A 40,461-nucleotide genomic window follows, 5' to 3' on the forward strand; every position below is an offset into this window, starting at 1 on the left:
TAACCTACTGTTTAATTTTCAAAGTTCATTTTTCATGTTTGCCCTTTTCTTAAGGACAAGTAATACTATATCACCTTAAAAATAATCCGTCAACACATTTTTAACATTTTTTATTTTGTTTTTTATATATTAAGTTTCTTTAGTTCTTCTAAGTCAAGTGTTATCAACATATTAAGCATATCTTTTCTTTTAATTTTATCTTCATATTTTTTTATAATTTTTTTTCTAATATCACCTAATACGTTTAAATACTCCTCATAATCTTCACTATATATTTCTTCAAGCTCCTTCTTTATCTTAGATGACAGTGAAGGGCTTTTACCTCCAGTAGATACACTTATAAGTAAATCGCCTCTTTTTATATATGATGGAACAGTAAAATTTGATATTTCTAAATTATCAACAACATTTACTAATTTCTTTTTTGCTCTACAATACAATCCTATTTCCATATTTAGTTCTCTATTGTTTGTAGCAACAATTATAACAGAAGCACTTTCTATATACATTTTTTTATAATCATCTTTTATTATTTTTATATTCCCTTCTAAATCATAAAATTTATTTAAAATTTGTTTAGAAACTATAGTAACATTCTTATTAAAATTTAAAAAATTTTTACATTTCCTATATGCAACTTCTCCTCCGCCAATTATAACTACATCTAACTCATCTAATTTTAAATTAATAGGATATAGCATTTTCTACCTCCAAAGTTTATTTAATTAAATAAATAAAGTATAGAAATTGCAAATTAGTTTCTATTCTTATTCAATAAGTATCTAAATAAAAATACTATAGAGTATACAATTACAATTTCTATACTTTTAAGATTCTTTATGATTCTAGAATTTATTTTTTCAACAACTTAGCAATATCCTTAGCAAAATAAGTTATTATTATATCTGCTCCTGCTCTTTTTATAGATGTAATTGATTCTAGAATTACATCTTCATTTAATAAACCTTCTTTAACAGCACACTTAAGCATAGAGTATTCTCCACTTACATTATAAGCTGCTAGAGGTAAATCAAAATTATCTTTAACTCTTCTTATAATATCTAAATATGATAATGCAGGTTTAACCATAAGTATATCTGCACCTTCCAATATATCAAGTTCAGTTTCTATTATAGCTTCATTGCTATTTGCTGGGTCCATTTGATATGTTTTTCTATCTCCAAAAGATGGTGCTGAATGAGCAGCCTCTCTAAAAGGTCCATAGTAATTTGAAGCGTATTTAACACTGTAAGCCATTATTCCTACATTTTCTAATCCATTTTCATCTAAAGCTTCTCTTATTGCTTGTATTCTTCCATCCATCATATCAGATGGAGCAACCATATCAGCTCCTGCTTTAGCATGACTTACAGATATTTTAGCCAAATACTCCAATGATTTATCATTGTCAACATAACCAGTATCAGTTAGAATTCCACAATGCCCATGACTTGTATATTGGCACATACAAACATCTGTTATTACATTTATATTTGGATTTATTTCTTTTACCTTTCTAATTGCCTTTTGAACTATTCCATTATCATTAAAAGCTTGTGAAGCACACTCATCTTTTTCATCTGGAACACCAAATAACATTATATGTTCAATTCCCAACTCACTTATTTCTTTTATTTCTTCTTCTAACATATCTATAGATAAATGATAGACATCTGGTAAAGATTTAATTTCTTCTTTTATATTTTCTCCCTCTACTACAAATAGTGGATATATTAAATCTTCTATATTCACTTTAGTTTCTCTTACTAAATTTCTGATTGCTTTACTTGCTCTTAGTCTTCTTGGTCTTCTTAACATATTCAAGCCTCCAAAATTAATTTTTTATAATTAAATCTACTAACGAACCTATAGTAGATGTAGCAGATTCTTTGTACAATTTTATTCCTAAACTATTTATTGTCTCTGTAGTTATAGGCCCTATAGATAATGTTTTTATTTTGTCTAATATTTTAATATTTTCTTTTCCTATAATTTCAACGAGATTATTTACTGTTGAGGAACTAGTAAATGTTATATAATCTATATCATTAGAATTTAAAATATCTAATATCTCATCTTTTTTATCCTCATCTATTACTGTTCTATATATATGTACTTCTGTTACTTTACAAATAGTCTTAAGCTTGTCAACCAGATAATCTCTAGCATTTTCTGCTCTAGGAATAAGTATACTATCATTATCATTTAAAATAAGCATTAACTCTTCATACAGTGATTCTGCTACAAATTTTTTTGGTACTATATCTGCTAGAATTCCTCTTTTTTTCAATTCATTTGATGTAGCAGAGCCTATAGCACATATCTTTAAATTAGATAATATCCTTAAATCAAAATTCATTTCATATATCTTTTCAAAAAAGATTTCTACAGCATTTTTACTAGTTAATACTAGATAATTATACTTATTTATATTTTTTATTTCGTTTTCTAACTTAATATTATTTTGTATTTTTTCTATCTTAATAGTAGGTATTTCTATTGGATTTCCACCTAAATCCATTATTTTTTCTACCAATGCACTATTTTGATTTCTAGACCTAGTTACAGCAATACTTTTTCCAAATAAAGGTTTATTTTCAAAAAAATTCAACTTTTCTCTAAGTCCTACAACGCTTCCAACTACTATAAGAGTTGGAGGTTTTACTTTTTCTTTAATAGCAGCTTCATAAACATTCTCAAGTGTGGATGTAACAACCCTTTGATTATATCTAGTTGCCCAACTTATAAGAGCAACAGGTGTATCCTTGTCTTTTCCCTCTTTCATTAGGTTTTCACTTATTTTCTTTAGATTTGAGATTCCCATCAAAAATACAAGTGTACCTTTATTATTTGCAAGAGCATTCCAGTTTAATTCTCCACTATCATCACCCTTCAAATGACCTGTTATTACATGAAATGATGAAGCATGGTCTCTATGTGTTATAGGTATACCAGCATAACATAAACCTCCTATAGCAGAAGTTATACCTGGAACTACTTCAAATTCTATACCTTCATCTACTAAAGTCTCTGCTTCTTCTCCTCCTCTACCAAACACATAAGGGTCTCCACCCTTAAGACGAGTTACAAGTTTTCCTTCTTTAGCTTTTTCTGCTATGATTCTATTTATATCTTCTTGTGGCAAAATATGATTACTTGACGCCTTTCCTACATATATAAGTTCACAATCAGACTTAGCTTCTCTTAAATAGCTACTATTTGCTAATCTATCATACACTATTACATCCGACTTTCTTATACACTCTAAACCTTTTAAAGTCATGAGTTTATAATCACCTGGTCCTGCCCCTACTAAGTAAACCTTACCCTTCATAATTCTCATACTCCTTCAACACAAGTTTAGCTAACTTTAAACCTAACTCTCTAGGAGAAGAAATATCTCCATCTATGGACTTGATTACTACTTTATTTCCTTCTGAATCTCCATATAAGCCAGTAAGATGTATTTTATCTTGGATTATTTCACAATAAGCTGCCATTGGAATATGACAACTTCCATTTACACCATCCAAAAATCCTCTTTCAGCCAATATTTGAATTTCTGTATTCTCATCTTTTAGTGAATTCACTATTTCCTCTATCTTACTATCGTTACTTCTAATCTCAATAGCTAAGGCTCCTTGGGCAGGTGCTGGAATAACAACATCAACAGGTAAATAAGAACTTATTTTGTCTTGTAAATTAGCTCTTATTATTCCTGACGCTGCCAACACAATCCCATGCATATTTTCATCTTTTATTTTTCGTATCCTAGTTTCCACATTACCTCTAACTTGCACTATATTTAAGTCAGGTCTTTGTTTCAATAATTGAAATTTTCTTCTTTTACTTCCTGTTCCTATTACTGCTCCATGAGGTAAATCATCTAAATTTTTATATCCTTCTCTAAGTATTAAAACATCTCTTGGGTCTTCTCTCTTAGGTGTATGAGCAAATTTTAGTCCATCTGCTAAATAAGAAGGCATATCCTTCATACTATGTACTGCTATATCTATTTTTCTGTCTAATAATTGTTGCTCTATTTCTTTGACAAACAATCCTTTATCGCCTATTTTATCCAGCGAAACATTTTGAATTAAATCTCCTTTTGTCTTTATAACTTTAATTTCAAAACTAATCTCTGGATACTTCTTTTTTAATTCATTTATTACCCATTCAGTTTGTATAAGTGCTAGATTACTACCCCTAGTTCCAACCACTATATTCATATTAAGTCTCCTTTAAATATTGCTTTCACCTATTTTATTATCTTTATTTACTAGTATAGTAGAAAAATAAGATATCTTCTCTTCAAGGTGCGCTTCTTTTAAATCTGTAAACACATTTTCGCTTTCTTGGGAAGAATTACTTACTAAAATAGCATGTTCTATTAAATCATACTTTTCTAATTTTTTTATTATTTCTTTGAAATTTTTATATACCTTCATCAATACTATTGAATTATAATTTTGCAAAGCATACTCTATCTTATCATCTTCCATAGTACAAGGAATTACTACTAATGCTTCTTTATCCATGACTAATGGAAAATTCTGATTAGATGCTATATTAGAAAATGATGAAATTCCTGGTATAGTTTCGACTTCTATCTCTCCTAATATTCTTTTCATTATATACACATATGTACTATAAATCATAGGGTCTCCTAATGTCACAAACCCTACATTTTTACCATCATTAACATCTGAGATAATCTCTTGTGCTACATTATCCCAAGCTAAGCTCTTTTCATTCCCATCAAAACTCATTGGGAAATGTCTAGACTTTATCTCAACTGATTCAGGTAAATATTCACTAACTATTGATAAAGCTAGACTATCTCCACCTTTTTTTGATTCTGGAGTGTATAGAATATCCAGTTTCTTTAAAGTGCTAACCGCCTTTATTGTAAGTAAAGAACCATCTCCTGGCCCTGCTCCTATACCATAAAACTTAGCATTTTCTGCACATTTAAGAGCATGACGAACAAATTTATCTTGTATATAAGAATTTTCTCCTAGTCCTTTTAAATGAATTCTTACATTAAATTCATTTTCTTCTAGTATTGTTTTCCAAGAATCTTCTTCATCTCCTGCCATATCATTTATAGCATGGTCTCCTGCAACTAACATAAATGGCATCAAATTTACAGTTTTTATATTTCCTTCTTTCAGTCGTCTTATTACATGTTCTATTTCTGGATACCCTTCAACTGTGCCAACATAAGCATTTACTCCATTATCTCTAAGCATGTATTCTAATGCTGGATATGCTGAATGTGATTCATGAAGTGTTCCATGTCCCATAAATACTACTGCTTCATCACTTTCCATATGAGGAATTTGATGCTTAATTGCCTCTACAGCTTCCTGATAATCTTCAATATGTGTAAGTAAAGGTCTTCCTAATACAATCTTTTTAAATTTAGAAGAATAGCCATCTACTTGTTCCTTTAATTTGTTAAATTCTTCTCCACATATAATATGAAGTGTTTGAATTATTACTTCATCATATCCTTGCTCATATATTTTATCTAAAGCTTGTATAGGATTATCTATGTCTATTCCATCTCTTTTTTTTATTTTGTTTATTATCATATTGGATGTATAAGCTCTAAAAAAATCATAATTTTTTAATGAATTTTTTATTTTATCTTCACATATATCTATTGTCTTTTCTCTTGTTTCATGATAACTTGTACCAAAACTCACTACTAATAAAGCTTTCTTCATATATTCTCCTCCTAAAAATTACACAAGTATGTCTTTAATTTTATTTATGTCATTAATTACGTTTTCGTAGTTAATCAATTCTCTTTTTATAATTATTACAGGTATATTGAAAGTTTTACATGCATTTACTTTCTCTAAAAAACCACCAGCTATTCCACTTTCTTTTGTTATAACTAAGTCTATGTTGTAATGTTTATATACTTCTTCGTTTATACACTGACTAAACGGGCCTTTCATAGCTATTATATTATCTGCACTTAAACCTAATTTTTCACAACTTAATATGACTTCACTAGTTGGAAGAACTCTAACAACTAAATTTTTATCATTTATTTCTTCTACAAATTTATTTAGATTTTTACTTCCTGTTCCTATGAATATATTTTTTCCTATTTTATTTGCTATTTTACAGGCTTCTTCGATTGTATCTACTATAAATTTATTGTCATAATCTATTTCTTCAATTAGAGATTTCCTCTCAAACCTTATATAATCTATATTTGATAACTTTGCACAAGTAATAGCATTTTGGGATACCTCAACTGCATAAGGATGAGTGGCATCTATTATTTTCACTATATTATTATCTCCTATAAATTTTAGCATATCTTCTTTTCCAAGCTTCCCTAAAATTACATTTTCTGCATGTCGTTGTGCAAGTTCCTTTCCATAATCTGTAGTCACTGAAAGTATATATGGTTGATTTTTCAGTTCATTTATCTTATCACATATAGATAGACTATCTGAAGTTCCTCCTAAAATCAAAATCATACCGTATAACCTCTTGGAGTTATTATCAACTCACCATCAATATAAGTAGATTTATTTCCGATTATAACCATCGTGGTCATATCGACTTTTTCAAAGTCCATATTTTCAAAAGTACATACAAATTTTTCTTCTTTTTCTCTACCTACATCTTTTACCACTCCAACAGGTGTATCTCCACTTTTAAACTCACCCATTATTTTAAATGCTTTGCTTAGATGCTCACTTCTTCCCTTACTTCTTGGATTATATAAACAAATTACAAAATCAGCTTCAGCAGCTAATCTCAACCTTTTTTCAATTACCTCCCATGGAGTCATTAAATCGCTTAAACTTATGTGACAGAAATCGTGCATAATAGGAGCTCCAAGTATGGCCGCTGCACCAATGCTTGCAGTAACACCTGGAATCACTTTTACTTTTATATCTTCATCTTCTTTAGATATTAATTCTAGAATAAGTCCTGCCATTCCATATATTCCAGCATCACCACTACTTACAATTGCTACTTTTTTTCCTTTCTTTGCTTCCTCTACTGCTTGTTTACATCTATCAACTTCTTGCCTCATACCATTTTGGATTATTTCTTTATCCTGTATAAATTCTTCTATTAAATTTATATAGGTCTTATACCCAACAATAGCCTCAGAATCTTCTATTGCTTTTATTGCCTCTAAAGTCATTGTATCTTTACTTCCTGGCCCAATTCCTACAACGTATATCATATTTTTATTCTCCCTACTGAAAAAGTTATTCCTTTGTATTTATGTTTTTCAACTATTAAATTACCTTTGCTCAAAATATATGCTACAGGTTCTGCTACTGAATACACCCCTACATTTTTTTTAACAAAATCAGACTTATCAAATAGATTATCAACCTTGGATATTTCATCTATCGAAAATGTCTTAAATGGTACTTTTAGTATTCTTGATAAATCAATTATGGCTTTTTCATCTTTTTTCAGCTCTATGCTTCCAACTGTGTTTATTGCTCTAATATCTATATTTTGTTTATTAAGAAATTCTACAAGTGAATTATACATTAACTTGCTATCGGTATTTCTTCTACAACCAATTCCTATCACTATATCTTTTGGAATTACCTTTACTATTTTTTCGTTACTACAGTCATGTTCAAATTTATTATCCATGTTTAAATTTCCAATATCTCTAATACAATTTATTTTATGGCTTACTATAACTACCTTTTCTATGTAATTATTTGAAAAACTATCTTTTAATTCGTTACTATTTTCTATAAACTTAAATCCTCTAGTATCAACTTGATATCCCTCATCAACATACAAACCAACACATTTATTGTTCACTAGCATAGAATTCACTTCTTTTACATTTTCTCTGAAGTTATCAATGTATGCATCTAGATTTTTTGCTATCATGTCTAAAGAAGCTTTTTGGTTTACATCAGTAGCTGTTGTTATTACTGGATTAGCATCAATAAGACTACTTATATAATGTGTTAAACTGTTTGCTCCTCCAATATGCCCACTCAATAAACTTATTACGTTTTTGCCTTTTTCATCCATCACTAAAATTGCAGGGTCACTAAACTTACTCACTATATATGGTGCTATACTTCGTACAACTATACCTGTAGCCATTATAAATACTATATAATCAAATTTATTAAATACTTCTCCTACAAAATCACTTAGCTTCTTTTGAACTATATGTACACATATTTCTTCATCATATAAATCACTTTTTTTATTTTTTATTTGATATACAACACAGTTATTTAATAGAGATTTTATCTTTATAGCTAGATTTTTCCCATTTTCTGTAATACAGATTATGGCAATATTACCCTCTATACTCATGTTTAAAATCCTTGTCATATAACTTTGAGTTATTATATTCTTCTCCTAAAAATCTTCCAACCATTATTAAAGCAGTCTTATTTATGTTGTTTTCTTTAACTTTTACAGCTATATCACTTAAAGTTCCTTTAACTATTTTTTCATCTGCCCAAGTTGCTTTGTATATAACTGCTATAGGAGTATCTTTTGGATATCCACCTTCCAGTAATCTAGACACAACTTTCTCAATTTCTTGAACAGATAAAAATATTACCATAGATGTTTGGTGCTTAGCATATGATTGTATTGATTCTTTCTCTGGAACCGGAGTTCTGCCTTCCATTCTTGTTATAATTACACTTTGAGAAATTTCTGGAACTGTATATTCAACTCCTAAAGATGAAGCTGCTCCTAAAAACGAACTTACTCCTGGTGTGCAGTCATAATCTATATTCAATTTGTTTAAATCTTCCACTTGTTCCCTAATTGAACCATATATAGAAAAATCACCTGTTTGTAATCTCACAACAGATTTATTATTTTCTATACCCTCTCTCATAACATCTATTATCTCTTGTAAATCCATATGTGCGCTATTATGTATTTGGCAACCTTCTTTACAGTATTCTAAAAGTTCAGGATTAACAAGTGAGCCTGCATATATTACCACATCTGCATTGCTCAATAATTTGTATCCCTTTAATGTTATTAGCTCTTTATCTCCAGGTCCTGCTCCTACAAAATGTACTTTATTCATCATCATTTTCCCCTTTTTCACAAGATATTATATATATAGGATTTAGTGGTTTAAAGTATTCACCTTTTCCTAGTTTCTCTAGTTTAGAAACATTCAAAACACATACATCTATTTCTTTAAATCCATGTTTTTTAAGCAGTTTTAAAGTTTGATTAAATGTGTCTATTATTATAAAATTGGCTACAAGTCTTCCTCCTGTAACCAGATTTTTTTTAGACCATTCTATTATCTCTTCCAGATTATTTCCTGTTCCCCCAAGAAAAATAGACTCAACTTTGGTATTTAATCCTACATTAATTGGAGCATACCCTTTTATTACTTCTATATTTTTTAAGTTAAACTTTTTTATGTTTTTATCTATAAGTTCTATAGCATCATCATTTTTCTCTATGGATATAACATTTAAATTAGGATAATTGTATGCAGCTTCAATACTTACACTTCCTGTACCAGCCCCTATGTCTATGAAATTTTTAGCATTTACTAAATTTAACTTACTTATTGATATTGCTCTAACTTCTTCTTTGGTAATTGGAACTTTACCTGTTATAAATTCACTATTCTTCATCTAAAATCACCACAACATTCATCTCGAAATTGTCCATTCTTATTATCTCTTCTGGTTTTGCTATTGTTATTTTTTCATTGTCATATGATAAATTTTCTCCTACAACAATAATTTTATTTAGATTTCTATCTATTATTTCCTTGCTTATTTGTTTTGGTCCTATCTTAGAATCTGTAACCATACATACTTTTTTATGTGATAATATGTAATCAAAATCTGGTACTTTACCATGACTACTTGTAATATATACATCATTCATATCAACATATATTTTTGAGAATATATATTGTAAAGAACTAATTCCAGAAACCATATTTAGCATCTTATTGTCAATATTTTTAGATAGATATCTACCTATCCCATATATTAGTGGGTCACCAGACGCTATTATTGATATTTGCTTTTCTTTATTGTTATTTATATACTCTAGAATTTCTCTCAAATTAGAATCTAGGACTATTTTTTCTCCTTCAAAGTTTTTTATAGATTCTAGATTCCTCTTACCACCAATTAATACATCAGAAGTGGAAATTAAATTTTCACCTTTTTTTGTTATATAGTCTAAGTTTCCAGGTCCTAGACCTATTATGTTTATCATATAAAGACCTCCACTAAATCATCTGTATTATCCGATTTACCTAATAAAGACTTATCCATTGAAAACATGATTACTTCCACATCAATATCATCTGAATCTTCATTTAAGTATTGCTTTACTCTCTCTCTACATTTATTACTCAATATATTATATACTTGTCTATATTCACTATTATTTATTAACTCTACAGCTTCTTCAGCAGTTAGGCATTGATTTATTTTATTTAAAAATTCATATGTAGCTCCCATTAAGGCTAAGTTTGCTACTAATATCTCGCTTCTAGCATCTGCTACTTTACTATGGGTATTGAAAATACCAGCAGATACTTTTATGAATTTACCTATATGACCTGCCATTAAGATTTTCTTATATCCTATTCTTTGAGCTTCTTTAATCATATAACCTACAAAGTTGCTTGTCCTAACTACATACTTAATGTCCAAGTTTAGTTTTTCTCTTATAAACTGTTCTCCATGATTTCCTGGAACCAGTATTATTTTATCTAAACCCTGTTCTTTTTTCATTTGAAGTTCTATAGACAAAGATTTTTTCCATCCCTCATCACTCATAGGTTCAACAATTCCAGTTGTGCCTATTATAGATATTCCTCCAACTATACCTAATCTTGGATTAAAGGTTTTTTTTGCTATGGTTTCTCCTTGTGGAGCAAAGATTGTTATTTTTAAAACTTTATTATTTCCAAGTATAGATTCAAAATTATCCCCTATGAGCTTTCTTATTTCATGATTTATCATCTTAAGCGGAGTCGGATTTATAGCAGTCTTACCAACATCTACACTGAGCCCTTTTTTCGTAACCACACCAATACCAATTCCACCATAAACCCTAATAAACTTATAGAGTTCACTTTGACACTCACTATTGGTACTTAAACTATCTATATCATTTAGAGTAAGATACTCTTTGTTCTTATCATTTTTAGATACAATTTCAGCTCTTGCATAAATATCCATGGTATGAGTTGCATCTATATCATCTCCACCATCTTTTTTTATGGAACATTCGACAAAGGTATCAGAAATATTTACATTATCAACTTTTAGTGATAATGGTATCCCTTTAGGAGTATCTATATTTATAGTATCAATTTTATTTTTTGTAATAAGCATATATACAGCAGCCTTAGATGCACCTGTAGCACATGAACCTGTAGTATATCCTCTTCTATATTTTTTACCATCTATATATACATATTCTTCCATATAGGTACCTACATAGTATATAATATAGCATTTACTATTGCTGCTGCTAAATTACTGCCACCTTTTCTACCTTTAGATATTATATATGGTATATCTGTTTTTTCAACTTCATCTTTTGATTCTTGCGCTCCTACAAAACCTACAGGAACTCCTATAACTGCATCTAAATCTAATCTACCTTCTGATTTCATCTCCATAACTTTATATAAAGCCGTTGGTGCATTACCTAAAACGAATATTTTTCTTCCTTCTTCTTTAGCTGCAATTTCTACTGCTGCCATAGAACGAGTAATCTCTTTTTCTTTAGCTAATTTTGCAGTTTCATCATCTGCCACTAAACATTTATACTTACATCCTAATGATTCTAACTTTCTTTTATTTATACCACTAAGAGCCATATTTGTATCAGTATAAATACTTGCATTATTTTTTAATGCATCTATTATACTATCAACTGCTTCTTCTGATATTTTTAATATATCTAAGTAATCAAAATCCGCAGTAGTATGTATAGCTCTCTTTATTATTTTTTCTTCGATATTATTCTTAAATTTATAATCTGGTCTAATTTCGTCTATTATTTCTTGTATCAATTCAAAACTTTTTTCTTCTATTTTCATAGGATTCTTTATGTATTCCATTCTATTTCCCCCTTAATTCCTCCATTGATTATGTTTAGTGTATAAATTTTATTATATACAGAGTTTATGTTAGACTCATATAAAGCATCTATCACCTTTTTATCATCTATAAACTTATCAATTAAAATACCTACTACCGTTCCACTGTGAGCAATGTTTACTCCATATGCTCCATATTTTTTCGATATTTTTATTATTTCACTTAAGTACTCTTTTTTTTCTATATTCTCATTCGCTAAACTACTCAATGTACAAGCCTCTCCAACTAAAGATAAATTATCATTTTTTAATCCTTCTTCTAAAAGAGCAAATGACTTTTTTATAATTTCTTTATTTTCTATTTTTAACTTATTGTAGTCTTGCCTCAACCTAATTTTCATAGTATCCAGTACCTTATTTGGTTCAAGTATTACAACTTTTGCATTGGTTAAATTTCCTAGGTATTTTATAACAGTTCCATTTAGAGGATTAAATATACTGTTTTTATCTATAAATATAGAATCTGTTGGTTCTATTTCAGTTGCTAATTTAGAAATCTCTTCACTACTTAACTCTTTATTTATCAATGATAATGTTGCCTTTATGGTAGCTCCTATATCAGCAGTTGAACTTGCCATACCTTTTCCAACAGGTATTTTACTATTTATATTTAAAGAAATATTCTTAGTATCTTTTTTAGGCAAATTAAATTTTTCAAATACTTTTTCAATTGCTAATCTTGACTTATATCTACCCAAATTTATGTCTCTTAATTTTTCTTCAATGTAGACCTTAGAATACATATCTATTGCATATGAACATAAATATTCTTCATTATCAATTATCCCTTGTACAAATTCTCCACAAGATGCTGGGCATACTCCATAAGATTTCATTTTAATCACCCAATAAATTTTTCATATTTTCTATAAGAATTTTATTATCTTCATGAGATTTTATAGCCACTCTTATAAAGCTATCATCTAATCCTATAAAGTTAGATGCATCTCTAACTAATATGTTTCCTTGCTTAAACAAAGCTTTTTTTAATTCTTTAGCTGTTTTTTTATATATTTTTATCAAAATAAAATTAGCATCTGTATCATAGGCCTTTATATTTCTTATGTTTCTCAACTCTTGTAACATAGAGTTTCTTTCTTTTATGTAATACTCTTTACTATTTTTAATATACTCTTTATCTTTAAAAATAAAATTGGATAGTATGTCTGCAAAAGAATTTATAGTCCACGGTTCTTTGTATTCATAAATTTTGTCCATAATGTTGGTGTTACTTGTAAGACCATATCCTAACCTTAAACCAGGCATACCAAAAAACTTAGTCACAGCTTTAATTATAAATACATTTTCATTTAATTCTATGTCCTTAACCAAACTATATTCACTTTCATCTTCAACAAATTCCATGAAAGTTTCATCAATTATTAACACCTTATTATGTTGACCTAATAAATCAACAAGTTCCTTTAAATCTTGGACATTGCCACTAGGATTATTAGGATTACATATAAATAAGCTATCAAATTTTTCAATGTTTTTTTTAATTATATCTATATCAAGTTGAAAATTATTATCTAAATCTAAATCTATAATATCTAGATTATTTAACTCAGCACTTCTTCTATACTCTGAAAAGGTCGGATTTATTATAGCTAATCTTTTTTTAATACTCTTCATAAGCAAATAAATCACTTCTGTTGCACCATTTCCAGGTATTATAAAGTTTGGATTTATATCTATATATTTTGATATATTTTCTCTCAAGTTTGTATAATTTATATCTGGATAATTCCTGCACTCTTCTAATCCTCTTAAAATGTATCTTTCTAAATTTGGTAATACATTTGGATTTATATTTGAACTAAAATCAATTATTTCTTTTGGGTCTTTCCCATATAATCTTGCCATTTCATCTACATTGGCACCATGCCCTAAATCCTTCATCTATGTCCCCCTTAAGTTAGCAAACAATAATTTATATAATTAGGTTAATTAAAATCATCCTACATAACACATATACTAGTGTAAATACCAACATAGATACAAATGAAGATGCATACATAATTTTATTAGTTTTAATTATATCCTCTTTATCTATATCCCTAAGCTTATCCCCTATTGTTGGCTTATACACTTTTTCCCCAAAATAAACATTGGTACCTCCTAATTGTATTCCTAGAGCACCAGATACAGCCCCTTCTGAAAAAGCACAATTTGGACTTTTATGATTCTTTCTATCTCTAATAGAAATCCTAAAACAATTCCTATAGTCATAACTTAAAAAGAAACTTCCAATCGTCATAAGAATAACAGATATTCTAGCTGGTATATAATTGGCTATATCATCAATCTTAGCAGAAGCAAAACCAATATCTTTATATTTTTTATTTTTATATCCAACTGTTGAATCCAATGTATTTATAGCTTTATATGCCATAGCAAGTGGTGCTCCTCCAATAAAGGCATAAAACATAGGCGCAATTATACCATCTACAGTATTTTCCGCAACAGTTTCTACAGTTGCTCTTATTATCTCAGACTCACTTAAACTGGTGGTATCTCTCCCTACTATATAAGATAGCTGAATTCTAGACTTTTCTATATCTTCACTTTTTAATACATTATAGATTTTCAATGCTTCATCTTTTAAACATTTTGTGGCTAGTGTTGTATAAATTATAAAACTATTTATTACAATACTCAATAATATATTAAAACTAAATAACTTCACTATAGCATAAGTTATTAAATATGTTATTCCAACAGTTATAAACCATAATATAAATCCACCAAATTTTAACTGCCTATCATTTTTAGATACCTTCCTTATTATACCTTGAGTAAAATTTATAAGTTTACCAATAAATCTCACTGGATGAGGAAAAGAATATGGGTCTCCTACAATTAAGTCTGTTACATATCCTATATAAATAGATAAAATATTCATTTACTCATTTCCTTTATTCAAAAAATTTTCTATACAGCTTAAGTTATTATAAAAATGAGTATGAAGATATGTAACTAGAGTGTTTCCTTTACTATAACCACCATCCCACTCTTCTACTATATTTCCATCCCTTTCTTTTTTCATTGAATATACACATTTTTCATCACTTTCAAATATTGAATGATGAAACTCATGTCCTTTAATAGATTCCCCTTTTTTAGATAAAAGAGTATTTTCCTTGGCTACACCAATACAGTACCCAAATCTCTTTAAGGAAGATGTCATCCTGCTAATTCCACTGAATATACCAACCATATTAAATTCTTCTTCTTCTTGATTCAATAGTTTCTCACCTAGATACATCAGCCCTCCACATTCTGCATAAATAGGTATGTTATTATTATGTGCTTCTAATATAGAAGTTCTCATTGATTCATTTGCTTCTAGCTCTTTTCCAAATATCTCTGGAAAACCTCCTCCAATATAAATATAATCTGAATTTGGTACTGATGTATCTTCAAGAGGACTAAAGTAGTTTATTTCTAACCCAAGTTCTTCTAATAGCTCTATATTTTCTCTATAATAAAAATTGAATGCTTTATCATATGCTATAGCTATTGATTTATTATTAATGTGTTCTTTTATTTTATTATTTTCTATCAAAGTTTGAAAATCAAAATCACTCTCAAATTCGTCACTTTCTGATATTTCAATTATTCTATCAATATCTATATAGTTTTCAATTTCATCTGCTAGAGTGTAAAATTTTTCTCTTAATGATTTCATTTCTACACTAGGAACTAATCCTAAATGTCTAGATTCTAAAGAAAATTTATTATTTGGAGGAAAGTACCCCAACACTTCAACATTACAATACTTTTCTATAGAACTCTTGATTATTTGATAATGGCTACTAGTCTTTACATTGTTTACTATGACACCTTTTATATTTACATCTTTATCTAGTTCCTTATATCCAAGTACCATAGCAGCACTAGACGCTGCCATAGATTTTCCATTTATAACTAATATAACAGGTGATTTTAGTACCTTTGAAGTATGTGAACTTGTACAATTATCTAAATCTATTCCAAATCCATCATATAACCCCATAACACCTTCTATTACTGAAATATCTGCGTCCTTTGAGGACTTATTTACTATATACTTTATTTTTTCATCATCTAGCATATAAGAATCTAAATTTCTGGAATGTCTTCCAGTTATAAAAGTGTGATATGAAGGGTCTATATAGTCTGGCCCTACTTTATATGGCTGTACTTTCATATTTCTCTTAACCAAAGCTTGCATTATTCCTAATGATATTGTTGTTTTACCTACTCCACTACTAGTACCCGCAATTAAAATTTTTTTCATAATACACCTCCTACCTAAATTATAAATAAAAGTTACCCTTATTTCATAATCTCATATATTTTTTCTATATCTAAATGTTCTCTTAAAAAATCAGCTAACTTATCATACTCTTTATCCTTAAATTCATTAAAAGAGTTTACTTTACTTTCTAATTCTTCTAAGCCTTTTTTCTTTCTTATATTGTTTAAAATTGCTCTTGTAAAACTTATTTCATCAAATATTCCATGAAGATAAGTCCCAATTACATTCCCTTCTTTATTTACACTTCCTTCAGTATAATTAACCTCTTTATCCAGTTTTTTGGTTATCAAATCTAAGCTTCTTACATCATTACCTCGATTTGTAATACCCATATGAATTTCATAACCTTTTACTTTCTTACCTTTGAGGTCATTCATATATTCACTACTACATTCAATAATGGTAGCCTCTACCTGTGTTGTAGTCTTTTCTTTCTCAAATATTGTTTCTGTATCTAAAAGACCCATTCCATTAACTTCTTCAATTTCACTTTCAACATGATAAGGGTCTTTTAATTTTTTACCTAACATTTGATATCCACCACATATACCAAATATCAATTTACCTTGACTATGTAAATTTTTAATTTGTGACTCAAGACCACTTTTTCTTATATATGTTAAATCGTCTATAGTACTTTTAGTTCCAGGTATTATTACCATGTCTGGATTTCCCAAAGATTCTCCATAGTCTACATATCTAATACTTACATCTTCCTGTGTTTCAAATATATTAAAATCTGTAAAATTTGACATATGTGGAGTTCTAATTATTTCTATGTGTATATCACTTTTATCCATTTTTTTCTTAAATCTAGTGGTTACGCTGTCTTCATCTTCTATTTTTATATCTGTATAAGGGACTACTCCTATGACAGGTACTTTTATGATGTCTTCTAACATCTTTACACCATCTTGTAAAAGTTCTTTTTTCCCTCTGAATTTATTGATTATTACACCTTTTACTCTTTTTTTCTCGTCTTCATTTAATAGAAGCATTGTCCCAGCTAATGATGCAAATACTCCACCTCTATCAATATCTCCAACTATTATTACAGGTGCATCAGCTATTTCTGCCATACCCATATTAGATATATCTCTATCTTTTAAATTTATTTCTGCATTACTTCCTGCACCTTCCATAACTACAATATCATATCTTGAATTCAAGCTGTTAAAGGTTTCCCTTAATACATCTACTAACTCCAATTTATAGTCATGATACTTAGAAGAAGGCATTTCTCCCACAACTTTACCTCTTACAATAACTTGACTTTTATTATTTCCAGAAGGCTTTAATAAAACTGGATTCATATCAGCTATTGGCTCTATTTTTGCAGCCTCCGCTTGAAATACTTGTGCTCTTCCCATTTCTAACCCTTCTTTAGTTATAAAAGAATTTAAAGCCATATTTTGTGACTTAAAAGGAGCAACAGTGTAACCATCTTGCTTAAATATTCTACATAATCCTGCTACTAATACACTTTTACCTACATTTGAAGCTGTTCCTTGTAGCATTATTTTTTTCCCCACTTTCCATCCCTCCTTGTTAAAATTTACTAAAAGACAAATTAAAAAAAGTCCTAATACTTCTAAAGATAGGACTTTTATATATATTAATTAAAAATCTTTCACCCCGAAGACCTCTTGTTTTAAATTAAATTAGGCAGGTATCCTGGCTTAACTTCATCCTACTTCTATAACCTTCCCATCAAATTGACAGTGGTATTTATAGTTTCGTTGGTTTCACAGTAGCGGGGGCTGCAAAGGCATCTAACCTTTTTCCCTTTTAACATCTAATTAAGAACCTAATTTTAATCTAATATTCTATTTTCATTGTTAATTTTACAGATATATTACAAGTACATATTGTAATATTTAGTTTTGATTAAATTATATAAAGTCTGTAAAATTCATTTTATCTATTACAGCAAATCCACTATCAACTTCTAAAACTGTAATAGATGCATTATCAATTTTAAAGTTCCAGTGATATTTATAACTACCAGAAATCAAGTGTGTTATTATATTTCTTATTGTTCCTGCATGAGAACATACAAGTATTGTTTTTGTATCTGAATTACTATCATTTTCTAAAATTATATTATCAATTTCTTTTGCCACTCTTTCATAAGAGTCTACCAAACTTTCTCCATTTGGATATCTATAGTTACTACCTTCTTCTATCATTTTTTCAAACTCACTTGGATATTTGATTTTAATATCTTCAAAAGTTATTCCTTCAAAGTCTCCAAAACTAATTTCTCTTAGAGCTTCTTTTTCTTCTATTTCTAATAATTTCAATTTTGATATTTTTTTTATTGTATCTTTAGTACGTGTAGATGGTGTTGTATAAATCTTGTCTATTTTTTCATGACTTAAATATCTAGTAATTTTATTTATTTGCAGTTCACCCTCTTCACTAATACAACTATTTATATGACCTGACAATTTTCCTTTTTTATTATCATCTGTCAGTGCATGTCTTATTAATATTAATCTTATCATATTATCACCACTTTTTAGTTTAAAAAAACATAAAAATTAACAAATATATGTAAATCAAATATACAAGCTCTGAAAGTTCTATTCCACAGCCTAATATATCTCCTGTTACTCCATCAATTTTTGCATAAATATGCTTTTTAAATAATATTATAAATATAAAAACTACTATAACTGAACCTAATACCTTAATCAACACTATATTAGGTAATAAGAATATAAATTTAGTAATAAGACCAACTATTAATAATGTGTATATTATAGCTGTTATTAACATACTTGTAGTCAATTTTCCTATAAATAAATTTCCCATTCCTTTTTCTCTTGGAGTCACAGTTTTATATGTCAATAACATTACTCCTAGCCTTGCAATCATTGGCATAAAAATTATAACCCATAATGAATTATTACTTATTATATTGTATATAAATCCAATTTTTAATAAAAGTACAAACATAATTGCTAAAAGTGAATTTGTACCCAATCTTGAATCTTTCATTATTTCAAGCATTTTTTCTTTATCTCTATAACTGTATATTGCATCAAATGTATCTCCTAATCCATCTATATGAAGTCCTCCTGTAATTAAGACACCAGCTAGAGTTATTATTATAGAAGCTATAAATGGTTCAAATAAAAGCATAGAAATCCATCCTACTAAATAGGTTAATATACCTATGACAAAACCTACAAGTGGAAAATATACTATTGATTTATAAAATTCATCATCAAATCCTACATTTAATTTTATAGGTATCCTTGTCAAAAACTGTAGTATTAAAATAAATCTTTTCATAGTCACATACTACTCCTTTATTTTCATGGGTATTCCACTAACTACAAAATAAACTTCATTACTTTTTGATGCTATATATTGATTTATACGACCTACAATGTCAGCATATATCCTACTAAGTTTATTCCCAGGAACAATTCCCATACCTAATTCATTCGTCACAAATACAAAGTATAGATTTGTTTTTTCTATTTCTTCAATAAGTTTACTAATTTGTTCTTTTATGTACTCTTCTAATTTATTTATTTCTTCTTGAGTAGAGTCTTCTATATTTGGATTGTGTTTAAACATTAGATTATTTACTAATAATGTTACACAATCCAGTATAACAGTTTCATGTTCTTTGTATATCTCTTCAATTATGGAATATATATCTTCATACATTTCATATGTATTCCAGTTTCTAGGTCTATTCTCTTGATGCTTTTTTACTCTATCTTTCATTTCATCATCAAATGGAATAGAAGTAGCTATATAGGCTGTATTATTATGCTTGTCCAAACATAGTTTTTCTGCAAAGTTACTCTTTCCTGACCTAGCTCCTCCTGTTACTAGAATAATTTTACTCATCAAAACACTCCTACATATTAAATTTTTATATTTATCTTCCCATGTCAATTTCATCAAAAGTTGCCATATTCTTGTAAGTATAATTTGAAGCTTCTATTATATTAAACGCTAAAGCAGCTCCACTTCCCTCACCTAACCTCATATCCATATTTAATAGAGGGTCTAACTTCAATATATCTAATGCTCTTTTAGTTCCTGATTCTGCTGACAAATGAGATGCTATCATATATTCTCTAGTTTTTGGATTTATCTTATATGCAATTAATGCTGCTGCATAAGAAATAAATCCATCAATTACTACTGGAATTCTATTAGCACTACATCCTAATATAACACCTGCCATTGAACCTATTTCAAATCCACCTACTTTAGATAAAATATCTACTCCATCAGTTGGATTTGGATTATTAATTTCAATAGCTTTTCTAATTACTTCAGCCTTATGTTTTAGTCTCTCTTTCTTAAGACCTGCACCTATACCAGTAACCTCTAAAGGGTCACGCCCTGAAATTACAGATATTATTGCTGTACTTGGAGTAGTATTTGCTATACCCATCTCTCCAATACCAATAACCTTATAATCTTTTTCTATACACTGTTCTGCTATTTCAATACCTATCTCTAAACATCTAATAGCTTCTTGTTTACTCATAGCTGGACCTTTTGCCATATTTGATGTCCCTTTTCTTATCTTGTAATCTAACACTCCATCTAGTTTTTCATCACAGTTTATTCCTACATCTACAGCTACAACATCTGCCCCTACAAATTTACTTATTACTCCAACTCCACACAGACCTTTCGAAAAATTTGGGAATTGTAGTTTTGTTATATTTTGAGGGTCAGGTGCTACTCCTTCTTCATATACACCATGGTCTCCAGCAAAAGCTATTATAACTTTTTTACTTGTATCAAAAGTTTCATTACCAAATATTCCTGCTAATTGCATGCAAATATCTTCTATCTTTCCTAAGCTTCCAGTTGGATGTATGAGCCTGTCCAATCTCTGCTTTGTTTTTTCAATAGAAGAATTATCTAGAGAATATATGTTTTTTGATATACTTTCTAATAAACTCATTTTTTATCCTCCCAACATTGTTTTATTTTTTTAAATTATCTTTTTAGATAAAAAACACTCTTATTTTCTAAAAATTTCAACTTTTTATTTTTATTTTTACATACATACAAAAATTATTCTACATTTTACCTTAATTTCCTTTATTTTCTATTATCAATTTGCATACAATCAGATGTTTTTTGTAAAAATAGATTTAAAAGGACTTTAAGGAGATGATATTGTGGATGATTTTTCTAAATTAAAAAATTTATATGAAGATGGATATAGATGTATTTATCATGACTGTGTCGATAATAATTATACTATCTATCTTAAGAATTTTTATACGGAAGGTTCAGAAACTATCGAATTAAGTAGTGAATCAGATTTCTCACAATTCAAAGATTATATAGATGGACTTAGAATGTCTTAATCATTATGAAACCCATTAAAATAGGGAGTTTAACAACTCCCTATTTTGAAGTCACAATTTTTTTTATAAGCTTTAAAAGTTCGTCTCTATTTATTTCTCTTTGTTTTTTTCTGTCCTTATACTCTTGAAAGTTAACAACTTTTGTATTTGGTTTTTCCATAAACTCACTTCCCATTTAACATTATTAACTTATCTTAATATATTTTATTCTATACAATTTCTCTATTTCCTTCTATTTATAATACAAAATTTCTTAAATAATCCCAAATTTTCAAAACAAAATTTTCAAAATATACTAAAATCTACCTTTCAAATATAATATCAAATAAAATTTAATAATCTCCATACTTTATAGTATAATATACTAATAAAATATAATAAAGGAGATTTTAAATGAATATATTACAAAATGAAAATTTAATTATCGAATCAAGCATCTGTGGTGCTGAACTCACTAAAATATTTTCTAAAAAATATGATAGAAATATTCTTTGGGATGGTAATAAAAAATATTGGGGCAGACAATCACCAATATTATTTCCTATAGTAGGTAAACTTTTTGATAATGAAACAATAATAGAAGAAAATTTATATAGTATGACTCAGCATGGATTTGCTAGAGATATGGACTTTGAGATTGTAAATAAAGGAGATACATTCATATCTTATAAATTAACAGATAATGAATCTACTTTAAAAAAATATCCATATTCTTTTGAACTAATCATAAACTATACATTAAATGATAACAGTATTGATGTAGAATGGATTGTGAAAAATACTGACTCTAAAGATATATTCTTTTCTATAGGAGGACATCCTGCATTCAATCTTCCTTTTTATGAACAAAATGACTTTTCTAAATATTATCTTGAATTTAAAAGAAGAAATGATGTAGAAAAAATTAATTTAAATGGTTCTTTTACTGATGATATAACATTTATTGGAGATTTAAAAAGCTTACAATTAAATCCAGAATTGTTCAAAAATGATGCTTTGATATACACTAACATAGATGAAGTATCTATATGTAATAATGATGGCAGTAAATATGTAACCCTCTCTATGAAAGATTTCCCTCTAGTTGGTATTTGGACTCCTTATTATAGTGAAACTAATTCTACTGCTCCATTTCTATGTATAGAACCTTGGTACGGTCTTGCTGATAGTATACATTCTAATAAAATTTATACAGATAAGAAGTTCATTAATAAACTGAGTAAAGGAAAAGTTTTTACTGCTTCTTACAGTATAAATCTACACTAAATAAAAATAAGTTACTATGTTACCAAAGCGATAAAATATTTTAATATAAGTTACTATAAGAATATGAAGTAGTACTATATCAATATTCCTTAATCAAAAAATATTACTGGAATACAAAATTCCAGTAATATTTGGTAACTAAATAATATGTTTTTATATAAACCTATAAATGTCTTATTTTTTATAATTTAACAATACATACTTATATATGTTTTTTTAATTCTATTTAGAGCCTCATTTAATGTTTCTTTAGGACACCCCACATTGATACGGATAAATCCCTCTCCATCTTTTACAAAATAACTTCCAACTACCATAGTTAAATTTGCATGTCTAAAAAATGATTTAGATTCTTCTTCATTTTCAAATACTTCTCTCACATCTACCCAAGCTAGAAAAGAAGAGTCAGACTTCATAACCCTTGCTTTTGGTATATGAGTTTCAAAGAAGTCATAAACTATTTCAAAATTCTTTTCTACATAATTAGTCATCTCATCTAGCCATCTTTCACTTTCATTGTATGCTGCAACAATTGCTGGTATTGCAAATACATTTGGAGAAGTTATTGAATTACTTTTTAGTCTTTCTAATAAAGTCTCTCTAATTTTTAAATCTCTTATTAATACATACGACGTTTTTAATCCACCTAAGTTGAATCCTTTGTTAGGAGATACGCAGATTATGCTATTCTTATAAATTTCTGGATGAGCATTCCATAAAGACACAAATCTATAACCTTTAAATACTACATCCCTATGAATTTCATCACTTACCAAAAGTACATTATACTTCAAACATAATTCTGACACTTGATACAATTCTTCCTTTGTCCATATACGACCTGATGGATTTTGTGGACTACAGAATATAAATAATTTTATATTTTTGTGTTTCATTTTATTTTCCATGTCTTCTAAGTCTAAATGATATCTATTATTATTTAACTTTAATGAACTACAACATAACTTTCTATTATTATTTACTACAGCTTCTGCAAAAGGGTCATAGGCAGGTGTATTTATCAATACACCATCTCCCTCTTTAGTATATGCTTGGACTATATAATGAAGCGTTGAAACAGTACCAAAGGTTAACTTTATCCATTCTTTTTCTACATATACATCAAATCTTCTTTTATTCCAGTTTATAATAGCATCATAGAAGTCATCTCCTATAAAAGTATAACTATAATCTCCTACTGATGCTCTTTTTAAAATCGCTTCTTTTATAGCAGGGGCACATTCAAAATCAATATCAGCTAAATCCATAGGAATTGCATCTTCATTTAAGCCGAACTTTTCTTTAATTACATGGTTGCTCCATTTCCTACAATTCCCTTCTTTACGATTTAACACTTTGTCAAAATTATATTTCATAATTTTACTCTCCTAATATTATAAAATCTTTAGATGTTTTATTAAGTGGGACACCTTTTCCATCTATTATAACAACATCATCTTCTACTCTAACTCCCCCTATATTAGGAATATAGATACCTGGCTCACAAGACATTACCATTCCCTCTGTTAATATATCTTCACTATTTGGATTTAGAGTTGGAACTTCACCATCTCCAAGACCTATACCATGTCCCAATCCATGATTAAAATATTCACCAAATCCATGTTTATCTATAATTTTTCTGGCTACTTTGTCAACATCACTGGCCTTAACTCCTTCTTTTATTGATTCTATTGCAGATAATTGTGCCTCTAATACTACATCATATATCTCTTGAATAATTTCAGGAGGTTTACCTATAGATATTGTACGAGTCATATCTGATTGATAGCCTTGATAAACAACACCAAAATCTATCGTTATAGCTTCATTTGCTTTTAATCTTTTATTTGTAGGTCTTCCGTGTGGCATTGCTCCTCTTTCTCCTGATACTACTATTGTTTCAAAAGACATTCCACTTGCACCTTTTTTCAATGCATGATACTGAATTAGAGCTGATACTTCTAGTTCAGTCATATCTTTTTTAATCTCAGAAATAACCTTACTAAATACTTCATCTGTAATCTCACAAGCTTTTTTAATAAGCTCAATTTCTTCTTTAGATTTTATAGCCCTTAACTTCCATAATTCATTGGTCATTAAATCTATTTCAAAACCTGCATTTTTTAGCAAAATATACTCTTGTATACTCATAGCTTGATTTTCTATCGCTAACTTTTCTACATGCAATTCCCTTAATAACTCAATTATATCTGTTATATAAGAACCTTGAGATACAACTCTTTTTATGAAGCCAGTCGTTTTTTTATCTGCTTCATCAGTATATCTGCCATCTAGAATCTGATAATTTTTATCTCTAGTAACAAGCACATACACGCCACTACCTGATAGTGCTCCTATATATCTTTTAGTATTTTTTGCTTTAATCAAAAGAGCGTCAACACCTCTTTTATGTATTAAATCTACTAGTCTATCTATTGTATTATTCATAGTAAAATATTAGAAATCCAGTCCTAAATCGTCTAATAAGTCTTCTTCTTCTTTAGAGAATATATTCTTACTTTCTTCTTTTTGTTTTTTATTATTTTGTTGACGTTCCATTATTTTAAAGAATGGCCAATATAATAAAACTGCTAATACTAATTGCAATGCATTTGCTAATATGGAATGCCAATCCCCATTAGTTAAAAACCCTTCTAAGAATACACCTACATATGGAGGGTCAAATACTGGTTTTGCTAACCATCCCCAGTGCATAAAAAACATTGGTAATGTACCTATTATAGCTCCACCAAATACATGTGGTATAAACATTATTGGATTTAATATTATTGGTGCACCAAATAATATTGGTTCATTTATCCCAAATAATGCAGGGAATAGCGATACACGTCCAATTTTCTTATAAGAGGAATTCTTAGATAACATACATGCAATTACACAACCTATACTAATTCCACAACCTGTAAATCCAAAGAATGCACTTGAAGCTCCTGCTGTAAAGAAATGAGGTATTGTTTCCCCAGCTTGCATAGCTGCTATATTTTCAGCTATAAATGTAATCATTATAGGTCTAGTTATAGGGCTAAACACTGATGAATGTATTCCAAAAAAGAATATAGTACATATAGCAAAATTAAGTGCAAGAACTGACCATGGATTATCCATACTTCCTACTAATGGAGATAAAAATTGAGTAAGTATCTGTGGAGGTAATTCTCCAAACACTTTTAATGAAACAAAACGAGCAACTATAAAAGTACCACAAACTATTATAGTTGTTGGTATTAATTCAAAAGACCTAGATACAAAATCAGGTACATTTTCTGGCATTTTTATTGTAATATTTTTCTTACTACAGAAATTATATAACTCCACAGAACCAAGTCCTGCTATCATCCCTGTAAATAACCCCTTAGCTCCTAAGTTTCCTATTTCTAATGCTCCATCTGGTGTAAATGATGCTACTAGGAATAGAAAGGAAAAAGTTGATAGTGTAACACAACCTGGTATATATAATTTATAATAATTACCTAGATTAAAAGCAATACACATACAGGCATATAACCCTATCAGTCCGATGGAAAGACTTACTGGTAAGTCTAATATTGCTGCGTTATTCAATATGAATTTGCTTATTGAATTATTTTCTCCAAGCATGTTTGGAAGTGCTGGAAGTATTGCAAATATACTTCCTAATATTGTAAATGGTGTCATAGCAACCATACCAGCCTTTATAGAACCAAGGTGACGTTGATTGTCAACCTTGTGAGCTAAAGGCATAAATACTCTATTCATAAATGCTTCAAATTTTGAAAACATATTTAATCCCCCTTTTCCCTCGGTATTCTAATTATCCTTGAGCTAATTGATGTTTCTTATAAGTTATTAATGCTAACTTCATAACTGTAGCTCCATCCATTTTCCCATATACATCTTTATCTATTACTGCAAAAGGTTTATTTTTTGGCTCTAATATTCCTTTTAAGAAGTCTATTTTGTGAGCTATTTGAGGACCTATAAGTACTATATCCCAATCATCAATTTCACTTTCTATTGAATCTGCTGGTATAGCTGTGAATTCAAAATCTTTTTCATTAAGTTTGGCACTTTCTTTTACTACCTTTTTCATATTTTGCATTAGCATATTAGTCGAAAATCCACCTGCACAACATAATAATATCTTCATAATAATTCCTCCTAAAATTTGTATTTTTTATTATCTCTTAAAAGTATTTAAAACTTTTTAAAAGAAATTTTATATAAATAATCTATTTATACACTACAATTACTTATCAAAACAATATATCAAAGCCTCTATCAAATCTTTTGCTAGTTGAGAAGTCATATAGTGGTCTTGAGCATGTACCATTAAAAGACTCATTGCTGGGCTTTCAACATCTTCATTTAAATCCTGAGTTATTAATTCTGTCTGTATTCTGTGTGCTTCAACATCTATTTTGCGAGCCTCCTCTATCAATAATTTTGCTCCTTTAAAATCTTTTGCCTTCACTTTTTTTAAAGCTTCGAAGGCCTTTGATTTACTTTCTCCTGCAGTTGATATAAGCTCCATTATTTGTACTTCTGTTGACATTTTTTTATTCTCCTTTATATAAAATTTCTTATATACTTATATTTTTCTTCATCAAAATTTAAAATTAACTGTGTATACAATCTTATAATGGCATCTAAATCTTTATTACTTACTATAGAAAATGCACAATGACCATATCTAACTGGTACACAAGTTACTACACAAGGTTTCCCTTCATTTACAAGATGTGCTTCTCCTCCATCAGTCCCACCTGATTCAAACATATCATGTTGAAGTAATATATTATTTTCATCAGCAATTTCTATTACATAATCCACCATTTTTCTACTAGGGACTAGAGTCCTATCTCTATGCATTAGCATTATACCTTTATCAATTTGTTTCTGATTTGTATAATCTCTCACAAACTCATTCTTAGTACATGCTACATCTATTACAAATACTATATCGGGATTTATTAACTGTGTTGATGTCTTTGCCCCTCTTATTCCAACTTCTTCACTACTTGTAGCTACAAAATGAATATTACAATTTAGATTTTCTTTCTTAAGTTCTTTTAAAACTTCTCCCATCACAAAGCATCCTATTCTATCATCAAAAGCTTTTCCCACTAATCGGTCTGGCAAAGTAAATTCCTCAAAGTTTGTCGTATATGTTACCATATCACCAACATTAATCCCTAAATTATGTACCTCCTCTTCTGTATATGCTCCAATATCTGCATATATATTTTCAGCTTTACCATCATTGTATGTTGCATTTATGATAGCAGGGATTTTTTTCCCTTCTTTTGTTGTAATTCTAACTTTTTGTACAAACTGTGCAAGAGGTTTTACCCCTCCTATTGTTATTAGGTGAATCATGCCAAGTTTGTCTATACTTCTCACCATAAATCCAACTTCATCCATATGAGCACAAACCATTATGTTTGGTGCATTTTCATCTTTTATCTTAGAAAAGATTATACTACCTAGCCCATCACATATAACTTTATCACTATAAGCTTTTAGCTCTTCTAGTAAAACATGTCTAACCTCTTCTTCATTAGATGCTATACCATCTGCTTCTGATAATCTCTTAAAAAACTCTATATTCATGTCTAACCTCCCAGATAGATTTTTAACTTATACATAAACTCTTCATAGGATTGTGACTTATTTAGCATATCTACCATATCCTTATCAGCCATAATCTTACTTAGATATTTAGATATTTGCTTATGAAGCTCTAGATTTCCCTTTATTAATGAAATCATGAAAATAATCTTTGGTACTCTATTTTCATAACTAATATCAGTTTGTATCAAGGCTACTGATATAATATTTTTATTACCTGTCATTTCAATTGGATGAGGTATCGCCACACCATTTGTATAAATAGTACTCAAATAGCTTTCTCTTTCCCACACATCTTTAGGATATGTTTGAGAACAAGCTCCTTCATCAACTATACATTGTGACATACTATCAAGGATATTCTTATATTTGATTTTTTCTTTTATACACCTAAAGTGATTCTTATCAAATAGACCTAATATATATTGTTTTGGGCTTGATATATTTCCTATATGGTCTGCAAATCTAATACTTTCTTTAATATCCAAATAATCTAGTTCGTCTAAAATTTCATTTATAAGTATAACTGGAGCATTTATTTCAAATAAAAGATTTGTTATTGAAAAAATCAAGTCTGGTGCAAATTCTATTACAGCTTTTTCTTCTAATAATGAAAAATTTCTTATCTCAGCATTTGGAAATATCTCTTTAAGTCTTAAATTTATCAAAAATGCACTGCCTCCACCAGAAGAGCATATTATTGCTATCTTATATTTTTTATTAAAGTTAGCCTCTTCTCTCTTTTCGAAAGGAACAGCAATATGAGTAGCTATAAAACCTATTTCATCTTGACTTATTTTTATATGATACTCATTTTCTATGATTTTTGAAAATTGAATAGATAAATTAAAAACAGTTGGATACTGTTGACTTATTTTAACTGAAAAAGGATTTATTATCTTGTGATTCTTCTTTATACGTTCTATTAAACATGCAATATGTAAATAAAATAAGTTGAGAAACTCTTTATCTTCTAAAAAGTTAGAGTTATACTTTTTATCTATATCTTTAAAAAATTCACACATAATATCTTGAAGTTTATTTTTATCTATATTCTTTATGGTGGCTTTCTTATCTTTAGTCCTTAATTTTATAAGCTGCTTTAAATAATACTTTTCATCATAAGTAAGGTTACATTTTTTATCTCTAAAAATTTTATCTAATAATTCATCTATAATTAAATCTTCTGTATATGATTCTAAATCACTAACATTTCTTGCTACTCTCATGCTAACTCTTATATACAATATAATAATTTGTGCTAATATTTCCTCGAGTTCTGTTAGGTTGACTTCTAAATCATGTTCATTAAGTACATTTTTTATTGTACTTCTGATATTATCTAATTTAAAATTATCTATAAACTTATTTCTGTACTCTATTATATTTCTATTCCCTTTAAAATAACTCTCCACTAATCTGCTTTGAATTTCTTTTATAGACCCTTCTATTTTAATTCCATAATGAGCCTTTCGTTCCAATTTTAATTCTGTATCTTTTATCTTTTTATCTACCTTTTTTAAATCATTTTTTATTTGAGATGAACTTACTAAAAATTTTTTACTTAACTGTTCTATAGTTTTATAACCTTCATTTACTAAAAGTTCTACTATTATAGATTCTAACCGTTGTTCTGGATTTTCAACTAAATCTGAGGGTAAGTTTTTTAGGTAATGCTCGAATTTATCTTGGTCCTTAATATTTAGAATATATCCTAGTTTAGACTTATATTCTAATTTGAAACCATTACATTCTTTTATAGTTTCTATATTTTTTATTTCATTTCTGATAGTTCGAGTAGATACCCCAAACTTATCTGCAAAATAATCTATATTTAGATAACCACTACTATTTTTTAATGTTTCAAGAATAATGCGTTCTCTCATATACCCACCTCCCTCAGTGTTATTATCACGTTTTTCAAAGTAGTATTAAACAAAAATATTTTCTTATCAAATCAACATTTTTGTTTTAATTTATCGAATTTTATATCCTAGTATATTTTAACACCAAAATTTAATATACATATTTCATAATAATAAAATATATAGTTCAATTTTTATTATATTTTAATTATATATGTAATACTTTACCAATAAAAGCTGATATTTTTCATCAATTAAATGAAAAAAATACACCATTATACCTATAATTGATATAAACTTTTCATATAACAAATATCCTAAACTTATCTAAAATAAATTTAGGATATTTTATTTTTTATGCTTTATTCACAGACCCACAGACTTTAATCTTTTCTTTTACAAAATCCTTTACTGATTGAAGACCTGATAATCCATATTTCTTAGGGTCTATAACTTCATAATCTTCATTTAAAACCTTTTTAACACCATTACTATATGCAATTCTTAATTCAGTTGCATAGTTAACTTTTACTATACCTCTTCTTATAGCCTCTTTTATAATATCATCATGTATTCCTGAACCTCCATGCAATACTAAAGGTACTGAAACTACTTTTTTAATTTCTGATAGTCTGTCTAAATCTATTTTAGGGTCACCCTTATATAATCCATGTGCAGTACCTATAGCTATAGCTAATGAAGATACTCCTGTTCTATCGACAAACTCCTTTGCCTCTTTTGGATTTGTATAATCATTACTATCTCCACCATCTAAATCATCTTCTTTTCCGCCAACTTTTCCAAGTTCTGCTTCCACTGGTATAAAAGACGGGCTACATGCTTTTACTACTGACTCAGATAAAGATATATTATTTTCAAAACTTTCATGAGAACCGTCTATCATTATTGATGTATAACCATTTCTTAAAGCTTTCATCGCAAGGTCAAAACTTGAGCCATGGTCCAGATGCATTGCTACAGGTATCTTTACTCTTTCCGCAGCAACCTTTGCATTTGCTAGATAATAATCAAGCCCTGCATACTTTACAGTAGACGGAGTAGTTTGTAATATTACTGGAGAATTTAACTCCGCAGCAGCTTCTATAACAGCAATTACCATCTCCATATTTTCCACATTAAATGCTCCTACTGCATATCCTTCATCTTGTGCTTTTTTAAGCATAGATGTTGTTGTTACTAATGCCACATTGATACCCCCCAAATTATTTAATTATAAGATTTTAATCATACTTTTAATATTCATATATTGTTACACCTTTTACTACTCGATTTACTGTTCCTGTAGCTGATGGTGTATCTGGTTTATTTCCAACTTTTATCGATACAAATAGTGCTATAGTTTGTGCAAACAGTATGTATGGCATTGCAAGATACACATCTGGTAATTTATTATATTTTTCTCCAAACTCAAACTTTATTCCTGAGAAGTTACTGTCATTTTTTACTGACACTGCACAAGTTAATTTAGCAATTTTATCTCTTTTTATCTCCTCTAAAACATCTAAGTCATATTTTCTTGTATATGAACAGTTAGATACAAATTCAAACACAAATGTCTTTTCATCAATAAATGATTTTGGTCCATGTCTAAATCCCATAGGAGAATTATATACTGTAGCTATTTTACCTGCTGTAAGTTCTAAAAGTTTTAGTTGTGCTTCTTCTGTCAAACCTCCTAATCCTCCTGAACCTAGATATACAACTCTATCAAAATCTTTATTTATTAACTCATGTATTTCATCTTTTCTATCTATAACAGTCCTTCCCATTTCAATTATTGTATGTATATATGACTTCTCTGCATCATCTTCTAAACTATCGAATATCAATATAGCAGATAACATCATACATGAAAAACTTCCTGTCATAGCAAAACCTTTATCATTTGATTTTGATGGCATTAATAACAAGTAATTATTTTCATCATTTTTAGTCATCTTAGCCAATTCTCCTTCTGGATTGCAAGTTATAGCTAAATGATAAAAATTATCTACAATCTGATTCCCTAAATTTAAAGCCGCCAAACTTTCAGGACTATTTCCACTTCTTGCAAAGGAAATTAATAATGTTGGTACATCTTTTTTTAAGTAATCATATGGATTAGAAACTATATCCGTAGTAGGTATTGCTTCAAATATGTATTTTCTTATATCATTTTTATTTTTAAGATAAGGAAGTATTGAGTTGCCTACATAAGCTGAAGTTCCAGCACCTGTAAATATAACTCTAAACTGTCCATGATTATTACCTATTTTATCTATAAATTTACTTAGTTTTTCTTTGTTGGATTTATAGATTTCATAAGTTTCTAACCATAATTCAGGTTGTTGTTTTATTTCATTAGTTGTTATTATTGCACCTAAATCTTTTAATTTTTGTTCTTCTAATTTAAACATTTTCATTCCCCTTTCATACTTGCAATATTTATTTTTGGTAATGAGGTTATAACCACTTTTAAGTGTAAAAAAATATACTCTATACATTTTGATTGCTCTGATAGGTTATTTTTAGTTTATCTTAAACAATTTAATAGAATAGTACTATAGACGTTTTGGCATCTTTATTTTATGATAAAAATTTATTTAAACCAAAGTGGTAATTACCACTAATCCAAATATAAATTAATTTGAATTTTTTGTCAATACATAAAATATTTATATCAATCAATTTTATGGATATTCTTTAAAATTAATTGATAATTTTTCTTTATTTAACTACTTATTTATTTGCATAAACTCCACATTTATTTTTTGACACAAAGTTTACAAATTTATGTGTCTGAATTATAATCAGTTCTGTAAACATAAAAAACCTAGGAGAAAGTATTATGAAAAATATAAAAATAGGTATGATAGGTCTTGGCTCTATAGCTCAAAAGGCATATTTACCTGTATTAACAAAATCTGAAAGATTTGAATTTGTGGGAGCTTTTACTCCAAATAAAGCCAAAAGAGAAAAAATCTGTAGTGATTATAGACTCACGCCATTTGATTCTATTGAGTCCTTAGCAAAAAAATGTAATTGTATTTTTCTACATAGCTCTACAGAAACACACTACGAAATTATAAAGATATTATTGAATTTAGGTGTTCACGTATATGTAGACAAACCTCTTGCTTCAACAGTAGAGCAAGGAGAAGAGCTTATAGAGTTAAGTATGAAAAAAAACTTAAATTTAATGGTCGGATTTAACCGTAGATTCTGTCCTATGTACAAAGAAATTAAAAAGAATGCAACAGAAATTGTGTCTATCAATATATGTAAACATGGATTAAATTCTCTAAGGAATGTTAGATTTGACAGTACACTTATAGATGACTATATACATGTTATTGATACTGCTTTATGGTTAGCAGATGACGATATCGAAATCAATGGAGAGGATTTATTTTTAACAAACAATAATAATCTAATATTTGTAAGTCATAAGTTTAAAAGTAAGGATTTCTCTATAAATACCTCTATGCATAGAGATTCGGGAACAAAATTAGAACAAGTTGAAATTCTTTCAAAAGGTAAGATTCAAAGAGTTAAAAATCTTAATGTACTGGAAACAGAGGAAGGTGGAAATCTAACTTCAAAACAAAGTGGTGCATGGGTAGATATATTAAAACAAAAAGGTTTTGAGGATATAGCAAATCATTTTATTGATTGTCTAGAAAATAATAGAAAACCAGCTATTAGTGGAGAAGAATGTATTAAGGCTCAAAGATTAATAGGGAAAATTATAAGTTCTGTAAAATAAAATTTATTATAAAAATAGGCTAGGGGAAAATACCCCTAACCTATTTTTATAAAATACTATGTTTTTTATATATCAAACCTATTATATTCGTATCAAATCTATTTAACTTAACTTTGTTACTTCAACTAAATCCTTATATTTCTCAACTTCTTCTAAGTCTACAAATCCAGTTTCCATATTTAGAGCATTACTTATGCCACAAGCATTTGCAAATTTAAGTAAATTTTCTATTTTATAACCTCTTGAAATACCTACACTAAATCCAGCTATCGTGCTATCTCCACTACCTACAGTATTTACACACTTTACATGTGGCACTTTCACATCATATACACTATCTTTACTTAAATAAACCATACCATCCTTTCCTAGAGATATACAAACATTCTTTGCACCCATTTTAAGAAGTTTTTTTCCTGATAAAATAACTTCCTCTCTTGAATCAATAGTGATTCCTAATAAATGTCTTATTTCATCTATATTTGGCTTTATTAAATATGGTTGAGACTTTAAAGCTACTTTTAAAGCATCTCCTGATGTATCTAATATAAATTTTATATCATTTTCTCTACATACATTACCTATCTTTTCATAATAGTCGATCGACATATTCTCACAATAACTACCAGATGCCACTAGTATTTTAGTATTTTTTAATACTTCCTCTATATCATTTTCAAATCTCTTTAAATCACTTTTTTCTACTATTGGTCCCTTTTCTAAAAACTCTGTACTTGCTTTATTGTCTTCGATTATATTTAAGCAACTTCTAGTTTCCTGCTCTATTTTTGTAAACTTATTTTGTATATCTAGTTTTTTAAGTTCATTTTTTATAAATTCTCCATTAAATCCTCCTAAAAATCCCATAGCTAAAGGATTTTCTTTTAAAATTTTACATACCTTAGCTACGTTTAATCCTTTACCTCCAGCAGTTGCATTTGTACTTACTACCCTTTGCACCTCACCTATGTTTATACTATTTACTCTATACATTCTGTCTATAGCTGGGTTAAATGTTATTATTGTAATCATACTAGATTCTCCTCATTACTAAGTTTTTACTTTTCTAAATAATAAATTAATATGTAAAACATAAAAAACCTCATCTATAATATATCCTAAAGTGGTTATTACCAATTTGAATATAAATTATTTTACTCATTTTGTCAATGTCTCATAATTTCAAAATAAATTAATAGTCTTACTTATTAAATTTTGATTAAACTTTATTCATTGACATAAATTATTCTATATTTTATAATCAAATTGTGGTAATAACCACTTAGAAAGGACTATATTTTTATGATAAAAAGAAATGATAAAAGACCAATATATGACCAGCTTGTTGAGATACTAAGAACTAAGATTGAAAATGAAATGGAACCAAATGATAGAATGCTTTCTGAGAGGAAAATTTGTGATGAATATGGAGTAAGTAGAACTACAGTTAGACTAGCTATGGCTGAATTAGAACATATGGGATACATATACAAAAGACATGGAAAAGGAACTTTTGTTGCTGCTCTCAGTCAAAATTCTCAAAACTTAATGGAAAGTTATAGCTTTACAGATTATATGAAAACACAAGGAAAAAAACCAAGTACAAAAGTATTATCATTTGATATAGTAGAAAGTACAAAATATTTTTCTGAAAAATTAGGTATAACTCCTGGTGAAAAAATAATAAAAATAATGCGTTTAAGACTTGCTGATAATCTTCCTATGATGCTTGAAAGAACATATCTCCCTATGAAAGAATTTACAGGATTGACACAAGAAAAAGTCGAACAAAAACCTTTATATGAGATATTTAGAGAAGATTATGGAGAGATTATTAAAGTAGCTGATGAAGAATTTTCAGCTGGAATAATATCTGATAAGGAAGCAAAGTTATTAGAAGTGCCAGGAGATTCACCTTGTCTAAAATTGCTTCGTACCACATATAACGATGACAATATAGTTATTGAATTTACTTTGAGTGTTGCTAGAAGCGATAAATTTGTATATAAAGTAAGGCATGTAAGATAGTAAATTAAATAGATTTTCAGAAAACTAAATGTGTTATAAGTGTCAAGACTACAAATGATAGTATAAATTATGAGGAGGTAGTTTTGAAAAATTTTATTTATGCAGATAAATTTTTTATGAAATATGGAGTCAAAGAAAAAGGTTACCTTAGTATAATTAATGGTAAATTTGGTGAATTTCAACAAGAAAAACCAGATACTACTGATAGTGTTATAGATTTTTCAGGCAAATATGTTGCCCCTGGTTTAGTTGATACTCACATACATGGACTTTTAGGTGCAGATGTCATGGATAATACATTTGAGTCAATAAACACAATTTCAAAAGGTTTATTAAAATATGGAGTGACTTCTTTCCTACCCACAACTTTAACGGATTCTATAGATACACTGAGTGATTCTATAGAAAATATAAGTAATAACTATGATAAAGTTGAAGGAGCAAAAATACAAGGCATCTATCTAGAAGGTCCATTTTTTACAGAAAAATATAAAGGTGCTCAAAACGAAAAGTATTTTAAAGACCCTGACATCAATATTTTGAAATCATGGCAAAAGAAGTCAAAAAATTTAATAAGAAAAATAGCAATTGCTCCAGAACGTAAAGGTTCAATAGAATTCACAAAATACGCTACTAAAAATAATATATCAGTAGCACTTGGTCATAGTTCAGCTAAATTTGAACAGGTTGAACAAGTAGTTAATTCAGGTGCTAAAGTGTTTGTACATACATATAATGGAATGAGCCCTTTAAATCATAGAGAACCTGGAATGGTTGGTGCTGCTATGTCACTAAAAGATACTTATGCAGAATTAATTTGTGATGGACATCATGTAAGCCCGATAGCTGCTAAAATAATGATGGATGTTAAGTCTAGAAATAATATTGCTTTAATTACAGATTGTATGAGAGCTGGTGCTATGGATGATGGCGACTATACTCTTGGTAAGTTTAATGTAAATGTAAAAAATGGTGTTGCAAGGTTAAGTAATGGAAGTTTGGCTGGAAGTGTGTTAACTATGGACAGTGCTGTGAAAAATATAGTTGATTGGAATATATCAACTTTAGAAGATGCAATAAAAATGGCTACGTATATACCTGCTTTAAGTTGTAATATTGATAATGTCTGTGGCTCAATATGCCAAGGTATAGATGCAGACTTTATAGTAATAGATAATGACTTTAATATACACGAAACTTATATAAATGGTATATGTAAGTACAAAGCTAATAAATAAGTTCTATATAAAATTATAGGGACTGTCTCAATAGAGATAAGCTTCTTTTCCCATTGTTGAAATGATGAAAATATATTAATTTTATACAAAAAGAGTGCCTCATTAAATAAAAAGTTCATTTTGAGACACTACCTTTTATAATATTTTTATTTTATGGAACAGTTTATAAGAGTTAAATCCTATTTATCAATCTGTTCTCTAAGCCACTTAGTTGCTACATCTAGCTGTTTATTTTCATCTTTTTCTTCAATTGTAGGCTTTATACCTTTTTCATTGATATAATCTCCATTAGGTGTAAAATATTGGGCAGTAGTTAGTTTGTATCCTGTTCCATCCTTCAATCTTACAACTGATTGTACCAACCCTTTACCAAAAGTTGTAGTACCTACAGAAATACCTTCTTTATTATCAACGATTGCAGCTGTTAATATTTCAGCAGCAGAGGCACTTTCTCCATTAGTCAATACTACTATTGGAAGTCCCAATTTTTCTTTATCAGATTTCAAGTACTCAGTATTTCCTTTATTGTCTTTTGTATATACTATAGTTCCTTCACCAATTAGCTCATCAGCAACTTCTTTACATATATCCAACATTCCACCAGGATTATTTCTAAGGTCTATTACTAATCCTTTAATATTTTTTGATTTTAATTCTTTTAAAGCTTTGTCAAAGTCAGTATATGTACTTGATATAAATTGGGTAATTTCTATATATCCTAAATCATTATCAATTACTTTACTTTCTATACTCTTCTCAACTATCTGTTCTGTTTTTACTTTAAAGTTTAGTTGTTTATCTTCTCTTAATATTGTCAGTTCAACTGTTTTCCCTTTTTTACCCTTCATCATACGCACAGCTTCATCTGAATTCTTATATGACACAGATTTTCCATTGACTTTTACTAATTTATCTCCTGCTTTTACTCCTGCTTTTTCTGCTGGAGAATCTTTCATAGGGACTACCACTAATCCGCCATCTTTTGATGCTCCTATATACATACCTACACCAACATAAGAACCTTCACTATCATTAATTAGATTCTCCATTTCATCTTTAGTGTAATAGCCAGAATATTTATCATTTGTCCCTAAGAACAAACCTTTTGATGCTCCATCTACCAAGTCAGCATCTGATACTTTTTTATAAAAATCTTGTTTTATAATAGATTCTAGTCCTAACAACTTATCATATTTTTTATAGTCTTCATAGATTTCTTTCGATATTACAACTTTATTCCCCAATGTTAGCTGAAATGCTGATGTAGCCATAGCTGTTATAATTACTAAAATCACCCCTAAAAAAATAGCTTTCTTTTTTGAAATCACAAGATACATCTCCTTTTACATAAACTATTATTATTATATGACTAGCTGTTATTATTATTATATGACTAGCTGTTATTTTTATTACATTTACCCAAATATATTGCTTTATTACAATAAACTATACTAAAATTTATATTAAATATAATTGCTGTACACATTATAACATATTAAAGGGAGGAATATTTTATGAAAAAAGAATTTAGGAAAAAAGTTATTGAATCCAGAAAAAACAAAAGTTCAAACTTTGTACTTAGTAATTCAAATTTAATAACAGAAAAATTACTTCAAATGGAAGATATAAGAAATGCAACTAATATAATGCTTTATCTAGATTTTAACAATGAAGTTCAAACAGATAATTTAATCAAAAAACTTTTGTCCCTAAAGAAAATAGTCTCAAGCCCTATAACAATAAAAGAAAATCATACATTAATCCCTACTCAAATAACAGATTTAAAAGATGGATTGAGAATTGGAGCATATGGAATAAGAGAACCTAACGAAAAATCACCTAAAATTGACATTAAGGCTTTAGATGTTGTAATTGTACCAGCTGTAGCGTATGATATACATTGCTATAGACTAGGATATGGTGGGGGATTTTATGATAGATTTTTAGAAAACTTAAGAAAAGATGCTATAACTATAGGAATAGCATTTGATTTCCAGATATTCGATTCTATTCCAAAAGAAAGTCATGATGCACAATTAAATTATATCGTTACTGAAACTAGAATTATTACACCAAATAATTAGAACATTAAATATTTTATACAGTAATAAATTTTACTTTTAATATCTTAACTCAATGAGCATTTTCAGTCATGGTTTTTACAATAATAAGAACCGTACATGATTTACTTATATTAATAAAAACCATGACTTTACTATATAATACGCAGTTATTTAATTATAAAATATCTTCTTATTTTGTCGCATTTAATTCTATTCTATCTGGAAGCTCACTCATATTCGTTTCAACAACTATGTATGGAAAAGAATCCTCCTTATCTTTATACTTTATCTTGACTCTCAAAACATCCTTCCCTTCTTCGCTCACACTTTCTATTTTGTCCATTTCGATACCATATTTATTGTTTCCTCTAGTCACTATAATGTATATTTTGTTATCAATTTTTGCTGCTAGTGCTCTTTCTTCGTTTGTATACTTATCCATCACATCAAGTATCTTTTCTGGAATTGAATTTCTTTGTAACACTGTATAATCTATAGGTTTAGATTTCTCTACAAACATACTTGGTATGAATATAAATCCCCCTATCACGAATACAAGAGCTATAACCCCATAAATTATACCTTTAATGTTAAACTTTACATTCAATCTTATCACTCCTCCCATATATTCTAAATATATGATTTATAACCTTATCTTAGACTCTAAATTATTGATTAGGCTTATCCAGAATTATAAACATATGTAATGCAATAAAAAAACATGTTTTCCTTATTTTATAATAAATGAAATGTAAAATAAAAAGAGCTATATGAAAACAATTAATTGTTTTCA

Annotated in this window: 40 protein-coding genes and 1 riboswitch; of the genes, 6 read left to right on the plus strand and 34 right to left on the minus strand. The window is 28.4% G+C overall.

Going from position 1 to position 40,461, the window contains the following annotated elements:
• Positions 1–122: 122 nt before the first annotated feature.
• The 22 genes from KGF39_RS11345 to cobT all read right to left on the minus strand — a co-directional run bounded on the left by KGF39_RS11345 (position 123) and on the right by cobT (position 21,399).
• Entirely contained in the window at positions 123–701 is a 579-nt protein-coding gene (locus KGF39_RS11345) for a bifunctional precorrin-2 dehydrogenase/sirohydrochlorin ferrochelatase (RefSeq protein WP_227822389.1), read from the minus strand.
• 151 nt (positions 702–852) lie between these two features.
• Entirely contained in the window at positions 853–1,818 is a 966-nt protein-coding gene (hemB, locus tag KGF39_RS11350; RefSeq protein ID WP_054275279.1) for a porphobilinogen synthase, read from the minus strand.
• Between the two features lie 16 nt (positions 1,819–1,834).
• Positions 1,835–3,334, minus strand: coding sequence for a uroporphyrinogen-III C-methyltransferase (cobA, locus tag KGF39_RS11355; RefSeq protein WP_227822390.1), 1,500 nt, complete (start codon positions 3,332–3,334; stop codon positions 1,835–1,837).
• A complete protein-coding gene (gene hemC / locus KGF39_RS11360) occupies positions 3,324–4,229 on the minus strand; it encodes a hydroxymethylbilane synthase (protein WP_054275281.1) in 906 nt (301 codons plus the stop codon). Before hemC ends, cobA begins: the two co-directional genes overlap by 11 nt.
• Positions 4,230–4,241: 12 nt before the next feature.
• Positions 4,242–5,732 carry a cobalt-factor II C(20)-methyltransferase gene (locus tag KGF39_RS11365; protein ID WP_107596123.1) on the minus strand — a complete coding sequence of 497 codons (1,491 nt, stop codon included), beginning with the start codon at positions 5,730–5,732 and terminating at the stop codon, positions 4,242–4,244.
• A gap of 18 nt (positions 5,733–5,750) precedes the next feature.
• Positions 5,751–6,503: a precorrin-6A reductase gene (cobK, locus tag KGF39_RS11370; protein WP_227822391.1), complete on the minus strand. Its 753-nt coding sequence runs from the start codon at positions 6,501–6,503 to the stop codon at positions 5,751–5,753.
• A complete protein-coding gene (gene cobJ / locus KGF39_RS11375) occupies positions 6,500–7,225 on the minus strand; it encodes a precorrin-3B C(17)-methyltransferase (protein ID WP_227822392.1) in 726 nt (241 codons plus the stop codon). Before cobJ ends, cobK begins: the two co-directional genes overlap by 4 nt.
• Positions 7,222–8,343 (minus strand): cobalt-precorrin 5A hydrolase, encoded by a 1,122-nt coding sequence (gene cbiG / locus KGF39_RS11380; protein ID WP_227822393.1) that lies wholly within the window; start codon positions 8,341–8,343, stop codon positions 7,222–7,224. Before cbiG ends, cobJ begins: the two co-directional genes overlap by 4 nt.
• Positions 8,327–9,079 (minus strand): cobalt-precorrin-4 methyltransferase, encoded by a 753-nt coding sequence (locus KGF39_RS11385; protein WP_107596127.1) that lies wholly within the window; start codon positions 9,077–9,079, stop codon positions 8,327–8,329. The genes cbiG and KGF39_RS11385 overlap by 17 nt, the downstream gene beginning before the upstream one ends.
• A complete protein-coding gene (locus KGF39_RS11390; protein ID WP_227822394.1) occupies positions 9,072–9,647 on the minus strand; it encodes a decarboxylating cobalt-precorrin-6B (C(15))-methyltransferase in 576 nt (191 codons plus the stop codon). The genes KGF39_RS11385 and KGF39_RS11390 overlap by 8 nt, the downstream gene beginning before the upstream one ends.
• Positions 9,637–10,245, minus strand: coding sequence for a cobalt-precorrin-7 (C(5))-methyltransferase (locus tag KGF39_RS11395; protein WP_227822395.1), 609 nt, complete (start codon positions 10,243–10,245; stop codon positions 9,637–9,639). Before KGF39_RS11395 ends, KGF39_RS11390 begins: the two co-directional genes overlap by 11 nt.
• The gene (gene cbiD, locus KGF39_RS11400; RefSeq protein ID WP_227822396.1) at positions 10,242–11,468 is read right to left on the minus strand and encodes a cobalt-precorrin-5B (C(1))-methyltransferase CbiD; all 1,227 of its coding nucleotides are present in this window, start codon (positions 11,466–11,468) and stop codon (positions 10,242–10,244) included. The genes KGF39_RS11395 and cbiD overlap by 4 nt, the downstream gene beginning before the upstream one ends.
• Positions 11,469–11,476: 8 nt before the next feature.
• Positions 11,477–12,109 carry a cobalt-precorrin-8 methylmutase gene (locus KGF39_RS11405; protein ID WP_227822397.1) on the minus strand — a complete coding sequence of 211 codons (633 nt, stop codon included), beginning with the start codon at positions 12,107–12,109 and terminating at the stop codon, positions 11,477–11,479.
• Positions 12,097–12,984: a cobalamin biosynthesis protein gene (locus KGF39_RS11410; protein ID WP_227822398.1), complete on the minus strand. Its 888-nt coding sequence runs from the start codon at positions 12,982–12,984 to the stop codon at positions 12,097–12,099. The genes KGF39_RS11405 and KGF39_RS11410 overlap by 13 nt, the downstream gene beginning before the upstream one ends.
• 1 nt (position 12,985) lies before the next feature.
• Complete coding sequence (locus KGF39_RS11415) at positions 12,986–14,050, minus strand: threonine-phosphate decarboxylase (protein WP_227822399.1); 1,065 nt, start codon at positions 14,048–14,050, stop codon at positions 12,986–12,988.
• A gap of 31 nt (positions 14,051–14,081) precedes the next feature.
• Positions 14,082–15,053 carry an adenosylcobinamide-phosphate synthase CbiB gene (gene cbiB, locus KGF39_RS11420; RefSeq protein WP_227822400.1) on the minus strand — a complete coding sequence of 324 codons (972 nt, stop codon included), beginning with the start codon at positions 15,051–15,053 and terminating at the stop codon, positions 14,082–14,084.
• A complete protein-coding gene (locus KGF39_RS11425) occupies positions 15,054–16,430 on the minus strand; it encodes a cobyrinate a,c-diamide synthase (protein WP_227822401.1) in 1,377 nt (458 codons plus the stop codon).
• Between the two features lie 38 nt (positions 16,431–16,468).
• Positions 16,469–17,983, minus strand: a complete 1,515-nt coding sequence (locus tag KGF39_RS11430) for a cobyric acid synthase (protein ID WP_308463835.1) — start codon at positions 17,981–17,983, stop codon at positions 16,469–16,471.
• Between the two features lie 114 nt (positions 17,984–18,097).
• Positions 18,098–18,277: riboswitch (cobalamin riboswitch) on the minus strand.
• A 66-nt stretch (positions 18,278–18,343) separates the two neighbouring features.
• On the minus strand, positions 18,344–18,958 hold the full coding sequence (locus tag KGF39_RS11435) for a histidine phosphatase family protein (protein WP_054275294.1): 615 nt from the start codon (positions 18,956–18,958) through the stop codon (positions 18,344–18,346).
• A gap of 19 nt (positions 18,959–18,977) precedes the next feature.
• The gene (gene cobS, locus KGF39_RS11440; protein ID WP_227822402.1) at positions 18,978–19,751 is read right to left on the minus strand and encodes an adenosylcobinamide-GDP ribazoletransferase; all 774 of its coding nucleotides are present in this window, start codon (positions 19,749–19,751) and stop codon (positions 18,978–18,980) included.
• Between the two features lie 9 nt (positions 19,752–19,760).
• Entirely contained in the window at positions 19,761–20,321 is a 561-nt protein-coding gene (gene cobU, locus KGF39_RS11445; RefSeq protein ID WP_227822403.1) for a bifunctional adenosylcobinamide kinase/adenosylcobinamide-phosphate guanylyltransferase, read from the minus strand.
• Positions 20,322–20,352: 31 nt separating this feature from the next.
• Positions 20,353–21,399, minus strand: a complete 1,047-nt coding sequence (gene cobT, locus KGF39_RS11450) for a nicotinate-nucleotide--dimethylbenzimidazole phosphoribosyltransferase (RefSeq protein WP_227822404.1) — start codon at positions 21,397–21,399, stop codon at positions 20,353–20,355.
• Between the two features lie 220 nt (positions 21,400–21,619).
• On the opposite strand from cobT, the gene KGF39_RS11455 reads away from it, so the two are divergent.
• A complete protein-coding gene (locus KGF39_RS11455) occupies positions 21,620–21,811 on the plus strand; it encodes a hypothetical protein (protein ID WP_003425777.1) in 192 nt (63 codons plus the stop codon).
• A gap of 393 nt (positions 21,812–22,204) precedes the next feature.
• Positions 22,205–23,077, plus strand: coding sequence for an aldose 1-epimerase family protein (locus KGF39_RS11460; protein WP_227822405.1), 873 nt, complete (start codon positions 22,205–22,207; stop codon positions 23,075–23,077).
• 188 nt (positions 23,078–23,265) lie between these two features.
• Here KGF39_RS11460 and KGF39_RS11465 read toward each other — a convergent pair whose 3' ends face one another.
• From KGF39_RS11465 to KGF39_RS11505, 9 genes are all read right to left on the minus strand, one after another.
• Complete coding sequence (locus KGF39_RS11465; protein ID WP_227822406.1) at positions 23,266–24,453, minus strand: MalY/PatB family protein; 1,188 nt, start codon at positions 24,451–24,453, stop codon at positions 23,266–23,268.
• Positions 24,454–24,457: 4 nt separating this feature from the next.
• Positions 24,458–25,528 (minus strand): aminopeptidase P family protein, encoded by a 1,071-nt coding sequence (locus tag KGF39_RS11470; RefSeq protein ID WP_227822407.1) that lies wholly within the window; start codon positions 25,526–25,528, stop codon positions 24,458–24,460.
• 9 nt (positions 25,529–25,537) lie between these two features.
• On the minus strand, positions 25,538–26,860 hold the full coding sequence (locus tag KGF39_RS11475; RefSeq protein ID WP_054275302.1) for a PTS sugar transporter subunit IIC: 1,323 nt from the start codon (positions 26,858–26,860) through the stop codon (positions 25,538–25,540).
• Between the two features lie 31 nt (positions 26,861–26,891).
• Positions 26,892–27,227: a PTS sugar transporter subunit IIB gene (locus tag KGF39_RS11480; protein ID WP_054275303.1), complete on the minus strand. Its 336-nt coding sequence runs from the start codon at positions 27,225–27,227 to the stop codon at positions 26,892–26,894.
• A 99-nt stretch (positions 27,228–27,326) separates the two neighbouring features.
• The gene (locus KGF39_RS11485; protein WP_054275304.1) at positions 27,327–27,632 is read right to left on the minus strand and encodes a PTS lactose/cellobiose transporter subunit IIA; all 306 of its coding nucleotides are present in this window, start codon (positions 27,630–27,632) and stop codon (positions 27,327–27,329) included.
• Positions 27,633–27,646: 14 nt separating this feature from the next.
• Positions 27,647–28,690, minus strand: coding sequence for an aminopeptidase (gene ypdE / locus KGF39_RS11490; RefSeq protein WP_227822408.1), 1,044 nt, complete (start codon positions 28,688–28,690; stop codon positions 27,647–27,649).
• 2 nt (positions 28,691–28,692) lie between these two features.
• Complete coding sequence (locus KGF39_RS11495; RefSeq protein ID WP_227822409.1) at positions 28,693–30,594, minus strand: BglG family transcription antiterminator; 1,902 nt, start codon at positions 30,592–30,594, stop codon at positions 28,693–28,695.
• A gap of 334 nt (positions 30,595–30,928) precedes the next feature.
• On the minus strand, positions 30,929–31,780 hold the full coding sequence (gatY, locus tag KGF39_RS11500; RefSeq protein WP_227822410.1) for a tagatose-bisphosphate aldolase subunit GatY: 852 nt from the start codon (positions 31,778–31,780) through the stop codon (positions 30,929–30,931).
• 46 nt (positions 31,781–31,826) lie between these two features.
• Complete coding sequence (locus KGF39_RS11505) at positions 31,827–32,990, minus strand: SIS domain-containing protein (protein ID WP_285891580.1); 1,164 nt, start codon at positions 32,988–32,990, stop codon at positions 31,827–31,829.
• Between the two features lie 431 nt (positions 32,991–33,421).
• On the opposite strand from KGF39_RS11505, the gene KGF39_RS11510 reads away from it, so the two are divergent.
• Positions 33,422–34,339, plus strand: a complete 918-nt coding sequence (locus KGF39_RS11510; RefSeq protein WP_227822412.1) for a Gfo/Idh/MocA family protein — start codon at positions 33,422–33,424, stop codon at positions 34,337–34,339.
• Between the two features lie 102 nt (positions 34,340–34,441).
• Here the strand turns inward: KGF39_RS11510 and pfkB are convergent, their stop codons facing one another.
• Entirely contained in the window at positions 34,442–35,371 is a 930-nt protein-coding gene (gene pfkB, locus KGF39_RS11515; protein ID WP_227822413.1) for a 1-phosphofructokinase, read from the minus strand.
• Positions 35,372–35,641: 270 nt separating this feature from the next.
• Between pfkB and KGF39_RS11520 the strand changes: the two genes are divergently transcribed.
• Positions 35,642–36,367 (plus strand): GntR family transcriptional regulator, encoded by a 726-nt coding sequence (locus tag KGF39_RS11520; RefSeq protein ID WP_107596153.1) that lies wholly within the window; start codon positions 35,642–35,644, stop codon positions 36,365–36,367.
• 83 nt (positions 36,368–36,450) lie between these two features.
• Positions 36,451–37,605: an N-acetylglucosamine-6-phosphate deacetylase gene (nagA, locus tag KGF39_RS11525; RefSeq protein ID WP_227822414.1), complete on the plus strand. Its 1,155-nt coding sequence runs from the start codon at positions 36,451–36,453 to the stop codon at positions 37,603–37,605.
• Between the two features lie 179 nt (positions 37,606–37,784).
• Here the strand turns inward: nagA and KGF39_RS11530 are convergent, their stop codons facing one another.
• Positions 37,785–38,942: a S41 family peptidase gene (locus KGF39_RS11530; protein WP_054275312.1), complete on the minus strand. Its 1,158-nt coding sequence runs from the start codon at positions 38,940–38,942 to the stop codon at positions 37,785–37,787.
• A gap of 177 nt (positions 38,943–39,119) precedes the next feature.
• Here KGF39_RS11530 and KGF39_RS11535 point away from each other — a divergent pair, with 177 nt between their 5' ends.
• The gene (locus KGF39_RS11535; RefSeq protein WP_227822415.1) at positions 39,120–39,689 is read left to right on the plus strand and encodes a 5-formyltetrahydrofolate cyclo-ligase; all 570 of its coding nucleotides are present in this window, start codon (positions 39,120–39,122) and stop codon (positions 39,687–39,689) included.
• Between the two features lie 169 nt (positions 39,690–39,858).
• On the opposite strand, the gene KGF39_RS11540 is transcribed toward KGF39_RS11535, so the two are convergent.
• On the minus strand, positions 39,859–40,275 hold the full coding sequence (locus tag KGF39_RS11540; RefSeq protein WP_054275314.1) for a hypothetical protein: 417 nt from the start codon (positions 40,273–40,275) through the stop codon (positions 39,859–39,861).
• Between the last annotated feature and the right edge of the window lie 186 nt (positions 40,276–40,461).

Source organism: Clostridioides sp. ZZV14-6345 (genome assembly GCF_020657775.1).
In the GTDB taxonomy this organism is placed as follows: domain Bacteria; phylum Bacillota; class Clostridia; order Peptostreptococcales; family Peptostreptococcaceae; genus Clostridioides; species Clostridioides difficile_D.

Excerpts from the sequence above, each read along its gene's own strand:
- KGF39_RS11345 (WP_227822389.1), bottom strand. The coding sequence starts at position 701 with ATGCTATATCCTATTAATTTAAAATTAGATGAGTTAGATGTAGTTATA.
- hemB (WP_054275279.1), bottom strand. The coding sequence starts at position 1,818 with ATGTTAAGAAGACCAAGAAGACTAAGAGCAAGTAAAGCAATCAGAAAT.
- cobA (WP_227822390.1), bottom strand. The coding sequence starts at position 3,334 with ATGAAGGGTAAGGTTTACTTAGTAGGGGCAGGACCAGGTGATTATAAA.
- hemC (WP_054275281.1), bottom strand. The coding sequence starts at position 4,229 with ATGAATATAGTGGTTGGAACTAGGGGTAGTAATCTAGCACTTATACAA.
- KGF39_RS11365 (WP_107596123.1), bottom strand. The coding sequence starts at position 5,732 with ATGAAGAAAGCTTTATTAGTAGTGAGTTTTGGTACAAGTTATCATGAA.
- cobK (WP_227822391.1), bottom strand. The coding sequence starts at position 6,503 with ATGATTTTGATTTTAGGAGGAACTTCAGATAGTCTATCTATATGTGAT.
- cobJ (WP_227822392.1), bottom strand. The coding sequence starts at position 7,225 with ATGATATACGTTGTAGGAATTGGGCCAGGAAGTAAAGATACAATGACT.
- cbiG (WP_227822393.1), bottom strand. The coding sequence starts at position 8,343 with ATGAGTATAGAGGGTAATATTGCCATAATCTGTATTACAGAAAATGGG.
- KGF39_RS11385 (WP_107596127.1), bottom strand. The coding sequence starts at position 9,079 with ATGAATAAAGTACATTTTGTAGGAGCAGGACCTGGAGATAAAGAGCTA.
- KGF39_RS11390 (WP_227822394.1), bottom strand. The coding sequence starts at position 9,647 with ATGAAGAATAGTGAATTTATAACAGGTAAAGTTCCAATTACCAAAGAA.
- KGF39_RS11395 (WP_227822395.1), bottom strand. The coding sequence starts at position 10,245 with ATGATAAACATAATAGGTCTAGGACCTGGAAACTTAGACTATATAACA.
- cbiD (WP_227822396.1), bottom strand. The coding sequence starts at position 11,468 with ATGGAAGAATATGTATATATAGATGGTAAAAAATATAGAAGAGGATAT.
- KGF39_RS11405 (WP_227822397.1), bottom strand. The coding sequence starts at position 12,109 with ATGGAATACATAAAGAATCCTATGAAAATAGAAGAAAAAAGTTTTGAA.
- KGF39_RS11410 (WP_227822398.1), bottom strand. The coding sequence starts at position 12,984 with ATGAAATCTTATGGAGTATGCCCAGCATCTTGTGGAGAATTTGTACAA.
- KGF39_RS11415 (WP_227822399.1), bottom strand. The coding sequence starts at position 14,050 with ATGAAGGATTTAGGGCATGGTGCCAATGTAGATGAAATGGCAAGATTA.
- cbiB (WP_227822400.1), bottom strand. The coding sequence starts at position 15,053 with ATGAATATTTTATCTATTTATATAGGATATGTAACAGACTTAATTGTA.
- KGF39_RS11425 (WP_227822401.1), bottom strand. The coding sequence starts at position 16,430 with ATGAAAAAAATTTTAATTGCGGGTACTAGTAGTGGAGTAGGTAAAACA.
- KGF39_RS11435 (WP_054275294.1), bottom strand. The coding sequence starts at position 18,958 with ATGATAAGATTAATATTAATAAGACATGCACTGACAGATGATAATAAA.
- cobS (WP_227822402.1), bottom strand. The coding sequence starts at position 19,751 with ATGAAAAGATTTATTTTAATACTACAGTTTTTGACAAGGATACCTATA.
- cobU (WP_227822403.1), bottom strand. The coding sequence starts at position 20,321 with ATGAGTAAAATTATTCTAGTAACAGGAGGAGCTAGGTCAGGAAAGAGT.
- cobT (WP_227822404.1), bottom strand. The coding sequence starts at position 21,399 with ATGAGTTTATTAGAAAGTATATCAAAAAACATATATTCTCTAGATAAT.
- KGF39_RS11460 (WP_227822405.1), top strand. The coding sequence starts at position 22,205 with ATGAATATATTACAAAATGAAAATTTAATTATCGAATCAAGCATCTGT.
- KGF39_RS11465 (WP_227822406.1), bottom strand. The coding sequence starts at position 24,453 with ATGAAATATAATTTTGACAAAGTGTTAAATCGTAAAGAAGGGAATTGT.
- KGF39_RS11470 (WP_227822407.1), bottom strand. The coding sequence starts at position 25,528 with ATGAATAATACAATAGATAGACTAGTAGATTTAATACATAAAAGAGGT.
- KGF39_RS11475 (WP_054275302.1), bottom strand. The coding sequence starts at position 26,860 with ATGTTTTCAAAATTTGAAGCATTTATGAATAGAGTATTTATGCCTTTA.
- KGF39_RS11480 (WP_054275303.1), bottom strand. The coding sequence starts at position 27,227 with ATGAAGATATTATTATGTTGTGCAGGTGGATTTTCGACTAATATGCTA.
- KGF39_RS11485 (WP_054275304.1), bottom strand. The coding sequence starts at position 27,632 with ATGTCAACAGAAGTACAAATAATGGAGCTTATATCAACTGCAGGAGAA.
- ypdE (WP_227822408.1), bottom strand. The coding sequence starts at position 28,690 with ATGAATATAGAGTTTTTTAAGAGATTATCAGAAGCAGATGGTATAGCA.
- KGF39_RS11495 (WP_227822409.1), bottom strand. The coding sequence starts at position 30,594 with ATGAGAGAACGCATTATTCTTGAAACATTAAAAAATAGTAGTGGTTAT.
- KGF39_RS11505 (WP_285891580.1), bottom strand. The coding sequence starts at position 32,990 with ATGTTTAAATTAGAAGAACAAAAATTAAAAGATTTAGGTGCAATAATA.
- KGF39_RS11510 (WP_227822412.1), top strand. The coding sequence starts at position 33,422 with ATGAAAAATATAAAAATAGGTATGATAGGTCTTGGCTCTATAGCTCAA.
- pfkB (WP_227822413.1), bottom strand. The coding sequence starts at position 35,371 with ATGATTACAATAATAACATTTAACCCAGCTATAGACAGAATGTATAGA.
- KGF39_RS11520 (WP_107596153.1), top strand. The coding sequence starts at position 35,642 with ATGATAAAAAGAAATGATAAAAGACCAATATATGACCAGCTTGTTGAG.
- KGF39_RS11530 (WP_054275312.1), bottom strand. The coding sequence starts at position 38,942 with ATGTATCTTGTGATTTCAAAAAAGAAAGCTATTTTTTTAGGGGTGATT.
- KGF39_RS11535 (WP_227822415.1), top strand. The coding sequence starts at position 39,120 with ATGAAAAAAGAATTTAGGAAAAAAGTTATTGAATCCAGAAAAAACAAA.